The organism is Hyphomicrobium sp. B1 (assembly GCF_049532635.1).
Classification (GTDB): Bacteria; Pseudomonadota; Alphaproteobacteria; order Rhizobiales; family Hyphomicrobiaceae; genus Hyphomicrobium_B.
In genome coordinates, this window is record NZ_CP134871.1 from 1,633,877 (window position 1) to 1,690,849 (window position 56,973).

52 protein-coding genes and 1 pseudogene (2 of these 53 only partly in view) are annotated in these 56,973 nt (G+C 60.6%); 19 read left to right on the forward strand and 34 right to left on the reverse strand.

Annotation, left to right across the window (positions count from 1 at the left end; translation table 11 throughout):
* The 3 genes from rpmF to RLW55_RS07950 form a co-directional block, all read left to right on the forward strand.
* Nucleotides 1-156, forward strand: partial view of a 50S ribosomal protein L32 gene (gene rpmF / locus RLW55_RS07940; RefSeq protein WP_013949685.1) — the 3' portion only. It extends 30 nt beyond the left edge of the window; only the last 156 of its 186 coding nucleotides appear in the window; the start codon falls outside the window, past its left edge; it ends in the stop codon at nt 154-156.
* 194 nt (nt 157-350) lie between these two features.
* Nucleotides 351-764, forward strand: a complete 414-nt coding sequence (locus RLW55_RS07945) for a hypothetical protein (RefSeq protein ID WP_409561167.1) — start codon at nt 351-353, stop codon at nt 762-764.
* A gap of 256 nt (nt 765-1,020) precedes the next feature.
* Nucleotides 1,021-2,724: an EAL domain-containing protein gene (locus RLW55_RS07950; RefSeq protein WP_423416067.1), complete on the forward strand. Its 1,704-nt coding sequence runs from the start codon at nt 1,021-1,023 to the stop codon at nt 2,722-2,724.
* Nucleotides 2,725-2,752: 28 nt separating this feature from the next.
* Here the strand turns inward: RLW55_RS07950 and phaR are convergent, their stop codons facing one another.
* A complete protein-coding gene (gene phaR, locus RLW55_RS07955; RefSeq protein WP_409561165.1) occupies nt 2,753-3,394 on the reverse strand; it encodes a polyhydroxyalkanoate synthesis repressor PhaR in 642 nt (213 codons plus the stop codon).
* A 278-nt stretch (nt 3,395-3,672) separates the two neighbouring features.
* On the opposite strand from phaR, the gene RLW55_RS07960 reads away from it, so the two are divergent.
* Nucleotides 3,673-4,863, forward strand: a complete 1,191-nt coding sequence (locus RLW55_RS07960) for an acetyl-CoA C-acetyltransferase (protein WP_409561164.1) — start codon at nt 3,673-3,675, stop codon at nt 4,861-4,863.
* Between the two features lie 90 nt (nt 4,864-4,953).
* Complete coding sequence (gene phbB, locus RLW55_RS07965) at nt 4,954-5,682, forward strand: acetoacetyl-CoA reductase (RefSeq protein WP_013949680.1); 729 nt, start codon at nt 4,954-4,956, stop codon at nt 5,680-5,682.
* 361 nt (nt 5,683-6,043) lie between these two features.
* Here phbB and RLW55_RS07970 read toward each other — a convergent pair whose 3' ends face one another.
* The 3 genes from RLW55_RS07970 to gloB all read right to left on the reverse strand — a co-directional run bounded on the left by RLW55_RS07970 (nt 6,044) and on the right by gloB (nt 9,589).
* Nucleotides 6,044-8,134 carry an NYN domain-containing protein gene (locus RLW55_RS07970; protein WP_423416068.1) on the reverse strand — a complete coding sequence of 697 codons (2,091 nt, stop codon included), beginning with the start codon at nt 8,132-8,134 and terminating at the stop codon, nt 6,044-6,046.
* Between the two features lie 207 nt (nt 8,135-8,341).
* A complete protein-coding gene (locus RLW55_RS07975) occupies nt 8,342-8,791 on the reverse strand; it encodes a cupin domain-containing protein (RefSeq protein ID WP_423416069.1) in 450 nt (149 codons plus the stop codon).
* A 27-nt stretch (nt 8,792-8,818) separates the two neighbouring features.
* On the reverse strand, nt 8,819-9,589 hold the full coding sequence (gene gloB, locus RLW55_RS07980) for a hydroxyacylglutathione hydrolase (protein ID WP_423416070.1): 771 nt from the start codon (nt 9,587-9,589) through the stop codon (nt 8,819-8,821).
* A gap of 155 nt (nt 9,590-9,744) precedes the next feature.
* Here gloB and RLW55_RS07985 point away from each other — a divergent pair, with 155 nt between their 5' ends.
* On the forward strand, nt 9,745-10,488 hold the full coding sequence (locus RLW55_RS07985; protein WP_423416071.1) for a methyltransferase domain-containing protein: 744 nt from the start codon (nt 9,745-9,747) through the stop codon (nt 10,486-10,488).
* Here the strand turns inward: RLW55_RS07985 and metW are convergent.
* Entirely contained in the window at nt 10,481-11,152 is a 672-nt protein-coding gene (metW, locus tag RLW55_RS07990) for a methionine biosynthesis protein MetW (RefSeq protein ID WP_423416072.1), read from the reverse strand. The genes RLW55_RS07985 and metW overlap by 8 nt on opposite strands.
* On the reverse strand, nt 11,149-12,354 hold the full coding sequence (gene metX, locus RLW55_RS07995) for a homoserine O-acetyltransferase MetX (protein WP_423416073.1): 1,206 nt from the start codon (nt 12,352-12,354) through the stop codon (nt 11,149-11,151). Before metX ends, metW begins: the two co-directional genes overlap by 4 nt.
* Before the next feature lie 149 nt (nt 12,355-12,503).
* Between metX and hisC the strand changes: the two genes are divergently transcribed.
* Nucleotides 12,504-13,607 (forward strand): histidinol-phosphate transaminase, encoded by a 1,104-nt coding sequence (hisC, locus tag RLW55_RS08000; RefSeq protein WP_423416074.1) that lies wholly within the window; start codon nt 12,504-12,506, stop codon nt 13,605-13,607.
* On the forward strand, nt 13,607-14,563 hold the full coding sequence (locus RLW55_RS08005) for a prephenate/arogenate dehydrogenase family protein (RefSeq protein ID WP_409561156.1): 957 nt from the start codon (nt 13,607-13,609) through the stop codon (nt 14,561-14,563). Before hisC ends, RLW55_RS08005 begins: the two co-directional genes overlap by 1 nt.
* 24 nt (nt 14,564-14,587) lie before the next feature.
* On the opposite strand, the gene RLW55_RS08010 is transcribed toward RLW55_RS08005, so the two are convergent.
* The 8 genes from RLW55_RS08010 to ftsE all read right to left on the reverse strand — a co-directional run bounded on the left by RLW55_RS08010 (nt 14,588) and on the right by ftsE (nt 22,046).
* The gene (locus RLW55_RS08010) at nt 14,588-15,010 is read right to left on the reverse strand and encodes a hypothetical protein (RefSeq protein ID WP_423416075.1); all 423 of its coding nucleotides are present in this window, start codon (nt 15,008-15,010) and stop codon (nt 14,588-14,590) included.
* A gap of 283 nt (nt 15,011-15,293) precedes the next feature.
* Nucleotides 15,294-17,666, reverse strand: a complete 2,373-nt coding sequence (locus RLW55_RS08015) for an adenosylcobalamin-dependent ribonucleoside-diphosphate reductase (protein WP_423416076.1) — start codon at nt 17,664-17,666, stop codon at nt 15,294-15,296.
* Nucleotides 17,667-17,827: 161 nt separating this feature from the next.
* Complete coding sequence (locus RLW55_RS08020; protein ID WP_423416077.1) at nt 17,828-18,046, reverse strand: hypothetical protein; 219 nt, start codon at nt 18,044-18,046, stop codon at nt 17,828-17,830.
* Nucleotides 18,047-18,247: 201 nt separating this feature from the next.
* Complete coding sequence (locus RLW55_RS08025) at nt 18,248-18,550, reverse strand: hypothetical protein (RefSeq protein WP_013949667.1); 303 nt, start codon at nt 18,548-18,550, stop codon at nt 18,248-18,250.
* Nucleotides 18,551-18,697: 147 nt separating this feature from the next.
* Nucleotides 18,698-19,498, reverse strand: a complete 801-nt coding sequence (locus RLW55_RS08030) for a lysophospholipid acyltransferase family protein (protein ID WP_423416078.1) — start codon at nt 19,496-19,498, stop codon at nt 18,698-18,700.
* Nucleotides 19,491-20,135, reverse strand: coding sequence for a YdcF family protein (locus RLW55_RS08035; RefSeq protein ID WP_423416079.1), 645 nt, complete (start codon nt 20,133-20,135; stop codon nt 19,491-19,493). The genes RLW55_RS08030 and RLW55_RS08035 overlap by 8 nt, the downstream gene beginning before the upstream one ends.
* Before the next feature lie 164 nt (nt 20,136-20,299).
* The gene (locus RLW55_RS08040; protein ID WP_414464016.1) at nt 20,300-21,406 is read right to left on the reverse strand and encodes a cell division protein FtsX; all 1,107 of its coding nucleotides are present in this window, start codon (nt 21,404-21,406) and stop codon (nt 20,300-20,302) included.
* Nucleotides 21,390-22,046, reverse strand: a complete 657-nt coding sequence (gene ftsE / locus RLW55_RS08045) for a cell division ATP-binding protein FtsE (protein WP_013949663.1) — start codon at nt 22,044-22,046, stop codon at nt 21,390-21,392. The genes RLW55_RS08040 and ftsE overlap by 17 nt, the downstream gene beginning before the upstream one ends.
* 166 nt (nt 22,047-22,212) lie before the next feature.
* Here ftsE and hpt point away from each other — a divergent pair, with 166 nt between their 5' ends.
* Together hpt and RLW55_RS08055 are read left to right on the forward strand one after the other, a co-directional pair.
* On the forward strand, nt 22,213-22,755 hold the full coding sequence (hpt, locus tag RLW55_RS08050; protein ID WP_029671142.1) for a hypoxanthine phosphoribosyltransferase: 543 nt from the start codon (nt 22,213-22,215) through the stop codon (nt 22,753-22,755).
* A 38-nt stretch (nt 22,756-22,793) separates the two neighbouring features.
* Nucleotides 22,794-23,156, forward strand: a complete 363-nt coding sequence (locus RLW55_RS08055; RefSeq protein ID WP_409561151.1) for a response regulator — start codon at nt 22,794-22,796, stop codon at nt 23,154-23,156.
* On the opposite strand, the gene RLW55_RS08060 is transcribed toward RLW55_RS08055, so the two are convergent.
* The 5 genes and pseudogenes from RLW55_RS08060 to mobA all read right to left on the reverse strand — a co-directional run bounded on the left by RLW55_RS08060 (nt 23,125) and on the right by mobA (nt 28,006).
* Nucleotides 23,125-24,687 (reverse strand): permease, encoded by a 1,563-nt coding sequence (locus RLW55_RS08060; protein ID WP_423416080.1) that lies wholly within the window; start codon nt 24,685-24,687, stop codon nt 23,125-23,127. The genes RLW55_RS08055 and RLW55_RS08060 overlap by 32 nt on opposite strands.
* Nucleotides 24,684-25,376 (reverse strand): annotated as a pseudogene (locus RLW55_RS08065) (ABC transporter ATP-binding protein); the annotation flags it as partial. The pseudogene RLW55_RS08065 and the gene RLW55_RS08060, both read right to left, overlap by 4 nt.
* Nucleotides 25,377-25,547: 171 nt before the next feature.
* Nucleotides 25,548-26,573 carry a GTP 3',8-cyclase MoaA gene (moaA, locus tag RLW55_RS08070; protein ID WP_423416081.1) on the reverse strand — a complete coding sequence of 342 codons (1,026 nt, stop codon included), beginning with the start codon at nt 26,571-26,573 and terminating at the stop codon, nt 25,548-25,550.
* A gap of 243 nt (nt 26,574-26,816) precedes the next feature.
* On the reverse strand, nt 26,817-27,377 hold the full coding sequence (gene mobB, locus RLW55_RS08075) for a molybdopterin-guanine dinucleotide biosynthesis protein B (RefSeq protein WP_013949657.1): 561 nt from the start codon (nt 27,375-27,377) through the stop codon (nt 26,817-26,819).
* A complete protein-coding gene (mobA, locus tag RLW55_RS08080; RefSeq protein WP_423416082.1) occupies nt 27,374-28,006 on the reverse strand; it encodes a molybdenum cofactor guanylyltransferase MobA in 633 nt (210 codons plus the stop codon). The genes mobB and mobA overlap by 4 nt, the downstream gene beginning before the upstream one ends.
* Before the next feature lie 155 nt (nt 28,007-28,161).
* Here mobA and RLW55_RS08085 point away from each other — a divergent pair, with 155 nt between their 5' ends.
* Nucleotides 28,162-29,712 carry a P-loop NTPase gene (locus RLW55_RS08085; RefSeq protein WP_423416083.1) on the forward strand — a complete coding sequence of 517 codons (1,551 nt, stop codon included), beginning with the start codon at nt 28,162-28,164 and terminating at the stop codon, nt 29,710-29,712.
* A 98-nt stretch (nt 29,713-29,810) separates the two neighbouring features.
* Here the strand turns inward: RLW55_RS08085 and RLW55_RS08090 are convergent, their stop codons facing one another.
* The 3 genes from RLW55_RS08090 to RLW55_RS08100 all read right to left on the reverse strand — a co-directional run bounded on the left by RLW55_RS08090 (nt 29,811) and on the right by RLW55_RS08100 (nt 33,306).
* Nucleotides 29,811-30,827: a S1C family serine protease gene (locus RLW55_RS08090; RefSeq protein ID WP_423416084.1), complete on the reverse strand. Its 1,017-nt coding sequence runs from the start codon at nt 30,825-30,827 to the stop codon at nt 29,811-29,813.
* A 112-nt stretch (nt 30,828-30,939) separates the two neighbouring features.
* Nucleotides 30,940-31,239, reverse strand: a complete 300-nt coding sequence (locus RLW55_RS08095; protein ID WP_423416393.1) for a putative quinol monooxygenase — start codon at nt 31,237-31,239, stop codon at nt 30,940-30,942.
* Nucleotides 31,240-31,362: 123 nt separating this feature from the next.
* Nucleotides 31,363-33,306, reverse strand: coding sequence for an acyl CoA:acetate/3-ketoacid CoA transferase (locus RLW55_RS08100; protein WP_423416085.1), 1,944 nt, complete (start codon nt 33,304-33,306; stop codon nt 31,363-31,365).
* 286 nt (nt 33,307-33,592) lie between these two features.
* On the opposite strand from RLW55_RS08100, the gene RLW55_RS08105 reads away from it, so the two are divergent.
* Entirely contained in the window at nt 33,593-35,044 is a 1,452-nt protein-coding gene (locus tag RLW55_RS08105; RefSeq protein ID WP_423416086.1) for a DHA2 family efflux MFS transporter permease subunit, read from the forward strand.
* 21 nt (nt 35,045-35,065) lie between these two features.
* Here the strand turns inward: RLW55_RS08105 and RLW55_RS08110 are convergent, their stop codons facing one another.
* From RLW55_RS08110 to RLW55_RS08120, 3 genes are all read right to left on the reverse strand, one after another.
* Nucleotides 35,066-35,815: a class I SAM-dependent methyltransferase gene (locus RLW55_RS08110; RefSeq protein WP_409561143.1), complete on the reverse strand. Its 750-nt coding sequence runs from the start codon at nt 35,813-35,815 to the stop codon at nt 35,066-35,068.
* Nucleotides 35,816-36,145: 330 nt separating this feature from the next.
* Nucleotides 36,146-36,655 carry an S-adenosylmethionine decarboxylase family protein gene (locus tag RLW55_RS08115; protein WP_414464572.1) on the reverse strand — a complete coding sequence of 170 codons (510 nt, stop codon included), beginning with the start codon at nt 36,653-36,655 and terminating at the stop codon, nt 36,146-36,148.
* A gap of 293 nt (nt 36,656-36,948) precedes the next feature.
* A complete protein-coding gene (locus RLW55_RS08120) occupies nt 36,949-39,285 on the reverse strand; it encodes an AsmA family protein (RefSeq protein ID WP_423416087.1) in 2,337 nt (778 codons plus the stop codon).
* A 300-nt stretch (nt 39,286-39,585) separates the two neighbouring features.
* Here RLW55_RS08120 and RLW55_RS08125 point away from each other — a divergent pair, with 300 nt between their 5' ends.
* Nucleotides 39,586-40,305 (forward strand): thermonuclease family protein, encoded by a 720-nt coding sequence (locus tag RLW55_RS08125; protein WP_409561141.1) that lies wholly within the window; start codon nt 39,586-39,588, stop codon nt 40,303-40,305.
* Between the two features lie 65 nt (nt 40,306-40,370).
* On the opposite strand, the gene RLW55_RS08130 is transcribed toward RLW55_RS08125, so the two are convergent.
* A complete protein-coding gene (locus RLW55_RS08130) occupies nt 40,371-42,179 on the reverse strand; it encodes an OmpA family protein (RefSeq protein WP_423416088.1) in 1,809 nt (602 codons plus the stop codon).
* Between the two features lie 625 nt (nt 42,180-42,804).
* On the opposite strand from RLW55_RS08130, the gene RLW55_RS08135 reads away from it, so the two are divergent.
* The 4 genes from RLW55_RS08135 to RLW55_RS08150 all read left to right on the forward strand — a co-directional run bounded on the left by RLW55_RS08135 (nt 42,805) and on the right by RLW55_RS08150 (nt 45,075).
* Entirely contained in the window at nt 42,805-43,392 is a 588-nt protein-coding gene (locus RLW55_RS08135) for an HdeD family acid-resistance protein (RefSeq protein WP_409561139.1), read from the forward strand.
* Between the two features lie 164 nt (nt 43,393-43,556).
* Nucleotides 43,557-43,796: a lipoyl domain-containing protein gene (locus tag RLW55_RS08140; RefSeq protein ID WP_423416089.1), complete on the forward strand. Its 240-nt coding sequence runs from the start codon at nt 43,557-43,559 to the stop codon at nt 43,794-43,796.
* Between the two features lie 13 nt (nt 43,797-43,809).
* Complete coding sequence (gene fabI / locus RLW55_RS08145; protein ID WP_423416090.1) at nt 43,810-44,571, forward strand: enoyl-ACP reductase FabI; 762 nt, start codon at nt 43,810-43,812, stop codon at nt 44,569-44,571.
* A 15-nt stretch (nt 44,572-44,586) separates the two neighbouring features.
* Entirely contained in the window at nt 44,587-45,075 is a 489-nt protein-coding gene (locus RLW55_RS08150) for a MaoC/PaaZ C-terminal domain-containing protein (protein ID WP_423416091.1), read from the forward strand.
* A gap of 3 nt (nt 45,076-45,078) precedes the next feature.
* On the opposite strand, the gene RLW55_RS08155 is transcribed toward RLW55_RS08150, so the two are convergent.
* From RLW55_RS08155 to RLW55_RS08170, 4 genes are all read right to left on the reverse strand, one after another.
* Nucleotides 45,079-46,062 carry a zinc-dependent alcohol dehydrogenase family protein gene (locus RLW55_RS08155; RefSeq protein ID WP_423416092.1) on the reverse strand — a complete coding sequence of 328 codons (984 nt, stop codon included), beginning with the start codon at nt 46,060-46,062 and terminating at the stop codon, nt 45,079-45,081.
* Between the two features lie 94 nt (nt 46,063-46,156).
* Entirely contained in the window at nt 46,157-46,885 is a 729-nt protein-coding gene (locus RLW55_RS08160; protein ID WP_423416093.1) for a CBS domain-containing protein, read from the reverse strand.
* A 10-nt stretch (nt 46,886-46,895) separates the two neighbouring features.
* Entirely contained in the window at nt 46,896-47,309 is a 414-nt protein-coding gene (locus RLW55_RS08165) for a phasin family protein (protein ID WP_409561134.1), read from the reverse strand.
* Between the two features lie 96 nt (nt 47,310-47,405).
* A complete protein-coding gene (locus RLW55_RS08170; RefSeq protein WP_423416094.1) occupies nt 47,406-49,298 on the reverse strand; it encodes a PHA/PHB synthase family protein in 1,893 nt (630 codons plus the stop codon).
* A 125-nt stretch (nt 49,299-49,423) separates the two neighbouring features.
* Here RLW55_RS08170 and RLW55_RS08175 point away from each other — a divergent pair, with 125 nt between their 5' ends.
* Nucleotides 49,424-52,159: a bifunctional acetate--CoA ligase family protein/GNAT family N-acetyltransferase gene (locus RLW55_RS08175; RefSeq protein ID WP_423416095.1), complete on the forward strand. Its 2,736-nt coding sequence runs from the start codon at nt 49,424-49,426 to the stop codon at nt 52,157-52,159.
* Here RLW55_RS08175 and RLW55_RS08180 read toward each other — a convergent pair.
* Together RLW55_RS08180 and RLW55_RS08185 are read right to left on the reverse strand one after the other, a co-directional pair.
* Complete coding sequence (locus tag RLW55_RS08180) at nt 52,156-52,545, reverse strand: host attachment protein (RefSeq protein ID WP_409561131.1); 390 nt, start codon at nt 52,543-52,545, stop codon at nt 52,156-52,158. The two genes, RLW55_RS08175 and RLW55_RS08180, sit on opposite strands and share 4 nt — an antisense overlap.
* 63 nt (nt 52,546-52,608) lie before the next feature.
* Nucleotides 52,609-53,175 (reverse strand): hypothetical protein, encoded by a 567-nt coding sequence (locus RLW55_RS08185; protein ID WP_414463998.1) that lies wholly within the window; start codon nt 53,173-53,175, stop codon nt 52,609-52,611.
* 182 nt (nt 53,176-53,357) lie between these two features.
* Between RLW55_RS08185 and RLW55_RS08190 the strand changes: the two genes are divergently transcribed.
* The gene (locus RLW55_RS08190; RefSeq protein ID WP_409561129.1) at nt 53,358-55,250 is read left to right on the forward strand and encodes a hybrid sensor histidine kinase/response regulator; all 1,893 of its coding nucleotides are present in this window, start codon (nt 53,358-53,360) and stop codon (nt 55,248-55,250) included.
* Nucleotides 55,251-55,259: 9 nt separating this feature from the next.
* Here RLW55_RS08190 and RLW55_RS08195 read toward each other — a convergent pair whose 3' ends face one another.
* Both RLW55_RS08195 and mgtA read right to left on the reverse strand, forming a co-directional pair.
* The gene (locus tag RLW55_RS08195) at nt 55,260-55,979 is read right to left on the reverse strand and encodes a response regulator (RefSeq protein ID WP_409561128.1); all 720 of its coding nucleotides are present in this window, start codon (nt 55,977-55,979) and stop codon (nt 55,260-55,262) included.
* Nucleotides 55,980-56,184: 205 nt separating this feature from the next.
* On the reverse strand, nt 56,185-56,973 hold the 3' end of the coding sequence (gene mgtA, locus RLW55_RS08200; RefSeq protein WP_423416096.1) for a magnesium-translocating P-type ATPase. Its footprint extends 1,806 nt past the window's final position; 789 of the gene's 2,595 nt are visible here — the last part of the coding sequence; its start codon lies off the right edge, out of view — the gene reads right to left on this strand; the stop codon is at nt 56,185-56,187.

Sequence of the window (56,973 nt, forward strand, 5' to 3'; positions counted from 1 at the left end):
ATGAAGCGGGGGCAGCGCCGTTCGCACGACGCCCTGACCGCCCGGGCTTACGTGGAAGACAAGGATAGCGGCGAACGCCGCCGTCCGCACCACATCGACCTCAAGTCGGGCAAGTACCGCGGCCGCCAGATTCTGCCGCCAGCCAACGAAGAGTAAGTCGTTTCAGCGACGAAAAGGGTTGTGTAGCGCCGGAGCCGAGGTTCCGGCGTGCGTTGCCTTGCGCCGGCCACCGTCGCTTGGCAAACGAGGCGGAGCGTGCCTATAAACCCCGGCCGCGCCCGAGAGTCTGGCTTGCAAAGTCCGGTCTGAGCGAGCTGGCCACGGGGTGATTGAAATCTCAGGAGAGCTTCATGTCGATCAGAGCCCTTCCGCTCTTGGTTCTCGCCTTCCTCCTTTACAACGCGGTCGTAATGACGATGGGACCCGAAGTTCTGACGGATCCCAATCACTACATTTTCCGGATCCATCTCCTGAGCGGCGGCGATTGGAAATTCGGTTGGGGTGACCTCATCCTGCTCGTGACGCTCATCCTGCTTTTCATCGAGATCGTGAAGTCCACCTTCACGACCACCTCGACGTTGATCGATCATGCTTTGTCGATGATCGTCTTTATGGCCGTCGGTGCGGAATTCCTGCTCGTTGCCCAGGCCGCGACGTCGGTGTTCTTCCTGATCCTCGTCGCAACACTGATCGACGTGATCGGCGGTTACACGATCGGCATCCGCGTCGCTCGCCGCGATCTCAACATCGGCGCCGACCACTAAGTTTTAGCAATCCGACGATGACGGCGGTACGGAAGGCGGCCCATGCACCCGCCTTCGGTCTGCCGCGCGCCAATGGCGGCCAGGTGTTCACGGCTCATTAACGAAACCGGAATAATTTCCCGATCGTTTCGGCACCTTCCATCTTCGACGAAAGTTGGAAGGCCTGCTGTGAGTAAACCGAGAACACGCCGTGGTTTCCGCGCCGAGTCCAGATGAATATCCTGCCGGCCTGACCTCAGACGCTCGGGCGCAATCGATGTCCGATGTGCCGGATACGTTGACCGAAACGGAGGGGCTCGATCTCGTCGGCATCCTGTCGTCGATCGAGGAGACGGCCTACGTCTGGGATCTGACCACCGGCCGCGTCGAGTGGGAAAGCAATGCGTCTGACATCCTCGGCGTCAGAGACATGAGCAAGATCGCCACGGGTGCCGCCTATCACGCTCTGATTGCACCCGAGCATCTGAATTCCCGCCTGGAAGCTTTGTCACGCAGCGTCGGCGCCGACCGCGTACGCGGCGTGCCCTACCGTCTGCAATACCGGCTGCGTCCAAACGGCCAGCGTAGCGAACATGAGATCCGCGTGGAAGATCAGGGCCGCTGGTGGCCGGGCGCCGACGGCCACGCGGCGCGTGCGCGTGGCGTCATTCGCGTCATCTCCGAGGAATACCTCGAACAGCAGCGCCGGCTCGTTCGCGATGATCTCGACGAATTGACTGGTCAGCTCAACCGCACGCGCCTGACCGAAGCATTGGGTGCTATCCTCGCCCGCGCCGAGCGGCACTATCAGCCGTGCGCGTTCCTGATGATCTCGGTCAACAATCTGGCCGTTATCAACGAAACGTTCGGTATCGAGATCGGCGACCAGGTCATCGCCGAGGTTGGCCGCCGTATTCGCGAAAAGCTGCGCGGCGGCGACGTCATCGGGCGGTATTCGTCCAACAAGTTCGGGATCATTATGCTCGGCTGCGGACAAGGCGCGCTTCGCATTGCCGCCGACCGCTTCATCAAAGCCGTTCGCGAGACCACGATCAAAACCTCGGTCGCCCAATTGTCGGCGACGATCTCTCTGGGCGGCGTCATCATCCCCGACCAAGCGAAGTCGGTGCAGGACACGGTGAACTTCGCGCTGCGCGCCCTCGATGTCGCCAAATCGAAACGCTTCGATTGCTTTATCGCGCACGAGCCGTCGCCGTCGGCCGAAGGCAACCGCATGCGGAACAAATCGATCGCCGAGGGCGTCATTGCCGCGCTCGACGACAACCGCATGCGTCTCGTCCTGCAGCCGATGATTTCGACGAAAACCGGTAAGGCCGAAATCTACGAAGCATTGCTGCGCATGGAGCGTCCCGATGGCAGCCTCGTCTCGGCCGGCGAATTCGTGCCGATCGCCGAGCATCTCGGGCTCTCGCGTCTGATCGACCGCCGGACATTGGAGCTGACGGTTGATCTGCTGAAGCGGCACCGCGAACTGACGCTGTCCGTGAATGTCTCCGGCCTGACCTGTTCCGATCTCGAATGGGTGACGGCGCTGCGCCGTCTGACCCGAGATCGCCCCGACGTGTTGCCGCGGATGATCGTCGAGATCACCGAAACCGTTGCCCTTGAAGAACTCGATCAATCGGTGAATTTCGTCGATACGTTGAACGAGTTGGGCTGCCGCGTCGCCATCGACGATTTCGGCGCCGGTTACACGTCATTTAAGAATTTGAAGCGGCTCAACGTCGACATGGTCAAGATCGACGGCGCCTTCGTCAAAAACCTTGCCGACGACACCAGCGATCAGATCTTCGTCAAGACGATGATCGAACTCGCTAACACGTTCGGTATGGAGACGGTTGCCGAGTGGGTGGGAGACGAGCGCTCTGCCCGTTTTCTGAAGAGCGCCGGAATAACCTACATGCAGGGTTATTATTACGGCATGCCATTCGACAGCACCGACTACGTCGAAGCCGCCTGACGGTCTCGCCGCGCATTATCGCAGTCGCTTAGGGACGCGACTGCGAGAGCTTCTCTATCTTCTGCTGCATGGCTGAAAGCTGCGACTTGAGTTCGTCGAGCTCGTTGCGGTCTCCAGGAGATTCCGTCGTCGCGGCTGGTGCGGAAGACGGCTGACCTTCGCCAGGCTTGCCGCTGCCGGGCGACCCGAACGACGCCCACATCGACATGGCCTGCTCGAACATCGCCATGTTTTGGCGAGCCTGCTGCTGATAGAACTCGAAGGCCGCGGCCGGATTGGAAAACGCCGATGCGAACTGCTCGCGGAACCGCGATTGCTCTTTCACCAGATGCTCGAGGCTGAACTGCAGGTAGCTCGGCACCATCCGCGCGATGCTATCGTCGTAAAAACGAATGAGCTGGCGGAGGAACGGAATCGGCAGCAACGCCTGTCCGCCTTCGCGGCTTTCCTGCTCAACGATGATCTGCGTCAGAACGGCGTGAGTCAGATCATCGCCGTTCTTGGCATCGTAAACAACGAAGTCCCGATCGCCGCGAACCATCTTCGCGAGATCTTCGAGCGTCACGTAGGTGCTCGTCTCGGTGTTATAGAGCCGCCTGTTGGCGTACTTCTTAATAACGACCGCTTCTTTTTTAGGCGCCTGCGTTTGAGGATCTGGGTTGGTCAACATCGCGTTCGCGTTCTCTATCGACGGCTTATCAGCGGGTTGCTGCACTGCGGCAGCGTACCACACCCTGGGGGCCCTTCGCCAGACGTTTCTGTCACTCCTTTGGGCGGGCCTGAGCCAGCGCAATTGGGCAGTCTAGGCAAGAGGTCGCAATTGCTGAATATGGCCGCTCACTGCAAACTGTTTTCGTCTTCAGGTTGACGCCGTAAAAACTGGCGCAGCAGCAAGGCTTTCGATAAATCTTCACGAAAAAGATTACTCTGCCCAGGGAGGGGCCGCAAATGAGCCAAGACGCTTCGACGATCGTTATTGCGGGTGCCGCGCGTACACCCGTCGGTTCCTTCAACGGAGCGCTGGCCTCGCTGCCGGCGTCGAAGCTTGGAGAAATTGCTATCAAAGCCGCGCTCCAGCGCGCGAACGTGCCGGCGGGCGACGTTTCCGAAGTGATCCTCGGTCAGGTTTTGACCGCCGCTCAGGGCCAGGGCCCGGCGCGTCAGGCGTCGGTTGGCGCCGGCATCCCGGTTGATTCCCCGGCTTGGGGCATCAATCAGATTTGCGGCTCGGGCCTGCGCGCCGTCGCTCTCGGCATGCAGCAGATCCAGACCGGCGCAGCGTCGATCGTCGTCGCGGGCGGTCAGGAAAGCATGAGCCAGTCGACCCACGCTGCGCACATGCGCGACGGCACCAAGATGGGCGACATGAAATTGATCGACACGATGGTGAAGGACGGCCTCTGGGACGCCTTCAACAACTATCACATGGGCACGACGGCCGAGAACGTCGCGCGCCAGTGGCAGATTACGCGTGAAGAGCAGGACAAATTCGCCGTCGCATCGCAGAACAAAGCTGAAGCCGCGCGCAAGGCCGGCAAGTTCAAGGACGAGATCATCCCCGTCACCATTAAGGGCCGCAAGGGCGACACGGTCGTCGAGCAGGACGAATACATCAAGGACGGCGTCACCTACGATAGCGTCGCCAAGCTGCGTCCGGCCTTCGATCCGAAAGAGGGAACCGTCACCGCCGCCAACGCGTCCGGCATCAACGACGGTGCTGCGGTCGTCGTGCTGATGAGCGCCGAGGAAGCGAAGAAGCGCGGGATCAAGCCGCTCGCTCGCATCGTCTCGTGGGCGACGACCGGTGTCGATCCGTCGATCATGGGCACCGGCCCGATCTCGGCGTCGAAGAAGGCACTGGAGAAGGCCGGTTGGTCGATCAACGATCTCGACCTGATCGAAGCCAACGAAGCGTTCGCAGCGCAGGCGATTGCCGTGAACAAGGGCCTTGGCTGGGATACCGACAAGGTCAACGTCAACGGCGGCGCAATTGCCATCGGCCATCCGATCGGCGCTTCGGGTGCGCGCATCCTGAACACGCTCGTCTATGAGATGCAGCGCCGCGATGCCAAGAAGGGTCTCGCCACGCTGTGCATCGGCGGTGGCATGGGCGTCGCCATGTGCGTCGCCCGCGACTAAGCCTGATCAAATCCATCGCGCAGCCGCTTGTGTTCAAGCGGCTGCGTTTCCATCGACACCCACAATCAGAAAATCTAGGGAGAGACTGCTATGGCACGGGTTGCCCTCGTCACGGGAGGCACGCGCGGCATTGGCCACGCGATTTCGATCGCTCTGAAGAGCGCCGGTTATCGGGTGGCAGCGAGCTATGCTGGTAACGATCAGGCTGCACAAGCCTTTCAGATCGAAACCGGCATTCCCGTCTACAAGTTCGATGTCGGCAACTACGAAGCAACGGAGAAGGCCGTCGCGCAGATCGCGAAAGATGTCGGCCCCATCGACGTGCTCGTGAACAACGCTGGCATCACGCGTGACGTCATGTTCCACAAAATGACGAAGCAGCAGTGGGACGACGTCATCGGCACCAACCTGAACGGTCTTTTCAACGTCACGCGTCAGGTCTGGGAAGGCATGCGCGCGCGCAAGTTCGGCCGCGTCATCAACATTTCGTCCATCAACGGCCAGAAAGGCCAAATGGGCCAAGTGAACTATTCGGCGTCGAAGGCAGGCGACATCGGCTTCACCAAGGCGCTCGCTCAGGAAGGCGCCCGCGCGGGCATTACGGTCAATGTTATCTGCCCCGGTTATATCGCGACCGAAATGGTCAAGGCTGTGCCGCAGGAAGTCCTGGAGAAAAGCATTCTTCCGCAGATTCCCGTCGGCCGTTTGGGCGAGCCGAACGAGATCGCGCGCTGCGTCGTGTTCCTGGCGTCCGACGATGCCGGCTTCATCACCGGCTCGACGCTGACAGCCAACGGCGGCCAGTACCTCGCGAGCTAATTCTCGTAGCCAGCCGAAGATACTCAGAGCGCATCACTTCGTCATGGCCGGGCGGCTTCGCGCCCGGCCATGATTTTTAAGAGCCATCGTTTGCAAAGGGCTGTCGTCCCCGTCATCTTGACAAACTCGGGGATGAATTGAGGGAAAGCTGCTCCATTTCCCGTCATCCCGGCGCAGGCCGAGAGCCAGCCAAGTTTCCAGCGTGCGCTGATCATTGCCGAGCACTGACCCTGTCGGCGCGACCGACGTACTTGATTGCAGCGAGCGCAAACGAAAAAGGCCCTGGCAGGATGTCCTGCCAGAGCCTTTTTTTGTATCGGAGTTAAATCGGGCCGTTAGTCGCGGAAGCGCGCCCGCGGCGTTAGCCGCGAAACCTGGAACGCACGATACGCGGAAATTCATCTTCGCTTTCGCCCTGCTGCTGAGCGTAAGCGTTCGCCCCGCGCGGATCGACGCCACGCTGCTCGGGCATGTTCTGGCGGCTTCCTTCGACGTTCCACCAGCGCTCGCCGCCGGCCCCCGGCGCCCCCGGAAGCTGCCCGGACATCGGCTGTTGGGGAGCCGGAGCCGCTGGCCGCCCGCCGCCATAAGCCTGTTGTTGCTGACGTGCGGTCTGCTGCGGTTGGGCGTGCTGTTGTTGCTGCGGCGCCGAAAACCACGCTTCGATCAGATCGAGCTCATCGGCCGACAGACTGAGGCCCTGGCTGCGGCAGCGCGCGACAACGAAGTTCCGGAAGCGGCTTGCAAACAAGCCCGCTGACGTTCCCTGCTCGAACCACGGATCGCTCTCGCTCACCACGTCGTAGATGAAGCGCAGATCGTCTCGCTTGATGTCGAGGCCGAACTCGCGCGCCCGCTGTGTGATGTTGACGAGCGTCTGCGCACCCTGCAGCCCGTTCGTCGAAATCTCTTGCGACATGACGTCGAAGAGCACGCGATATTCGGCAGGCGCCAGCGCCGGGGCCTGACACGCTTCGTGAATGCGCGCGATGGACTGCTGGATTTGCGTCGCCTGGTCGGCATTGCGCGGCGCAGCCGTCACGGGCGGCGGCGGTGCTGGCTGCTGAGCCTGAGCACGCGGCAACTCCCGCCTCGGCTCGGGCTGGTACGTCGGTGCCGGAGCTTGCGACACCGGCCGCTGCGGCATCAACGGGGCAGCCGCCTGCTGTGGAGCGGGGCGTGGTGCAGCCATCGGCGGCGCCGGAGGCGCCGAGGTCCGGTCGATGTAGCGCTGCTGCGGCGCGGGCGCCTGATAAGGGGTGGGCTGCAAGGCCGGAGCCGGTGCAGGAGCCGGCTGAGGCGCTGCAATTCGCGCTGCCGGCGCGAGTGCTGTCGGTTGCGGCTGGGCCTCTATGCGAGCGGGCTCTGGTGCGTATTCGCGGCGCTGAGGCTGTTGCGGCTGTGCTTCGATCCGGGAGGGTTCCGGCGTGTATTCGCGCCGCGGTGGTTGAGCCTGAACCTGCGACGGCTCGGCGCGAACCGGCTCTGGCGCATACTCGCGGCGCGGCGTCGGCTGTGGCTCGGCTGCCGGTGCGGCCAACTGCGGAGCAATAAGCCCGGTTGCCGAGATATGCCGGTTGGCGTCGAACACCGTATAGGGCGGTGTATCGCTCAAATGGATGTCGTCCGGCAGGTCGGCGAGCAGCAGATCGCGGAACGATCCATAGTTGCCCCAGTTCGTTCCGACCGTCTTGTCGCGACCGATGATGCGCACGGCGCGATCCGCAAGCGTTTCCAGCGGTACGGCCTGCGGCGCACTGCGCACGAAATCAACGACCTCAGCCAGGATCGCTTTGCGTGCAGCCTCGACGTCGATGGCCGGTGCAGGCGCCGGAATTTCCCGTGCAGTCTCGCCAGAGATGGCCCGGTTGCTCGTCAGCAGCGCGATGAGATCCGACTCGCGAATTTCGCCGTCGCTGATCGCCGTGTAGGGCTGCGCCGTATGATCGTTCGCGAAGACCACCGTTCGCCGCGCATGCGCACGCAGGCGATGCAGCAACGGCGTGAAATCCGCGTCGCCCGACAGGATGATGAACTCGTCGAAATACGTGTCGTGATTGAGAATATCGCGCACGTCCATCACGATGCGGATGTCGGCGGAGTTCTTGAGCTGCGCGGTCAGCGGCGGGCAGTCGATCACCTCGAAGCCCGAGCGCAGGAAATGGTGACGGATAAACGGAAACGAATTCATGTCCGTCGAATTGTCGTGCGTGTTTCGGCGCGGCACTGGATTGCCGTAGCAGCGGTTCATCACGATCCGGCGTTCGCCCGACAACGCAAATCCGTTCGTCGCGGTGATCAGCTCACCGGACACAATGCCTTGCAGCCACACGCCGCTGTCTTTGGCGAAGCGCTTTGCAGCATCTTCGTTCTTTCGCTTCAGCGACAGATAGATGTTGTCGTAATCGACGAACACCGTTGTAAGGACGGGCCCTAAGGACTCGCGTTTCATGGACTGCAACCCCCGTGAATCGGAACTTGATTCGCAGTCACTATTTGACGAGTCGAAGGCCCCCCACAAGAAGCGGCAGCCCGCTCCTGCACCAAAGAGACAATTAACCCGTGGATGGAGGTCGAGCGCGCCACGCGCTAGGCTAATTGCTCTGGGGATGGCGTGTGGAGATCGTTGAAACGCGTTTGGCTGTTGCCATTGCGCCGCTTAATCGACAGATGGACGCGACACGGGTGAGAAATCCGGAGCCGTCAACGTGAAGCCCTCGAACGTGAAAGCGGGCGCCACCGTGCAGCCGACGAGCGTCCATTTTCCGAGGCTGCGCGCTTGTTGCCAATGCCCTGCGGGAACAATCGCCTGTGGCCGCTCGCCGTCCGCGAGATTGCTGCCAAGATGGACCTTTTCGATCGGCCCGCCCGTTGGCGAGATTTCGAGCAACAATGGCGCACCGGCATAGAAATGCCAGCCTTCGGCTGCGTCCACCGCATGCCAATGCGAACGTTCTCCGACTTTGAGTAGAAAGTAGATCGCAGTTGATGCCGCGCGCTTTCCCGGCTCGGCCTTGTCGCGAAAGGTCTCGCGGAAGTGCCCGCCCTCGGGATGCGGAGAAAGCTCGAGCAGCGCAATGACGTCATCGCCGGAAAGGTCGGGGTTCATTGCGGTCTTCTCCCGGATGCGCGGGCCCTAGGCCTTATTTTTCAACTGCCGGATGCGCGAGAAAACCTCCCAGTCGGGAGCACCGAGCATTCCGAGCCGCGCCTGAATTGGGCGCGATTGCGGCCTGAGGAATGGGTTCGTTGCCATTTCGAGCCCGATTGTCGTGGGCAGCGTCGGCTTGCCACTTGCGCGCAAGGCTTCGACTTCCGCCGCTCTGGCTTTGAGTGTCTCGTTTTCCGGTTCGATCGTCAGCGCAAAGCGGGCATTGTTCAGCGTGTATTCGTGCCCACAGTAGATGTTGGTCTCGCCGGGAAGGGCTGCAATTTTCGACAGCGATTCCCACATCATCCTCGGGTCGCCCTCGAAGATCTTGCCGCAACCGAGCGAGAACAGCGTGTCGCCGGTGAAGACAATTCCGTCGTTGGGGAAATAGTAGGTGATGTGGCCGAGCGTATGCCCAGGCGTTTCGAGCACTTGGATCGGATGACCGGCGAAAGACAATTCGCTTTTCGCAGTGACGCCTTGCGTCAAGCCCGGAATTCGGTCGGCCTCGGCCTCCGGCCCCGTGACGGGCATGCCGTAGAAAGCTTTCAGCTCTTCGATGCCGCCTGTGTGGTCGGTATGATGATGCGTGATGTAGAGGTGATTGAGCCGCCAGCCGCGCTCAGCCAATGCGGCTTTGATGGCAGCCGCGCTCGGCGCGTCGATTGCTGCTGTTTCACCGGTTTCCGGCTCATGCAGAATGACGCAGTAATTGTCCGTGAGACACGGCAGAAGAACGATATCAAGGGCTCCCATGGCGGGGGACTTTGGTTGGCTCGGAACGCCCTGTCAAACGCAGCGAAACGACGCAGTGAAAATCCGTTTGTTGCGTGTCCGGACTGTCTCTCGATGGTCGGATCGTCTAGAGAGGGTCCGATGCTCAGATTTGATCGAATTACTTAAGCGCCAAGATGCCTCTCGACGCCAAAACCTTGAGAGATTTCTACCGGACGCCGCTCGGACGGGTCGTGCGGCGCCAGCTGACCTTGGCCATCCGGGAAAGATGGAAACGGGTTAACGGCCTCGCGATCGCGGGCGCCGGCTTTGCATCGCCGTTTCTTGGCACGTTTCGCACCGAAGCCCAGAGCCTTGCCTGCCTGATGCCCGCGCGCCAGGGCGCCATCGTGTGGCCGCGCTCGGGCCATTGTCATTCGGTGCTCGTCGGCGACAACCAGTGGCCGCTCCCTGATAATTCGATTGATCGGTTGCTGGCGGTCCATTGCCTGGAACAATCCGAACGGCCCGGCCCGCTGCTACGGGAATTCTGGCGGGTGCTGAAGCCTGACGGCCGCGCGCTGTTCGTCGTCCCCAACCGCCGCGGACTCTGGTCGCGTATGGACCGCACGCCCTTCGGTTACGGACTGCCGTTCAGTCGTGGCCAGCTCGAAACGCAATTGACGGATGCGCTCTTTACGCCCGTCGATTGGGGAGAATCGCTCTACTTCCCGCCGGTCAACCAACGTCTGATGCTACGCATGGCGCCTGCGCTGGAGCGCTTCGGCCCGAGTATGTCCATCGGCGTTGCCGGCGTCATACTGGTTGAAGCGACGAAAGAAGTGATGGCGCCGGTCGGCAGCGGCAAACGTGTCGCGCAGCCCGCGATCCTGAAGCCCGCCGACACGCGAACGACCGCCGGTATTCGCCCTTTCAGGTGAGTGTCGTCGCCGCTTCCGGCTTCGGACCACGCAGCAGGAACACAGCCTTTTCCCCAAACAGGTTTTGCATCGACAGCGACCAACGGATCGGAAGCCGCGCGCCATAAGCGTTGAAGGCAACGGCCTGCTCGACGTCAGCGTTCACTAACGCACAGAGATCAGCGAAATCGCGGATCGTACACAGATGCGCGTTTGGCGTCAGATACCAGGCGTCCGGCAGATTGTCGTTGACGGGCATGCGGCCGGTGAACAGCAGCTTCGTGCGCACCTGCCAGTGCCCGAAATTCGGGAACGACACGATGGCCCGCCGACCAATGCGCAGCAGATTTTCGAGCACCGTCTTCGGTTGCCGTGTCGCCTGGATTGTCAGCGAAAGAATGGCGTAGTCGAATGCCTGATCCGGATAGTTATCGAGATCGCGGTCGGCGTCGCCCTGGATGACGGAAAGTCCGCGCGCAACGCAGGCATTGACCTTGTCGCGCTGCAATTCCACGCCACGACCGTCGACGCCTTTGCGCTCGGTCAGAAGCTGCAAAAGTTCGCCGTCGCCGCAACCCACATCGAGCACGCGCGAGCCCGCTTCGACCATCTCGGTAATGAGAACGTGGTCGAGGCGTGGTGTTTTCGGAGCGCCGACGATTTTGCCAAGATCCGGGGCATTCATCGCGACACCTCTTTCGGCGCGCTAAGGCCGCGCTTTACCGCGGCGGCATTGAGAAAACCGCGGATCGTCGCGAAGAACGTCGGCTCCTCGAGCAGGAACGCGTCATGCCCCTTATCGCTCTCGATCTCGACGAACGACACGTTGGCGGCAACGGCGTTCAAGGCTTGCACGATCTCGCGGCTTTCCTTCGTCGGGTAAAGCCAGTCGGATGTGAACGAGACGACGCAAAAGCGCGTTTTGGTGCCGCGAAACGCATTCGCCAACGTGCCGCCCGCGCTTTCGCGCATGTCGAAATAGTCCATCGCGCGCGTGATGTAGAGATAGCTGTTGGCGTCGAAGCGATCGACGAACGTCGAGCCCTGATGCCGCAAATAGCTCTCGACCTGGAAATCAGCGCTGAACGAAAACGTTTTCTCCGAGCGGTCTTGCAGTGAGCGGCCGAACTTGCGGTGCAAGGCCTCTTCCGAAAGATACGTGATGTGCGCAGCCATGCGCGCGACCGCGAGGCCGTTCTTCGGCACCGTGCCCGAGGCGTAATAGTTGCCGCTCTTCCATTCCGGGTCCGCCATCACGGCCTGCCGCCCGACCTCATGGAACGCGATGTTCTGCGACGAGTGCCAGGCGGCCGTTGCGATAGGCGCAGCTGCGAACACGCGATCCTTGTAGCGCGATGCCCATTCTAGCACCTGCATGCCGCCCATCGAGCCGCCGATAACAGCAAAGAGCTGATCGATGCCCAAAGAGTCGATGAGCCGGGCCTGAGCCTCCACCATGTCGCCAATGGTGATGACCGGAAAGTTCAAGCCATAGGGCTCGCCGGTTTTGGGATTGATCGAGGCCGGGCCGGTCGAGCCCATGCAGCCGCCGAGAATGTTCGAGCAGATGACAAAGAACCTGTCTGTGTCGATCGGCTTGCCCGGCCCGACAAGCGATTCCCACCAGCCGGGCTTGCCCGTGATCGGATGCTTGCTTGCGACGTACTGGTCGGCCGTCAGCGCATGGCAGAGCAGAATGGCATTTGATTTTGCGGCGTTGAGTTCGCCGTAAGTCTCATATGCAATTGAAAACGGGGCTAAATCTTGCTGACACGCCAGCCGCAACGGCGCGCTCGCGTCAAAGCACGCGACCGGGCTCGAAGGCGAATGCACCTCCGAATAGCGCCGCGCAGCCGGAGCGATGAGATCTGGTGGAGCTGCGGTCATGGCTGCGAAAGAAGTCCCGGTGTTAAGGGCGTCGAAAGCGGTCTGGCTGAGCGGCCGATAAAGTCAACTTTAAACTTTGATTTCAAGTGGTGAAGCCCCTATCAATGCGCCCGAAATCCCCAGTTTCGGTCAACAATTTGAGATCTTATATGGTGGCGACTGCTCCAATTGCACGTTCGGGCATACTCGATATCGCAGCCTACGTGCCGGGCGAAAGCAAGGTGCCGGGCGGCCTGACCCCTGCCAAACTGTCGTCCAACGAGACGCCGCTCGGCCCGAGCCCCGCCGCGATCGAGGCCTTCAAGGCCGCTGCCGGCGAACTGGAGCGTTATCCCGACGGTCAGGCAACCCGCCTGCGCGAAGCCATCGCACGCCGCTACGGCCTCGATATGGCGCGCATCGTCTGCGGATCAGGGTCTGATGAACTGCTGGGTCTTTTGGCGCGGGGATACCTGGGCCCCGGCGACGAGGCGATTTACACCGCCCACGGATTTCTCGTCTATCGCATCGCCATTCTGACCAACGGCGCGACGCCCGTAGTCGTGCCCGAGCGCGACCTGAAAACCGACGTCGACGCCATTCTCGCCGCCGTCACGCCCAAGACGCGCATGGTCTTCCTCGCCAATCCGAACAATCCGACCGGCACCTACATTCCGATCGAAGAGGTGCGCCGACTGCGCGCTGGGCTGCGCGGCGACATCGTGCTCGTGCTTGACGCGGCCTACAGCGAATACGTCAGCCGCAACGACTACGAGGCTGGTATCGAACTTGTCGCGACCACCCCGAACACGGTGATGACGCGCACGTTCTCGAAAATTTATGGCCTCGCCGCGCTGCGCATTGGCTGGGCGTATTGTCCGCCGGAAATCGCCGACGTGCTTAATCGCATCCGCGGCCCCTTCAATCTGTCGTCGCCCGCCATTGCAGCAGGCGCCGTCGCCATCGAAGACATCGCACACATGGAGCGCGCCAAGCACCACAACGACGTCTGGCTTCCGTGGGTCGAAGGCGAGTTGAGAATGCTCGGCCTCACCGTCACGCCGAGCGTCGCCAACTTCGTGCTGATGCATTTCCCCGAAGGCAGCGACAAGACCGCGGCAGGCGCCGATGAATTCTTGAAATCGCAAGGCGTCATCGTCCGCAAGGTGGGCGCCTACGGTTTCCCGAATGCGCTCCGCATGACGATCGGCTCCGAGAGCGACAACAAACGCGCTGTCGATGCGCTCGCGCGCTACATGAAGGGCGCTGCCTGATGGCATCCGGAGACAGTGAGACAAAGCCGATGTTCAAGCGCCTGGCGCTCATCGGTATCGGGTTGATCGGCTCCTCCATCAGCCACGCTGCGCGCCGTGCCGGGCTCGTGGGCGAGATCGTCTGCAGCGCGCTAACGCCTGAAGAACGCGAGCGGGCAGAGGCGCTGGGCCTTGTTACGAAGGCCTACGCCGATCCCGTTGAGGCCGTCAGAGGTGCCGATCTCGTCATTCTGTGCACGCCGGTCGGCGCCTTCAAGACTGTCGCCGAGGCGATCGGTCCGCACCTGGAGAAGGGCGCGATCGTCTCAGACGTTGGCTCGGTCAAAGGCGCGGCTATGCGTGACATCGCGCCGAGCATGCCCGATGGTGTGCATTTCATCGCCGGCCATCCGATTGCAGGAACCGAGCAGTCGGGTCCAGACGCGGGCTTTGCCGAACTGTTCGACGGTCGCTGGTGTATCCTGACGCCCGGTCCGGATGCCGACCCGGCCGCGCTCGCAAAGCTTGAAACGTTCTGGCGCAAGCTTGGCTCTAATGTCGAGCTGATGACGCCCGAGCACCACGACATGGTGCTCGCGATCACCAGTCACGTGCCGCACCTCATCGCCTACAATATCGTCAATACGGCAGCGCATCTGGAGCGCGTGACGGACAGCGAGGTCATCAAGTTCTCGGCGGCCGGTTTCCGTGATTTCACGCGCATTGCCGCATCGGATCCGGTGATGTGGCGCGACGTCTTTTTGAACAACAAAGAGGCTGTGCTCGAAATGCTCGGCCGCTTTTCGGAAGACCTCGTAGCGCTTCAGCGTGCAATCCGTTTCGGCGATGGGCCGACGCTGGAGAAGACATTCGCCAACGCCCGTGCCATTCGCCGCGGTATCATTCAGGCTGGCCAGGATACGGCACAGCCCGATTTCGGTAGAAATGCAGCGCGTACCGGCAAGGGATCGGCTTGAGGCCGATCCAAGCGTATTCGTGGCTTACGCCGAGTGCGGCGTGTTCATGAATTGCGCGGTGATGAGATCGGCTTCGACGGCCGCCGCTTCCTGATTGGACGACGCGAGCAGATGCACGTGGACCTCATCGGCGCCGAGCGCTGCCGCATGCTGACGGATCTCGGCCAGGTTCTCCGACGGGCAGTTGTTCGACAACCGGCCGATGGCGAGAACGGCGCGCGTCGAGCGATCGTTGCGACGCACGAGGATGTAGTTGGCGTCTTCGAGCGTCGGGCAATCGAACAAGCTGTAGACCGTGTGGACGTAGCGCTTGCCTGACGCGCCGGTCCAGAAGTGGAACCGCGGCGGCTGCTCCGGATACGTCCCGCTGATGCTCACCTGCAGCGCTTCGTCACCGCTCTGACGACGCGCCCGGAAATCGGCAAGCTGAATAATTTCGGCACTCATTACGCATGACCCCTGATCGGCGACTGTCGCCGAATATTGCTCTTGAGACCGTGATACCCCGCATCCCCGTGAAAAATGGTGAACTTTGGTTCGAAAATTTGACGTGCTCGCCCTGATCGCGCCTCGATGGTCAATGAGGTGTTGAGAACAGGAAGAATTGCAAACACTCTGCCTGAGCAGAGAGGCGTTTCGCGCGCAATTCTGAATAGGCGTTAGCGAATACGCAGCGCACCATTCCGGTGCGCGCAAAAAAGTCGTTCCGACATCGTTAATTCTGACGGCTTTAGCCGCAGCGCGAATAATCGCAATTCGTGCACGTCCAGCAGCCCTCGATATGGCGAAGCGCCCGTTCGCCGCACTTCGGGCAAATTCGCGCCACCGCCACCTGTGATGCCGTGCCATCACGCGCCGCTGTCTGCGGCCCGCTGCCCAATCGTTCGATGGCCGCAACGGGTAGGTGCGCAGGTTTGGCGTCGCTGCCTTCGGCATCTTCGCGCGTGAGGAAACCGATGTGCAGCATATGCTGTTCGATGACGTTACCGATGGCGGCCAGCAGGCTCGGCACGTAGCGGCCACCCATCCAGCGCCCGCCTTCGGGATCGAACACCGCCTTTAACTCTTCAGCAACGAACGAAACATCGCCGCCGCGGCGGAATACGGCGCTGACCATGCGCGTCAGCGCCACCGTCCAGGCGTAGTGTTCGAGGTTCTTCGTATTGATGAAGATCTCGAACGGCCGCCGTCGCCCGTCGCGAACGATATCGTTGATCGTGACATAGAGCGCATGCGCGCTCGCCGGCCATTTGATCTTGTACGTTATGCCTTCGAGCGCTGCGTCGCGTTCAAGTGGCTTCGTCATGTAGACGACGTCACCGAATTTCGCCGGGTCTTCCGAAGCACTGACGCTGGAGGTCGGCGCGGGTTTCGCATCGTTTACCCCTTCCGCTTTGGACAGCACCGCGCCCGTGACTGCATTCGGCCGATAGGTCGTGCAACCCTTGAGGCCAAGCGCAAACGCTTCCGCATAGATATCCCGGAAGTCTTCGAAGGATATGGCTTCAGGCGTGTTGATCGTCTTCGAGATGGCGCTGTCGACGTAGGGCTGCATCTCTGCCTGCATCGCCACGTGTTCGGCGGGCGACAATGTTTCAGTCGTCACGAACGCATGCGTCAGTGGCGCATTCTCGCCGAACTGGGCGCGGAACTCGTGGTAAGCGTAATCCTCGACGGTTTCTTCGCTCGCCGTCGCACCATCGCCGAGGATGCGCCGCCGGTAGACGAAATCAAACACAGGTTCGATGCCGCTAGAAACATTGCCCGCGAGCAGCGAGATCGTGCCGGTCGGCGCGATCGAGGTCAGGCAGCCGTTGCGGATGCCATTGGCCGCAATCGCCGCGCGCACGTCACCGTCCAGACGCTCGACATTGGGCCGGGCGAGAAAAGCGTTGGCGTCGTACAGCGGAAACACGCCTTTCTCAGCGGCCAGCGCTGCACTGGCGCGATAGGCGGCATTCTGGATAATCGCCATCCATTCGGCCGCCTTCTCGCGAGCAGCCAAGCTGCCATACGAAAGGCCGAGGAAGATCAGCGCATCTGCAAGCCCCGTGATGCCGAGGCCGATGCGCCGTTTCGCGCGCGCCTCTTGCGCCTGGGCTTCGAGCGGATAGCGCGAGATGTCGATAACGTTGTCGAGAAAGCGAACGGCGGTTGCAACGCGGGCTTCGAGCTTTTGGTGATTGACGTGCGCGTCCGGCGAGAATGGTTTCTCCACGAAACGGGCAAGATTGATCGAACCGAGAAGGCACGCCCCATAAGGCGGCAGCGGCTGCTCACCGCACGGGTTCGTCGCCGAGATCGTCTCGCAATAAGCAAGATTGTTGGCCGCGTTTATCCGGTCGATGAAAATGACGCCGGGCTCTGCGTAATCATACGTCGCCCGCATGATCTTGTCCCAGAGGCCCTTGGCGTCGATCGTCTTGTAGACCTTGCCTTCGAACACGAGTTCCCAAGGCGAGCCGCGTTTCACGGCCTCCATGAAGGCATCGGTCACGAGAACCGAAAGATTGAAATTCCTGAGCCGCAGCGGATCGGATTTCGCTGCGACGAAAGCTTCGATGTCGGGATGATCGCAGCGTAGTGTCGCCATCATCGCGCCGCGGCGCTGGCCCGCCGACATGATCGTGCGGCACATGGCGTCCCAGACGTCCATAAAGCTGACCGGTCCCGACGCGTCTGCGCCGATGCTTTTGACGGTTGCGCCGCGGGGACGAAGCGTCGAGAAATCATGCCCGATGCCGCCACCGGCCTGCATCGTCAGCGCGGCTTCTTTAACGCTTTCGAAAATGCCGGAAAGATCATCAGGGATTGCGCCGAGAACGAAGCAATTGAAGAGCGTAACGTTGCGGTCCGTACCGGCCCCGGCCAGGATGCGACCGGCCGGCTGAAAGCCGAAATCGGCCATCGCATCGTAAAAGGCAACGCCCCACTTCGCTTGCGTGGCTTCGTCGGTTTCCGCCGATGCTGCAGCCTTGGCCACGCGCCGGAAGGTGTCTTCGATCGTCTCATCGCCAGCCGCTGTCGGCGACCCGGCAAAGCGGTACTTGCGCCGCCAAATGGCGTCGGAAATCGCGGGCAGAGCTGATAAAATCGCAGACATCGGGGACACCGGGATATAGGCGTTGCCAACCAATCTTCAATGCATGTTCACTATATGTTCCCGAGCTTGGCAAGTCAATCGCTCAAATAATATAACCGCGGCCGAAGACAGCCGCGGTCCCATCTTTGGAATCGTTGCGCGCCCAACGAGGCGAGCCGACCTTAGTCTTTCATTTTGCGGTAGACGATGGCGCCGACGCTGATGAGCAAGGCGACAGCCGTGAGGCTAGCCGGCCCATCGATCTCGGGCGCAGGAGCCGGACCACCGCCGCCTCCGCCACCGCCGCCAAAGCACCACGGACCAATGCAGAAGGCGAACGCGCTGTTAGCCCAGAGCATCGCGACAGCAAACGTCGCGAGAGCTGCTTTGATTTTCAACATACGCACTCCTCAAAAATAAAACTCCCCGCCAGACCATTAGAAAGCATTTGCTTCCAATTGTAATGGTTAGCGGAAAAACAATTGGTCGTATGGTAACCACCGCCTTCGATGGGCCTGGAATTTGCGGTCAACGGCAATTGAAAAAGCCCGCCGATCTGGCGGGCTTTGCGGCGAGCGTTTATCTCGGGAAGGCTGATCGCCTCAAAGTTTGCAGAGCGTCGCTTCGCCGTAGCACGAATAGCCGATCGCCTCCGAGTTGCACTTATAGTGGCGGGGACCGAACGAATATCCCGGCGTGCCGTTGCCCGAAACCCAGGTGAAGTAAATGTTCCAGTCGGTCGCTTGCAGAAGCGCGGCATCGACCTGGAAATGTGCAAGCCCTTCCGTGAGCGCAACGCCCTGGGCGGCTTTCTTGAAACACTGCTTGGCTTCGGCCGGAGCGGCGGCCATAGCGACGCCTCCGACGGCAAGAATGGCCCACATCAACCGGGCGGAAGTACGCATTGGATGGCTCCATGATTGCTGAAACGATCAGACGTAAGATCTGCCACAGCGATGCGAACACCGTGCATAACAAAGCGCAACCACACCGACGATTTTCACCGCGTTGCGGCATCGGCACATCAGGCGGTTGGATAAAATGTGGAAAACCTATGCGGCTTGAGCCGAATTCTGCGTCTTCGCCAGGGGCGGCGGCGAGGGACCACGTGCCGCTTCCTCAATAAGTCGCATGCTCGCGGTTTCGATGGCCGTCTCGATTTTTTTGCGAAACTCCGCGCGTGGTAATCCCGGTGGCAGCGGCGGCAGGAATTCCACGACGATGGTGCCCGGATAGCGCCAAAGACTGCGGCGCGGCCAGAACAGCCCGGAATTGAGCGCCAGCGGCACGGTGACGACGCCGAGTGCTTCATAAAGAGCTACGTAGCCGGGCTTATAGTCGGGCGGTGCACCCGGAATGGTCCGTGTCCCCTCCGGGAAAATCACGACCTCGCGGCCGATGCTGATCCGCTGCCGGGCGTCCCGGATGAGGGCTTTGAGCGCCGCCGAGGCTTTCTCGCGCTTAACCAGGATGTGCTCGAACTTGATGCAAAACCAGCCGTAGAACGGAATCCACTTCAACTCGTCTTTCAACACGATCGCCGGATCGCGAAAAAGCGAGATGAGCCCGAACGTGTCCCACGCCGATTGATGCTTTGAAATGACGAGGCAGCCCGTCTTCGGCAGATTTTCATGTCCACGAACTTCGAGTTTTGTGCCGCAGATGAGGCGCAGCAGCCAGACGCAGGTGCGGCCGTGAACTTCGAGACCTTTCATCGCCCATGGCCTTGGCCCGATGAGCAACCACGAGCCGAGCACGAGATAGAGCGCCGTCACGACGTAGAACACGACGAAATAGACCAGCGATCTGACGATAACCAAAGCGCCTGGCCCGGCTGCTACTGAATTAGCCATCGGCGCGCTTATCCGGCATGATCGCAACAGACCGCCCGTCGCTCCAGTTCATGATCCTCTGCGCGGTAAGGCGGGCGACGGCGGGAAGAAACTTTAAATATTCCGAAATGAGCACGCGCGTCGTGGTCGGATGCAGCCACCAGGCGGTTTCCGGAAACCGCCGCGGCGTTACTGCATAGGGAAGCAGCGTCACGCCCGGCATGGCGAGCGCCAGCTCGGCGAGACTGCGGGGCATGTGGTAGCGTGACGTCACGATGATCAATCTCGTATAGCCGTTCGAGTTGGCCCAGGTTCGGGTTTCGTCGGCGTTGCCGACCGTGTCGAGCGCTTCATAGCCGAGATCGACGCAACAATTGAAGATCTGCTTATCGATGCCGAGCAGCCGCTGCATCTCTTCGCGGCTGACCTTGCGGTTGACGCCGGAAATCAGCATCCGCTTGGCGCGGCCCTCGCTCATGAGCTTGGCGCCGGCCTCGATGCGATTGTCGCCGCCCGTCAGCACCACGATGCCGTCGGCCTTGTCCCAGCCCGTTGCGTCGTCACGCGTCACGGAAACCGCAAACAGCACGAACCCGAACACGAGCGCAGCCGCGCCGAGCGCCAGCATCAAAACGAAGGCCTTAGAAATCCTTGTCATGGTTGGAATGCTGGTTCGATCTCGCGCGCCGGCCTGCTGCTTGCCAAGGCGTTGGACTCTAGCCGATTTCGGACCGGATAGGCAGCCGTCTCCTCCGGCTGAGCCTGACGCTGTGCCAAGCAAATCACGGTAGTTCCCCCTGCAGATGTCTTATCGGACGGCGGCTAGTGCTTGCCGTTCAGGATGCGATAGACGCCGACGCGCGACGTCACCATGCATAGCCCCGCAATGGTGACGACGACAAACCCCAAAATGACGTAACCGAGCGCGTCGAGCGCGCCGGTCCCCATCAGCCTCTGCATCTCGACGGCGCTGACGGCCCCCCCGCCGAGCAGCTCCGTGATGGCCGGCATGCTCATGAAGACCAGCATGGCGAACGCGGCCCCGACGATGCCGGCCTTGATGCCGAGACGCAGGAAGTGCTTCTCGAATTCGCGGGCAATGAACTTGTCGGTGGCGCCGACGAAGTGCAGCACTTCGACGATTTCCCGGTTGGACGCCATGGCGCTGCGCGTTGCCGAGACGATGATCGCCGTCGTCGCTGCGCCGACCAGCGCCAGGATTGCCAGGCCGCCGAGCGCAAACGACCGCGTCACTGCCCGAATCTGTTGCTGCCAACGGCGATGGTCGTCGAGCGATGCGCCCTTGAAAGTCTTACCAAGGTCGTCGCTGATCTGACGGAAATCGGGCGGATCGGTGCGGTCGATCTCAACGGCGATCAGCCGCGGCACCGGCAACGCCTTGAGCGCATCCGAAGAGCCGAGCCACGGCTGCAGCAGGGCCGCCGACTGATCGAGGCTCAAGGGATTGACGTTGGCGATCCCTCGCTGCTTGCGCAGGAAGGTAACGACGTCGGAAACCGTTCGGTCGATATTGCCGGTCTCTTGCGGCACAACTTGCACCGTTACCTCGCTCGCGATGTCGCTGAGCCAGGCGTCGGACGATTCCTTGATCATCCAGACGGCGCCCGCGGTGAGACAGGCGAGAAAACACATGATCGCAATGACGAGCGTCAGCGAGCGTCCCGTGACCGAGCCGGGCGGGACGACCGGTGCCGTGACCTTCATTTTGCGTCCACGGTCGCGATCGCGGGACGGCGGCTTGAGATCGTGCGGCGTGTCTTCCGGAGTGATTGTGCGGTCAGCATGGAAAGCCGGATAACCGCCCGTATGTGCGGGCAGCCCCGTCACCGGTTCGTCATAAGGATCGTAGCCCGGCAGCGGCATCGCTGGGTCGGCCCGTCCGGTGAAGCGGCTAGATGATCCGGACATGGCCCTTATGCACCTCGATACGCGGCGCCTTGAACTGCCGCATGAGCTGATGATCGTGCGTCGCAATGACGACGGAGGTTCCAAGCCGGTTGAGCTCGACGAAGAGGCGTAGCAGACGGCGCGCCATTTGCGGGTCGACGTTGCCCGTCGGCTCGTCCGCCAGCAGCACCTCGGGCTTGCCGATAACGGCCCGCGCGATGGCGGCCCGCTGTTTCTCACCGCCTGACAGCACGGACGGGTTCGCATACATCCTGTCGCCGAGGCCCACCCACTGCAAAAGGTCTGTCACATCTTCCCGGTAGTCGGAGGGTTTCTTACCGATCACCTGCAGCGGCAACGCGACGTTCTCCCACACCGTCAAATGGTCTAAGAGGCGGAAATCCTGGAAAACGATGCCGATACGCCGCCGCATCTCGGCGCGCATCTGCGACTTCACCCGGGTGACGTCCTCGCTGAACATGCGCAGCTCGCCGCGCGTTGGATGCAACGACATAAACATCAGGCGCAGGAGAGAGGTCTTCCCCGCTCCCGATTCACCATGCAGAAAGTGGAAGGATCCGGGCCGCAGATGAAACGTCACATCTGACAGCACCTCTGGCCCGCCCTCGTATTTCAGTCCGACATTCGTCAAGCGAATCAAGAGGTACTCGCCTTGATAGTGGATATTTTGGGCTCTTTACGGGTCTCCGCGTCTATAGACACCTCGAAGACACAATGATCAATCGATTACGATTGTGGCGTGGTCGTGTACACAGGAACCTTTCCGGTCAGTGGACCCCGGCCGCCGCGAGTTGCAGGATAACGACATGCGCGATTTAGACATCTCTCCGACCATCGAAACGATCTTTTCAGCCGAGGATATTCAGGTCCGCCTGCGCGTGCTCGCCGCCGAGATCGCGGCCAAACAGCCGGAAAATCTGTTGGTCGTTCCTATCCTCAAGGGCAGTTTCGTTTTCGCCGCCGATCTGATCCGGGCGCTCCACGCAGCCGGACTGGCGCCTGAGGTAGATTTCTTGACGCTGTCCAGTTATCGCAAAAGCCGGGTTTCCTCCGGCCAGGTCTCCATTCTGCGCGACCTCGACCTCGACGTTGAGAACCGCCACGTCATCCTGATCGACGATGTGCTCGATTCCGGCCGCACTCTCGCTTTTGCCAAGGATCTGATCGCCGCTCGAGGCGCCAATCTCATTCAAACCTGCGTTTTGCTCGACAAGAAGGCCCCTCGCGCCGTATCGATCGAGCCGGACTATTGCGCTTTCGAGTGTCCCGACGTGTTCGTGGTCGGGTACGGCATGGACGTCGCGCATCGCTATCGTGAGTTGCCTTTCGTCGGCCGCATTGTCGACTAGGGCTACGCGCACCTGGTTCGGGAGAGGGAAGGGGCGGCATGGCAACGATCCTGCTTGCTGACGACGATGCGGCTGTGCGGGACCTCGTTCGCCGCGCGCTGACGTCCGACGGTCATAAGGTGCAAGTCACGCAAGACGGTCTGGAGGCGCTCGATATTCTCGGAACCTCGGCGTCGGGCATCGATATCCTGATCTCCGACGTCGATATGCCTCAGCTCGATGGCATATCGCTGGCCGAACAGGCATTGGCGCTGAAACCGAGCCTCGCCATCGTCCTGATGTCTGGCTTTTCCGATCAGCTGGAACGCGCCGCACGCCTGCGCGCACGCAAGCTGCTGTCGATCACGAAGCCGTTCACGCTCGATCAGATCAAGCAGATCGTCCGGACAGTCCTGAGCTGAGAACTCTGTCGCCCTGCGGCTTGACCAGTCGCGTCAGCCAAAGTGTCGCCAGCGCGAGCATAACAAACGCCAGGGCGAACCACGATGAAGCCGCAGCAAGGCCCGCGGCTGCCGCCCAGAACACCGACGAAAACGCTTCCGAAAACGTCGCGATCTTGGTTGCCGTCTGACGGCGGCGGAACTGGGCGCGCCGCGCTGTGCTCTTGAACCAGAGCTGGATGACGATTGCCGAAACGCTGGCTGCCGTGATGGCTGCCGCCGTCGCAACGGCGCCGGATAGCGACAGATACGCCATGCCGAGAACGAACGGCACCGCGACGCAGCCGATGACGAGGAGGACCGCTTCGATTTTGGCGCGGATCGCCGTGGTCGAAACAACCGGCGCTGTTGCGATGAGGTCAGGCGCGTCTTCGCCCGAGATGGTCAGCCACGCGAGGCCACCCGAAAGCTGGCCGAACGCCATGACCAGGACCGGCGCCAGAATGACCGCGCCGTGCGTGTCTGTGCCCATGTCGCGCCAAAGAAGAAGCGCCGGGGGAATGAGATAGAGGACCTGCATCAGCGTCTGCGATAACAGCCAAGGATCGCGCGCCAGCAGAATGAGTTCCTTGCGCCGAAGGGCGCTGACGCTCGAAGCGGCGCGGAATGACTTTCGGCTTGATCGGCGTTCGCTCTGATCCGTGCTGACGCCTGAAGCCGCAATCGCGTTCGCGCTGAATTGCGGCGAGAAAACAATGATGACGAGCGCCAGGAATGCGGCCCCCGCCGCGATGATGGCAACCGCAGCGTTGACGTCTCCGAGCGCGGCCCTGGCCGGCATCCAGATGAGATTGTCGAGCGCGGGAGCGGCGCGGCTCACGGCCTCGGAGTTCAGCACTGAGAAGCGCGATAACCGGCCGTAGGCGAAAACAGCCGCAGCTTGCAAGCCGATCAAAAGCGTCGCGCCGACGACCGCTGCAATGATCTGCGCGATGAAGCGCGTCTTTTGCGCTCCTGCAACTCGAAAAAGGCCGAGTGTGACGAGCACGGCGAGGCCTGTTGCGAAGGCGCTCAATCCGGCGATCACGGCATAAGCCGAAAGCCACCGCGGGCCGCCGATCCAGGCGGCAACGTTGATCGCGGGCGCAATCATCGCTGCCGTCATAATCGTGCCGGTGATCGCGATCGAACAGATGCGCACAGCAAACAGGTTTCGCGACGATGCGGGCGACGACAAAATGAGATCGAGATCGGAGCGCGCATAAAATGCTCGCGTCACCTGCTCGACCGCCTGAGACAGCATCATCGAAAACGTCAATAGGATCGACGCCGTAAGCGTAATGAGCGTGCTCTTGCTGGCGAGATCGGCACCCGTGAGCACATGCGACAGAACGATATAAGCAAGCACGTGCAAGGCCGCGATGATAACGACCACGCCGGCAAGCAGCGTGCGTTCGCGCCGGGTCCGGCCTCCTGCGAGCATCTGCGCGATGTCCCGCCACGCCAACCTGAATTCGTGGCGTGCGAACCATGAGACGCTTGCGACGGTCATGCGGCTGCGCTCTCGTCGGCGACGAGCGTCAGGAAAATATCTTCTAAATTGCTGTCTTGGCGCCCGGCGCGCGCTCGCAGCTCATCGAGCGTTCCTTCCGCGACGAGACGGCCGCGCGCGATCACGCCGATCCGTTCGGCCATACGCTCGGCGACTTCGAGGATGTGCGTCGTCATCACGACGGTCGCGCCATTGGCGACATGCTCTCTGAGCACGGTCTTGACCCTGCGCGCCGAACCCGCATCGAGCCCGGTCAACGGCTCGTCAAGAATGATCAGGCTCGGCTCGTGAATGAGTGCGCCTGCAAGCGCCACCTTTTGGCGCATGCCTTTCGAAAGCCCCTGGCAGCGCGTGCGTGCCTGCGTTTCAAGATCCAAGAGGTCGATCAGATGCTCGGCGCGCTCGGCTGCCTTGGCTTCGTCCATACCCCAGAGCCCGGCGATGAATTCGAGATATTCGATCGGGTCGAGCTTGTCGTAGACCAGCGGCTCGTCCGGCACCCAGGCGGTAACGGCTTTCGCCGCGACCGGATCGTTGAGTGCGTCGATGCCGAGGATCTCGATCGACCCGCCATCCGGCCGCAGCAGTCCCGCCACCATGCGCAGCGTCGTCGTCTTGCCGGCGCCATTGGGGCCGAGAAGGGCGTAGAATTCGCCGCGCCTGATGGAAAGAGAAAGGTCGTCGACCGCCTTATGCGTGAATGACTTGGTCAAACCGCGGATTTCGAGTGCAGCAGCTTCGCTCATCGTCAATACGCACAACTTTAACGATCGGTAAAACCGGACCTACCGCTTTGGACGCTAAAGCAATGTGATTGAGTAAGAGTGAAGGCAGACCGGGGCGCGGCGACGCAGCCGGACTTAGCCGCCCGTGACGCTCATGTGCCGGCTGACGGCGGGCTGTTTGGTGCGCCGGTCGATGATGAAGTCGTGGCCACGCGGTTTGCGCGAGATCGCTTCGACAATCGCCGCATCAAGCAGGGTATCGTCAGAAGAAGCTCGTAGCGGTGCTCGGAGATCGGCGTCGTCTTCCTGACCGAGACACATGTAGAGTTGGCCGGTGCACGTCAGGCGCACGCGATTGCAGCTTTCGCAGAAATTGTGCGTCAGCGGCGTAATGAAGCCCAGACGGCCGCCGGTTTCCTTCACCGTCACGTAACGCGCCGGGCCGCCGGTGCGATACGGATTGTCTTCCAGTGTCAGCCGGTCCATGAGCCGCGCACGGACGAGCGACAACGGCAGATACTGATGCGTGCGGTCTTCGCCGATGTCGCCGAGCGGCATCGTCTCGATCAGCGTCAGGTCGGCGCCGCGGCCATGCGCGAAACGAATGAGGTCTTCGATCTCGTCTTCGTTGATGCCCTTGAGCGCCACTGCGTTGAACTTCACCTGGATGCCCGCCGCTTCCGCCGCATCGACACCGCGCAGCACGGTCGAAAGATCACCCCAACGCGTGACCGCTTTGAACTTCTCGGGGTCGAGCGTGTCGAGTGAGACGTTGATCCGGCGGACGCCAGCGGAATAAAGATCGGTGGCATGCTTTTCGAGTTGGCTGCCATTCGTCGTTAACGTCAGCTCATCGAGCGCACCGCTCTCGAGATGGCGGCCGAGCGACCGGAACAGCCACAAGATGTTGCGCCGCACAAGAGGTTCGCCGCCGGTAATCCGGAGCTTGCGCACGCCGCGCCGGACGAAGGCCGCGCAAACCCGGTCGAGTTCTTCGAGCGACAGCAGATCCTTCTTTGGAAGGAATGTCATATGCTCGGTCATGCAATAGACGCAGCGAAAATCGCAGCGGTCTGTCACCGAGACGCGCAAATACTCGATCGACCGCCCAAAGGGGTCGACGAGGGGCGTTTCGGCGTTCTGGGCGGTTGCGCCCTGCATGAACATTCTCCCGTAAAGGCCTTGAGTTCGTATATCGTGCCTTAGCCCGTCAAGGACAAGCGAAGCTCTCGCGTCACATTTTCCCGTATTGTAGAAAAAAATCGGCTGAGGGGAGGAAAAATCGATGAAAAGTCCGGCGGGTTATTTCGTATTGGGGGCGGTTGTGGCCTCGGTATTTTGGCTCATCGCCTTGACGGTGCTGGGAGACCAGCTCCTCAACGTCTTTTCCCACTTCAGCGGCCACTAGGCCAGCTGGCGGACGGGGTTGAACGGCCCCACGGTCCTGACGATCAGGGCCGCGATATTATCGATATCGTTAAGATCGAACACCGGCTTGCCGTGCGCATCGACCTCGTGATCCGCCGCGATGGCGACGACCAGTGGATCGGTCGTCGATAACAGCTTTTCGGCCGCGACCGCCGCCCTCCGAACCTCGATTTTAGGGATGTGCGCCGACTTGTAGCCCTCGACCAGGATAATGTCCGCCGGACGCAGCCGCGCGGCAATTTCTTCGAGCGTCGGCTCGCCCGCCCGGTCGATTTCCTCGATGAAAGCCACGCGAGAGCCCGAGACGATCGCGGTTTCAGCAGCGCCTGCCGAACGATGTCGTTCGGTGTCGCTCCCCGGTGCGTCGATATCGAATTTGTGGTGTGTGTGCTTGATCGTTGCCACCCGCAGCCCTTCGCCGGAAAAATGCGTGGCGAGCTTTTCGATCAGTGTTGTCTTGCCGGAATTCGACCAGCCGGCAATCCCGAACAGCGGCAGAGTGGCGTGCGAGAGAAAGGCTTTGCCCAAAACGGTCATCCTTTTTTTTGCGCGAGCACACGGGCAGCATCGAGATCGTCACGAGTATTGACGTTGAAGAACGGATCGATCTCATCGCCATCACTGTCGCGCATCGGAAAGGTCACTGCAACAGCATCGAGATCGGCCGCCAGCCGGTTGATGCTCAACGCCCGCCGGGCAAGGGCATTGGCTACGTCAGACCGTCTTTTCAGGGGCCATAGCCCGATGGTCGGATGACGCCGCCCCGCCGTTTCAGCAATTGCAACGCTCTGGTCCTCATGACGGGCCGCGTCGAGGCGGGTGATGAGGTCGTCGGGCAGGAACGGGACGTCCGATGACACAGTCGCGATTAGGGTAATGCCCGGCGCATGCACCTTGGCCCAATTCATGGCCGCAAGGATGCCGCTCAACGGCCCAAGCTCCGGGCTTTCATCATCGGTGATCGTTTCGACCCCGAAGTCGGCGAATCGCTGCGCATCGCCGTTGATGCTTAAGACCAGCCGCCCGACCTGCGGCCGAAACCGCGAAATCACGCGCGCAAGGATGGATTTCCCGTCAATCTCGGCAAGCATCTTGTCGCCGCCGCCGAAGCGCCGCGACCGTCCGCCCGCCAGGATGACGCCAAGAATGTGATCACTCGCCACCATGCGACACGATTAGGCTGGCTTCGCAGGCACCGCAACCCGCCGAATTCCGGGCTTTGCTTGCCATCAGACGCGCGAGGCGCTTCCCACCGGCCGCGGCGCGACTTATATCGCCCAGATAAAATGCGCCGTCGCTTCGGCGCCTCCGGGAGACGCTCATGCCAGTCGATAAGACACAGGTGCTCAATGCCCTGCGTCGGGTCAAAGGCCCAGATCTTGAAAGCAACATCGTTGACCTCGGCCTCGTGTCCGAGATCTTCATCAAGGACGATCATCCGTATTTTTCGATCACGATTCCGGCGAGCCGCGCGGAAGAGCTGGAGCAGCTACGCCTTGCTGCCGAGAAGGTCGTTTCCGAGATCGGCGGCGTCTCGGGCGTCACAGCCGTTCTGACTGCTGACGCCGCCGCTGGCCAATCAAGAGACACGCGCGTTGCTGGCGGCCCGGTGAAAGCCGTATCGGGTCCGCGGCCCGAGCACCCGCGCGTCCAGGCGGCGCGTGCGAAAGGCGCAACAGGGGATGGCGCCGGACCGCGCCAGGCCGCAGCCGCGGCTCAGGCAGCTCCTAAGGCGCAGGCCATTCCAGGCGTTAAGCACGTCGTCGCGGTCGCCTCCGGCAAGGGTGGCGTCGGCAAATCGACGGTCGCCGTCAATCTCGCGCTCGGGCTGCAGGCGATTGGTTTGAAAGTCGGCATCGTCGACGCCGACATCTACGGCCCATCGCAACCGCGCCTGCTTGGCATCACTGGCAAGCCCAAGGTCGCAAACGGCAAGACCATCACGCCGCTCGAAGGCTGGGGCCTGAAAGTCATGTCGATGGGCTTCCTCGTTGACGAAGGCACCCCTGTCGTCTGGCGCGGACCTATGGTCGTCTCGGCGCTGAGCCAGATGCTGCGCGAAACCGACTGGGCCGGCACGACGGGCGATCTTGATGTGCTCATCATCGACATGCCGCCTGGCACCGGCGACGTGCAATTGACGATCTCGCAAAGCGTGCCGCTGTCTGGCGCCGTTGTCGTTTCCACGCCGCAGGACCTGGCATTGATCGACGCCCGCAAGGGCATCGCCATGTTCAAGCGCGTTGAGGTCCCGATCCTCGGCATCGTCGAGAATATGAGCTACTTCCTCTGCCCGAAGTGTGGCGAGCGGTCCGACGTCTTCGGCCACGGCGGCGCGCACGACGAGGCAAAGAAGCTCGGTGTTCCGTTCCTCGGTGAAGTGCCCCTACATATGGAAATCCGCGAGACGTCCGACAGCGGCAAGCCCGTCACGGTCGCCGCGCCGGAAAGCCAATACGCAGCGATTTTCCGTGACATCGCCGCACGCACATGGAGCGAGGTCGAGCGCGCCAAAGGTACGCTGACGCCGCCCCCCGTGCTCGAAATTATCGATGGTGGTAAGGTGTTGAAAGCCGCCTTCCCGGACGGCCGCACGTTCGAATTGCCCGCCGAATTCCTTCGCGTCGTCAGCCCGTCGGCGGAAGTGCAGGGCCATTCGCCGTCGCAGCGCATCACCGTGCCGCGCAAGAAAAACGTCAAGCTCACCGGCATGAACGCCGTTGGGAACTACGCCACGCGTCTTGCATTCGACGATGGCCACAACACGGGCCTTTATACGTGGGGTTATCTCCACCTGATCGGCCGCGAGAAGGATCAGCGCTGGGATCAGTATCTCGAAGAACTCTCCGCCAAAGGACTGACACGGGAATAAGTAAAGCGCAGGCGGCCGGCTCGACGAAGGAGAGTCGCCTGCGCCAACATAAGTTACGGCCGGCTCGACGAAGGAAAGCCGCCCGCACCAACAAAAAACTAGCCACGCTCCTCTGGCACGATCGCGTACTCCAGCTTCTCGCCGGAGCGAAGCACCGTCGCGATCACCTTCTGATTGATGTGCTTCGCGTCAAGCACGCGCGACACGTCATCGACACCCGCAATCGCCACGCCGTCGAGCGCAATCATGATGTCGCCCGCCTTCAGCCCCGCTGCGTCTGCCGGTCCATTCGCCTGCACGCTGCGAATGCCGATGGCGCCCGCTTGCGTCAGATGCAACGCGTGCCGAATGCGCTGTGGCAGCACGACATGTTCTGCGACGATGCCCATCACACCCCGCCGCACGCGACCGTGACTGAGGATCTGCGTCAGCACATATTCGGCCGTGTTCGACGCAACGGCGAAGCAAAGCCCCTGCGCGCCCATGATCGTCGCGGTGTTGATGCCGATCACATGCCCCGACGAATTGACGAGCGGGCCTCCGGAGTTGCCGGGGTTCAGCGCCGCGTCGGTCTGGATAACATCGTCGATCAGGCGGCCGTTCTCCGCGCGCAGCGACCGCCCGACCGCGCTGATGATGCCGGCCGTCACTGTCGATTGAAAACCGAGCGGATTGCCGATTGCAATCGCGATCTGACCGGGGCGCAGCTTCTTGGAATCCGCGAGCTTTGCGAACTTCAATCGCTCCGTCGTCTCGGCCCGCAGCACGGCGATATCCGTATCGGGATCGCGTCCGACGAGGCGCGCACCGAAATGCTGACCATCGCCCTGCGCGAGCGTGATCGATTGTGCGCCGTCGATGACGTGGTTGTTCGTGAGGATGAGCCCGTCCGGCGAAACGATGACGCCGCTGCCGGAGCCCTGTCCGCTACGCCCACCGCGCGTGCTTTTCACCTGCACATGCACGACGGCAGGCGACACCGCATCGACGACGTCGACGACCGCGTTGCTGTAAGCGTCCATGAGCGCTGTGTCATCGCGGGCCACGCTTTCGGCCTGCGCAGGTTGGCGCTCGACGCCTGAGTCATCGAAGACTCGGAAAATGGTGTGTTCCATAATGCACCTGATGAGGATGAAGTCGCGGATAGATGGCGACTGTCATTAATCACATCAAGTCCCGCCCAGAATCGCAGCAGCCAATCCGACAGCCATCAGCGGGAGTTCGATGCTATGTCCGCCGCGCTTCACCGACCTCATAGACGCGCAGGTCACGCTCACCGATACCAAGGCTTGGCCAAGCGGCCCGCCATTCAGAAATGTGTGCTGAATCAAAGTGGCGATCAAGCGAAGCTTGGTCGATCCAAAGCTCTTTGACGTGTATTAGGCCCGGATCAAAAACGTCCTCAGCGTAGCAGTACTCCCGACATCCATCTTCGGCGCGGCTAGCCTCAGCCATACGCTTCATGACAGGCCGCGCAAGTTCCATATTTTTCGCCGGGACGCGAACGGTTCCAACAATGAGTAGCATCATGCTGACCTATTATTGCCGCGATCGTTGTTAGGAGAATATGCCTCGTCGCACATCGCTCGACATCTCACTTCCGGTCAGCATCAAACTCAATCCGTTCCCGAGTTCGCCCCCGCAAAAATCCTATTCCGCGGCTTGGCGCTCGAGCGACTCGAAAGCCGCATCCGCGTTCTCGAACACGTGCGTATTGAGCCCGCGCCGACGCAACGCGTCTTGCAGCTTTTGCCGCGTGACCGCACTTGTCGCGTAGCGGGCGGAACGCGCGTAATGGTTCTTGGTGACGTAGGCGACCATGTCAGCGTAATCGTCGTACAGGTCTTCGGCGATACGGCAACCATCCTGGTTGATCATCGCGTCGACGCGTTTGCCCGTTGCTTGGCAAGCCTCGACGATCGCCTTCTTGAGATCGGTGACGTCGGCTTTCTTGCGCACGCTCCACGCCCGCAGATCGATATTCAGGATGTTGCGGCCCGCATCATAGCTAATGCGATCTTTCAGATGCTGGTTCAAAAGGTCTGCCAGCAGATCCATCGGCTGATCGAGGAAGATCCGCGGGTTCATCGTCACCGGTTTGTGGATGTGCGGCTTGAACGCCATGTTGGGGAGAATGTCGCGCTCGATATCGATGCCGGGCGCCACTTCGATCAATTCAAGGCCGTGCTCGGTGAGTTGGAATACGCACCGCTCGGTGACATAGATGACGGGTTGGCTTTTCTGCGCCGCGTATTTGCCTGAGAACGTCACCTGCTCGACCTGCTTTACGAATTTCTTCGCGCGGCCTTCCTGCAGGATGCGAACTTTGCCGTCTTCGATTGCAACTTTAAGACCGCCGGCTGTGAACGTGCCTGCAAACACCACAGCGCGCGCGTTCTGCGAAATGTCGATGAAGCCGCCGCAGCCGTTGAGCTTGCCGCCGAATTTGCTGGTGTTGACGTTGCCGATGCTGTCGCATTCCGCCATGCCGAGGCAGGTGAGGTCCAAGCCGCCGCCATGATAGAAGTCGAACATCTGGTTCTGGTCGAGGATCGAATGCGCATTCGCCGATGAGCCGAAGCTAGATCCGCCCGCCAGGACGCCGCCGACGGCACCCGCTTCCGTCGTCATGACGAGGTAGGGCGTCACCCTTTCTTCGTTGGCGACGTTCGCAACGCCGTCCGGCGCGCCGACACCGAGATTGATGACGCCGTTCGGCGGCAGTTCAAAGGATGCACGTCGCGCAATGATCTTGCGCTCATCCAGCTCCATCGTCGGCAGGCTGTCGACGGTCACACGCACCTCGCCAGCGAGACCCGGATCATACATCACGCCATAGTTCATGCGGTGCATTTCCGGCGGATCGGCGATGACAACGCAGTCGACGAGAATGCCTGGAACCTTCACGTCCTTCGGCTTGATCGAGCCTTCCGCGACGATGCGCTCGACCTGCGCGATGACGATGCCGCCGTTGTTGTGCGCCGCCATGGCTTGCGCCAGGACGTCAAGCGTTAGCGCCTCGCGCTCCATGCTCAAGTTTCCGAGCGGATCGGCGCTCGTCGCGCGGATGAGGGCGACATTGATCGGCGTGGCTTTGTAGAACAGCCATTCCTTGCCATCGACTTCGACGAGCTTGACGAGGTCTTCTTTCGTCTTGGTGTTGACTTTGCCGCCGCCGAGCCGCGGATCGACGTACGTGTGCAGACCGACGCGCGTGAAGAGGCCGGGGCTGCCCGACGCGCAGCTGCGATAGAGTTTTGAGATCACGCCTTGCGGCAGGTTGTAGCCCTGAATTTTGTCGTCCTGCGCCGCCTGTGCAACTTTCGGCATCCGTCCGAAGTTGGCGGCGATCACGCGTTTCAAAAGACCGTCGTGGTGCAGGCGTCCGGTGCCGAGGCCTTTGCTGTCGCCGGCGCCGGCGCACATGATCAACGTCAGGTCGCGCGGCGCGCCGGTTTCGACAAAGCGCTTCTCGAGCGCCGCGTGCAACGCTTCCGGAATGCAGCTCTGAACAAATCCCGTTGTCGTGACGACGGCGTTGTCGCCGATGCGGGCGATGGCTTCGTCAGCCGACATGACCTTGTTGGTAACCATGCGATGCGTTTCCCCAAGTCACAGCCTTGGATCAAGGAGGGCTTCGTCCGGCCCTCGCGAAACCCGCGCTGTTGTTTGTTTTATGTCGAACACCAGATTATGCGCCTGGCCAATGATCGCGCATAGCTTAGCTCTGTTAGGTCCGCACCACTCAACGGGGTAATGGCAGCCTATCCGTGGGTCAGCGGTGGTATATGCCGCACCCAATTTGCAATCGAGATCTGCATAAGTCGCGCGCCGGATTGCGACAGCGTTAATCGTTTGTACGCTTGCTAGACAACCCATCATGACTGAACTTTTTCGCCGCAATTTCATACCTCTGGTCGTTGCGACAGGTCTCTTCATGGAGAACCTGGACGCGACCGTGCTTGCCACGTCGTTGCCGGCGATCGCCAAAGATCTCAATTCCAACCCCATTCACCTCAAACTCGCCGTCACCACGTATTTGCTGGCGTTGGCGGTTTTCATTCCGGCATCGGGCTGGATGGCCGACCGCTTCGGAGCGAAAAACGTCTTCCGCGCGGCTATGGTCGTGTTCTCCGTCGGCTCGATTGCCTGTGGATTGTCGTCGGATCTGGGTTCGCTCGTTGTCGCGCGCGTTGTGCAAGGCATCGGCGGCGCGATGATGGCGCCGGTCGGCAGGCTTATTGTGCTCCGCACAATTCCAAAGACCGATATGATCAATGCGATTGCGTGGCTCACGGTTCCGGCGCTCGTCGGTCCGGTCCTCGGTCCACCGCTTGGCGGCTTCCTCACGACCTACTTTAGCTGGCGCTGGATCTTCTGGATCAACATCCCAGTCGCGCTAGTCGGTATCGTGTTGGTCACGCGCCTGATTCCAGACACGCGCGAAAGCACCCCCAGCACCTTCGATATGCGCGGCTTCTTCCTGATCGGCCCCGGTTTGTCGCTGTTCCTGACCGGCGTCACCCTGATGGGGCTTGGCCTTCTCGATCGCGATCTGGTGGTTTTGATCACGCTCTCAGGCGCCGTGCTGCTGGGGCTCTACGTCTGGCACGCATTCCGCGTTCCCCAGCCGATCATCGACCTTCGTTTGCTTGCGATCCCAACGTATCGCGCGGGCGTGGTCGGCGGCTTCTTGTTTCGCACGGGGCTTGGCGCTGGACCGTTCCTGCTGCCGCTGCTCTTTCAGACAGGCTTCGGTATGACCGCGTTTCAGTCTGGCCTGATGACCTTCGCGACCGGCATCGGCGCCATGTTCATGAAGACACAGGCGGCGGCTATCATCCGGCGTTACGGCTTCAAGCGCGTACTGCTCGCGAACGCAGTCATCTCGAGCCTGTTTGCCGCGCTGCCGTCGCTGTTTGTTTCAAGCACGCCCGCGCTGCTGATCGTCGGGCTGTTTCTCGTCGGGGGCCTATCGCGCTCCCTGCAGTTCACGAGCGTCAACACGCTGGCCTATGCCGACGTGCCGCCCGAGCGCCTGAGCCGCGCCACGAGTTTCGCCGCAGCCTTGCAAGAATTGTCGGGTTCGGTCGGCGTCACCATTGCTGCGATGGGACTTCAGGGCATGCAGTATCTGCGCGGCGGGAGTGCCATCGACGCGGCGCATTTTCCGCCCGTCTTCATCCTGATCGGCTTGGTGTCGCTGTCTTCGATTCTATTCTTCTCCCGGCTCTCACGCGGAGCGGGCGCATCGCTTCTGCCGACAGAAGCCATGAAAGCCGCCGAGCCCGCCAAGGAAGCCGCACGTTTGCGCGAAGGACATATGACTTAGACCGAAACAAACCATTGTCCGCTAAGCCAATCGTACTTTCTTAAGGGCCGCATTTAGGAGCACGGGTACAGCTTGCTTTATGCTCTGTAAGGCTTGCCTGCCGCTTCCTGGTTGAGACGAACCGTCTTGAAAATACGCGAGAAGGCCGTGATCGACGCGATCTAACTGATAAGCCGATGTCACGGGCGATAGAGAAGATGGGACTTTAGCCGGCTCGCAGAAAATTAGTATATTTTGCCTATACCAGCTTGCAACACGGGGATCTTGGAAGATAGCGGGGCGAATGCAATCAATCGCAACGTATCCGTGCGTAGCAAACTTCGACGCCCAATAGCTCTGCCATTGCTCATTGATATGATTGAGTCCGCCTTGCAGCGGTATTGCAGCCGAGAACAAAACGACCGGCGCAGCATTTACGATTGATTCAACGAATTCGTCAGCACTGCTCTCAGGTAGGTGCTCAGCAACTTCCAGGGAAATCGCCAAATCATATTTGCGCGAAAGCGAAAAGGAGCGTGACAAATCGGTGGGCGTAAAATGCTCGGCCGGAATTTGTAGCATCTCGGCGCTCACATAATCGCCATCGAGCCCTTGGTAGTCGCTCACGCCGTGCTGTGACAACGTCTTTAGCCACCCCCCGACACCACATCCGATATCGACCGCCGAGTTCACCTTAAACAAACTAAGCACGATCGGAATGACGACCTCAGCCGAAGATAATGAACCTGCCTGCTGATTAGTATAAAACTTTGGCGAATATAGAGTTTCCATTTGAACAAATCCTCAGCGCAAACGGGTCTAAAACGCAAATTCACATTTAGTTGCCGACAGCTTGGAAAGTTTTCTGTCTCGCTAACGAAGCACAAAACAGCATTTCGAGCATACTTGATCTTAATTAGGATTATAGTGGACCATCCGCGTACGCCAAAAGCCGCGATCGAGACGTACCCGATCGCGGCAACCTATTGCTGGTAGAGTGTCAGTTTCAGCGAAGTCGGCAGCACCGACAGCCCGCTTCCGCGCTTGGCGGCCGGCTCCACGCAGGGGAGTCGCCAAGCGCAATCAACAAGCAGTCGCTCGGCGCAAAGACAAGAGTCCTTCTTAAGCCGCCTTCGCTTGGGCCTTCTGGCGCTGCGCGGGCCGTACGACTCGTACGGTCGGCATTTCAACGACCGAAGCCGCGCGCTTGCGCTGGATGACAGCCTCGCGCGCTCCGAAAGCGCCCGCGAGCGCGAGCAGCGCCTTTGACGGCGTCAGCCCATCGCATCCGCGCGCATCGACAGCGGCAAAGCCGGTCCGCGAGCAAGCCTGCAAGGACAGGTGCCCGGAGCTCAAGACCGCGACACCCGACACGTCGCCGCCAGCGGCGCGGTCAAGGTGGAGGCTCTTGAGCTTGAGGCCCAAGTTCTCGACGGCACGCTTCATCGCACGCTCGGCCGACTTGACGTCGCCGAGGCGCATGGCGCCATGGAGATCGATAAAGATCGTAGTCCCTGCACTAGGTACGCTTAGCTCAGCAATCGGACTCACAATTGAGTCCTCGACTTCCGCGTTGAACTCAGCGCGCGCGTGATCTTCCTCTTGGGCGGTGCTTGAACGAGTCAAGTCCATCCCCAATTGGAAGAGGGTGTCATTAAAGGCCATGTGACCCTCCCCAACCAGCAGATAGGTTTGACCCGCCCGCTCCTTACCTCATTGGTTCTGGGAAACCTCGACCATGTTGGCAGGTGGACAGACGAGAGAGCGTGCATATGAGGCCAATGCCCCCCCTACGCAAGAGCTTTTTGTGCCCTGCGCCAATTTTTTTTAGCCGTGGAGCGCCAGCGGCTTAACAACCGGTTTTGTGACGCCTCGCTCGATGGCTTTTACTGTCATCGAAGCGAAACTCAGCCGTGAAATTTCTGCTAATTTTGATCGTCTGCCTTGCCGAATAATTGGTTCAGCAGCTTCTTGGCTTTCTTCTTCGTCTTTTCGGTCTGCGGATCCTCGTCGCCCTTCTTTCCAAAAAGAGAGTCGACGATTTCGTCTGAATTCTTCCCTTTGAGTTTTTTGCCGATGTTCTTGATGGCATCCATCGTCTTGTTCGGGTCGGCGAGCACCCCGTTGAGATCGGGATGATAGCTCGGATGATCCCAGGACCCGGTAATCCTTACCGGGACCTCAATGCCGGAGGTCTGTGCATTGCCGCCTTGGCCTTCGAGTGAGGCGATGAGCTTCGGCTTCACGGTATAGTCGACGGTTCGTTGCGGCATGTGGATGACGCCGCTGCCGGTCGCTCGCAAAAGCGGACTGACAAGCTGCAGATCTTGGTTCTGCGCGACGCCATTCGTAACCGTAAACGTCGCGGCCAGCGCGCTGAAATCCGTTTTCTCCGTCGGCGACGTCCTAAGCGCCCCGAGGTTGCCCTGCGACAGTCCGCGCAGCGCGCCGGGCAGATTGAAGCCGACGATGGCGCCGTTCGAGAACTGGAACCCGGCGTTGCCGTTCAGGCTCTCGATCAATTGCAGCTGGCTGGCACCGTTCGCCGCGAGCTGCAGCTTGACGTTGGCGTTGCCCGACACCCAGCCGAAGTTGGCGGCATCCTTCAGGAACGGCAGCGCCGACACGCTGTCGAGATTGAAATTGGCGCCGATGTTTGCCGTATCGGCCGAACCGTTGAGCGTCAGCACGCCGCGACCATGGCCTTCGTAGAGTGCAACGTCGTTGAATGACGCCTGCATCGCCCGATTGTTGACCGTGACATCGACCGATGACTGCCCGATCGAAATATTCTTGAAATGCAGCTTGCCCACAGAAAGCCGCGCTTTACCGTCTGCAATGCCTAAGAGCGTAAGGTTGAGGCGCTCGCTTGACCAGCCGGCGCGCTGTTCGACGCCGTAAACCTTGGTGCCTTGCTTCTGCAGAAGCTTCTGAATCTCGTCGGGGCCGGCGGTAGGCGCGGCCGCCGGTCCCGGATGGGCCGGAGCATTCGCACTTTCAGTCGCCAGCGTGCCGACGACGGCGTTCGTTAGATACTTATTGAGATCGAGCGCGGAAATCGCAAGGTTCGCTTCAACGAATGGCCTCGCACCGCCCGTCGTCACCTTGATCGTGCCTTTCGCCGTTTCGCCGTCGAGCGCGAACGTCGCGTTCGAAAACTCAGTGACGTTGTCGGCCGTCTGCAGCTTGCCTTCGATTGACAGCGGCCCGAAGCCGGTGACGGGGGGCAGTCTGGAACCGAACCATTCGGCAAGCTGGCGAGCGGAATCCGCCTTGGCCGAGACCTGGCCGTCAAGAACCGCCCCCTCTTGGACAGTCAGATCGCCATCGTAGGAGGCATTGATCAGACCATTCTTCGTCGAGAACATTAAATGCGCTGGCGCATTCATCAGTAAGCCACGCACGTTTTCGATTTTGCCATCGAAATCGAGACGCTGGTCGCGCCAGACGAGATTGCCGTTTGCAACAAGCGGACTTTCCAGCGACGGCAAGCCGAGCTTCACGTTGATGCCTGACACCTGGGATTTACGCCCAGTTCGGTCGTCGCTGAAGCGGATCGTTCCATCCTCGATGCGGACGTTATCGAGCTGCACATTCGAGACGGATGGAATGGCAACCGAATTGCCCTCGACCTCAGCGACGGCGACATCGAAAGCGCCTGCGTCGCGCAGAGTCCCCGCCCTCTGCAACTCGGCGACCTGCGTCGGCGCGCGATTGGTTGCGAATTTCCAGTTGTTCCGTCCGTTTTTGTCGACGTGAAAGTCGAACACCGGTTGGCGAAGCGTCACGGCATTGATTTTCGGCCGCTGCTGCAGAAGCGACATTGGCTCAACGCTCACCTGAAGCGCTTCGGCATGAAGCAGCGTGCCGTCCATTCCTGCAGGCGCCGACAACGACACGTCATGCAGCGACACGCCGAGTTCGGGGAAGAACGCAAATGTCGCCGGTCCAGCAATCACGAGGTCGCGGCCGGTTCGCGCTTTTACCTGTTCGGTGATTTTTTGCCGGATGAAGTCGCTCGGCGGATTGAGCACGAGATAGCCGACGCCAGCCCCACCGACGAACAGGACGACGAGAAGGAAATAGACGACGCCCATGAGCAAGCCACTGCGCCGGCGTGGCGGCGGCTTGCGCGGGCTCCCCGGCGGCGGTGGTCCGCGGCGCGGTCCTGAACCGAGGGGCGCGCGCTCGAACGCCGGCCGCTGGGCTGCAAACGGCGGCAGCGGCGGCGGAGCGGGCGGCTGCGGATATTGGGAAGTCATTCAAGTCCTCGTTGTCGTCGGCCTCGGGCGCCGCGCGCAAAGCACGCGAAATATCGCGGCGAATTATGTCACTTGCGGGCCGCTGGCTGCGGCGCAGGGTCTGTCGTCATTGTGCGCGATTCCCCACCGCGATGTCGAAGTCGTGCCCTTCATTCCATCGACACGCTGCGAAGTCCAACGGCCGAGGCGGAACGCTCCCGTCTCATGAGCATCCTCGCGCGTTGTATCGACTCGTGAAACAGCAAGAAATCACCATAACGACGCCCATGTTGCGACACCGCCGAGCGCGATGTTCGCCAAATGTTCATTAAATCGCCTGTCCGGCACCCCTCGCGTACGAGCGTTGGCGTTGCGACGCTCGTTATCGCACTGTTTCCGCTCGTCGTGCATGCGTTGCCCGGCGACGACGGCCAACCCGCGATCGTCTCGGGTATCGGCCATGTCGTCGATGGTGACACGCTCGATGTTGGCGCGACCCGCATCCGTCTCGAAGGCATCGACGCGCCTGAAATAGCGCAGACGTGCCAAACAGCATCGGGTGAGACGTGGAACTGCGGCGTTGCCGCCGCCGCGATGCTGCGCAAGCTCGCCGAACATCGGGACTTGATGTGCGAACGCAAAGGCACCGATCGTTATCGGCGCGTGCTCGCGACCTGCTTTGCGGATGGCGTCGATATCGATGAGGCCATGGTCCGCGTCGGACTTGCCTGGGCGTTCGTCCGCTACTCGAAAAGATACGTCGCCGTCGAAACGGAGGCGCGGAGCGCCAGGGTCGGCGTTTGGCAAGGTGCCGCGGAAGCACCTTGGGATTTCCGCCACAACGAATGGCAGGTCGCCGAAACGAGCGCGCCCAAAGGCTGCGCGATCAAGGGAAACGTCTCATCCCGCGGCCGCATCTTTCATATGCCGTGGGATCCTTGGTACGACCGGGTCAAGATGGAACCCGGCAAAGGCAAGCGTTGGTTCTGTTCTGAGCAGGAAGCCATCGAAGCGGGATGGCGGCCAGCCTCGGCGAATTAGCAACGGCGCGTCCAAAAGAAATCCCGCCGCTTTGCAGCGGCGGGAGCAGTGATCGTCGAGAACCTTTAGTTACGTCCGGGCGGTGGGCCATCGTAACCCTGGTCATCGGGACCGCCATCGTCCGGTCCGCCATCACCAGGACCGCCAGGGCCGTCGTCATATTGGCCAGAGCCCTGCGGCGGCGGAGGAGGAGGCGCGCCGGCGTTTCCGCGAGCCAGAAGCGGCGTGATCCGGCGAACGGCGACACGACGATTGAGCCGCTCGGGAGCCTGGGTCGGCACCTTCAGATATTCTTCGCCATAGCCTTGCGTCGTCAGGTTCTCAAAGGGGATCTGGAACTGCTGCGTCAGCACTTCCGCAACGGATTCCGCGCGCCGGTCGGAGAGCGAAAGGTTGTCCTCCGGCGAGCCGACAGCATCCGTATAGCCTTCGATCATGAACACCTCATCGGGATGCCGATGGATGATCCGGAGCATGGCGCGCGCGATCCGGTCGAGCTTACCGTACTCGCTCGGATTGACCTCCCACGAGCCGAAATCGAACGTGATGTCGTCGAGGTCCACGCGGCGCATGCGGTCGCGAAGCGCAGCCGTCGCCCGGATTTCATCGAGGGTATATCCCCCACGGAAATCTTCGACCGGCGGTGCGCTCAGTGCCTCGTAAACGTCTTCGTCGCTCGCGCGTTCGTAATCGACGATGTACTCGTCGCGCGGAATGGTGACACGCGGCGGCGGCACGTCGAGCACCGAATTCAGGATGGCGGCCCCAGCAACGACGCCGACACCGATGCCGATTCCGGCCGCGAGATTTCTGCCGAAGTTGTCATGACGGCGGCGACGATTGTCGATGATGATGAAGTCGCGCCCGTCGGGTCCACGGCGATACCGGCGAATGAGCTGGCCGTTGGCATCCGTCTCCGAATAGATCTTATAACCGCCTGGGCGGTCGATCACGGCGACGTTCGTACCGCCTTTTCCGCGTTCGAAGCGGGCGTTCGGCGCGACACGCCGCAGCCGCTCGGTATCGTCGTGTTGAATGAAGACGCGATTGTTCTCGCGGTAGATCCGGCGCTTACCCGGCTCTTCGATAACGACGCCTTTGCCGCCATCGAATTTCATCTCTTTGCGTTGGCCGCGCATCGCCTCGAAACGCCGCTTGGCTTCGGCTGCCGTTTGCGGTCGCTTGTTCGGCGCAGCGAAATTGGGCGTTACCGGCCTGTTCGGTTGTCCCGGATTGACCACCGGCGCGGGCTGCGTGCCCGGAGTGACGCGCTTCCAGCCCTGCTGGTTCTGCGGCTTGTTCGGCTGGCCTGGATTGACGACGGGTGCAGGCTGCGTGCCCGGCGTGACGCGCTTCCAGCCTTGCTGGTTCTGCGGCCTCTGCGGCGGCGCATTGTTCGGTGCTTTGTTTGGGCCGCCGAACTGGTTGTTGAAGTTCTGCTGGCCCGCATTCTGATGCTTGGGGCGCTGTTGTGGCTGCTGCTGCGGTACCACCGCCTTATTCACGACCGGTGGCTGTGGCGGCTTCGGCTTGCCGAACGCATTCGGATTTCCTCCAGCGCCGCCATTTCCGAAGTTCTTCCGCTGCGCGTTTGGCTGTTTCTGCTGCTGGCCGAATGCCGGGTTGCCGTGCTTCTCCGGACGCCCACCTTGCTGGCCGAAATTCTTCGGTTGCCCTTGAGGCTTTCCGGGTTGCCCCTGCGGCTTGCCCTGCTGCCATTGATTCTGGCCGCCGTTGCCTTCCTTTTCGTGCCTCTTGATTTTATCTTCTTTGTTAGGCGGCCGCTGATCGTCCGCCATGACGACTGCGGGCGTGACCGTCAGTGCCGTTAGAAGCGACGCAGCGGCGAGAGCAGCGTGTCGGCTGGAGTTCATGGCATTTCCTCGAATTTTGTCGCGTCCTGGTCGAACGCTGCGAATCGATTTCCGTTTAGTCGTTAGTACGTCGGCGTCGCGCTTTCACGGCAATTGTGCCGTCGGCAATCTATTCTCGAAGCCCAGGCGGATAAGGGCAGCCGTATGAAGCGAACGTGAATAGGTTGCGGCCAAATCATGGCGAATAAAAATCGGCAGCGGTTGGCGGCTTTAGCCGTCGCTAAAATCAGAGTGCGGATTAATGCACGGCGCGTAACTCGCTCACGGCTTCGACAAAAGCGGGCGATGGCCACGCCGACCACGGCTCGCTCGGTCCGGATTGGAGGGGGCTTGAGAAGGCATGAGAACGAACGCGACGCGCTGCTCGCGGGCATGCTTTGAAGCAGCAAAGCTGCGTCCGGCCTCTACAACTTTTCTTTCGCACCGTTTAACGATCATTAGCGCCGTTCTCTGCGCATCTGTGCGGTGCAGTGCGTTGCGGCGGATCAACGCCAAGTGCGGATTTTAATGTGCTCGGTCGTAAGACATTCACGACTTTGCACGCTTGGTACGGCACCAAGTCGCGAACTATCGTAAGATTAGTGCCCGTGCTTGCTGCGTTACCCGCCCAGACAGGAGCTTGAAAATGTCATTCGATCCATCAGACGTCCGCCGTATGAGGCAGGCGCTCGTAACGTCGCTTCACGAGAATTGGAAAATGTTCCTTATCGAAGGGATTGTTCTCGTCGTTCTCGGCACGGCAGCGATCATAGTGCCGCCGATCGCGACCCTCACAGTCACGTTCTTTATCGGCTGGCTCCTTCTCTTCAGCGGAATCGCCGGCCTCTTTACGACATTTTCCATGCGCCCCATGCCAGGCTTCTGGTGGTCGTTGCTATCGGCCATCATTGGCATCGGTGCCGGTCTCATTTTGCTCTTTTCGCCCGCCACAGGCGCCGTTTCGCTGACGATTGTGCTCGTCGCCTTCTTTATCCTTGAAGGCATCGCGTCAGTTATGTTCGCGCTCGAACATCGCAACGAGCTTCCCGGTGCCTGGGTCATGATGTTGTTGAGCGGCATAGTCGATCTGGTGCTCGGCGCCATGATCTTCTTCGGCCTGCCGTCATCGGCGGCATGGGCGATCGGTCTGCTCGTCGGCATCAACATGATCTTCGGCGGCTTCGCCCTGATCGCGATGGCGCTGCAGGCTCGCAAGATCGAGCCGGTCGCGTAACGCGGACAAATTCAGAAAAATATATTGTGCTTTTTCGCTGCATCGTCTTTTGCGATGCAGCGAATTTTTTTGACCAAGATCATTATAATTGTACGCAGGTGCAGCAAGAGTGCGCCCGCCCGGCGAAAAAACAACATCATCGCCGAGGGGCAATCGGAGCTGACATGTCTGACATCAAAATTGACGAAGCCCTGTGGGCCTCAAGCATCTTCCCGGAAGGCACGCTCGTGCGCTGGCTTGTCCCCGACGGCGCAAGCGTCGCGGCCGGACACGGCATCGCGGTCGTCCGCATCGAGGATGCCCTGCACGAGATTACTGCGCCCTTGGATGGTCGTATCACCATCGTAGCCGGCGAAAATAGTGTCGTCGATCCAGGCGCTTTGATCGCAACTCTGTCCGAGTGAGGTGAGACGCCGCATGTCGCTCACTGGAAAAAAGGGCCTTGTCGTCGGCATCGCCAACGAACACAGCATCGCCTACGGGTGCGCGAAAGCTTTTCGTAACGCCGGCGCCGATCTCGCAATCACCTATCTGAATGCCAAGGCCGAACCTTACGTTCGCCCGCTCGCCGAAGAGCTCAAAAGCCCGATTATCGTCCCTTGTGACGTGCGCGAGCCCGGCCAGCTCGAAGCGGTGTTCGCGCGCATCGAAAAAGAGTGGGGCAAGCTCGACTTCCTGCTGCACTCCATCGCCTTTGCGCCGAAGGATGATCTCCACAGCCGCGTCGTCGATTGCTCGCAGGCCGGGTTCTCACTCGCGATGGACGTTTCCTGCCACTCCTTCATTCGCATGGCGCATCTCGCCGAACCTCTGATGAAGGACGGCGGCTGTCTGCTGACCGTCACCTTCTACGGCTCGGAAAAGGTCGTCGACGAATACAATCTGATGGGGCCGGTGAAGGCCGCGCTCGAATCCTCGGTGCGTTATATGGCGGCCGAGCTTGGCAAAAAGAACATTCGCGTTCACGCCCTGTCGCCGGGACCGCTGAAAACCCGTGCTGCGTCCGGTATTGATCGCTTCGATGAGCTGCTGGATCGTACGCGCGAGCGCATGCCCGACCATCAACTCGTCTCGATCGACGATGTCGGCAACGTCGCTGCGTTCCTGGCGGACGATAACGCCAAAGCGCTCACCGGCAATCTCGAATACATCGACGGCGGCTATCACATTCTCGGATAGCGCCAAGGAGACTTCATGGAGACGTTGACCAATCGCACTTTCGACGAACTCAAGGTCGGCGATAGCGCCAGCCTCGTGCGGACGTTGACCCACCGCGATATCGAGCTGTTCGCTGCGGTGTCCGGAGACGTCAACCCCGCGCACGTCGACCCCGAATTCGCGAAGAGCGATATTTTTCATGGCGTCGTGGTGCACGGTATGCTCGGTGCGGCATTGATCTCGACGGTGTTGGGTACGAAGCTGCCTGGCCCTGGCACGATCTATCTCGACCAGACGCTGCAGTTTCGGCATCCGGTGCGCGTCAGCGATACCCTGACGGTCACACTGACGGTCTCCGAGAAAATGCCGAAGAACAACCGCGTCAATCTTGATTGTAAGGTGGTCAATCAGATGGGCGACGAGGTTATCACCGGTGTCGCGACCGTCATGGCGCCGACTGAAAAGATCTCGCGCCCACGCGTCGCGCTCCCCCAGGTCGAGGTTCTCGACGGCCCGGCGCAATAAGCATCAGGGAACAAGAACGGCGGCGCCGGAGAAACGTCCGGCCCGCAAGTCGGCAAGCGCTTCATTGGCGTGAGCGAGCGGATAGACGGTCGTCGTCGTATGGACTCCAGCCTTCGGCGCGATGTCGAGAAACTCGTGCGCATCTTGGCGCGTGAGATTGGCGACCGACCGGATCTCGCGCTCTTCCCATAGAATATCGTAGGGAAACTGCGGAATGTCGCTCATGTGAATGCCGCCGCAGACGACGCGGCCGCCTTTGCGGACCGCCTTGAGTGCCGCTGGAACGATGCTGCCGACAGGCGCAAAAATAATTGCGGCGTCCAGTTCGTTAGGCGGCATGTCGTCTGAGCTGCCGGCCCATACCGCACCGAGCGCGCGCGCGAAGTCCTGCGCTTGGTTGTCGCCCGCTCGCGTGAATGCGTAAACCTCGCGTCCCTGCCAGATGATGACCTGCGCGATGATGTGCGCCGCCGCGCCGAAGCCATAGAGTCCGATACGCTTGCCGTCGCCTGCCATGCGTAACGACCGCCAGCCGATCAGGCCCGCGCACATCAGCGGCGCTGCGGCAACGGGATCGCTGAAACCCGGCATCGCAAAGGCGAAGTCCGCATCGGCGATCACATGCGTGGCAAATCCGCCGTCACGCGTGTAACCGGTGAAAAGCGGAAAGTCGCACAGGTTCTCGCGCTCTGCGAGGCAATAGGGACAGTGCCCGCACGTGTGGCCGAGCCACGGCACGCCGACACGCTCGCCGATTTTGTGGTCGTGAACGTCTGCGCCAAGTGCATCGACGATGCCGACGATCTCGTGCCCTGGAATAACGGGATGCTTGGGATCGGGAAGATCGCCATCGATGACGTGCAGGTCCGTCCGGCAAACCGCACATGCTTCGACTCGAACGCGGATCTCGCCTTTTCCGGGTTGCGGGTCAGGTCTTTCTTCGAGGGTCAGAGGCTCTCCGACGGCTCGGAAGACCATGGCTTTCATTAGCGAACTATCTTTCGGAAACGAATGAGCGATGATCGCAATTCTACGCGACCATCGCATGGGCATCAATCGCGCGGCACGCGGTCAACTCGATTTACGCGCGAGCCAGAGATGCCTTTTCGTCCGGCGAGTAGACGACTGTGCCGGACATCGGATCGACCCAGGACAGGTGATTGCGCACCTGTTTGACGCCGGGAACGTTCTCAGTGGCGACAACGGCCGCTTCGTCCTGTCGATAGGCTGTATAACAGCCCCAGAGATCGACGACGCCATCCTTGACAGTGACGTTCAGAAATTCGTTTGCAGCCCAGGGCAGGGTTCCGAGCGCCGTGATGACATTTTTGCGGATGTCTGTATCGCTGTCGTCGACGCTCGTACTGCGCACGAGGCCCGACAACGTCTGCAGCAAGTTCGCGCGGCTCAGAATGCCGACAACCGTGCCGTCTTTCACGACCGGCACGCGCTTGATCCGGTTCTTCTCCATGATATGGATGACTTCGCTGAGCTCCATATCGGGCGAAACACTGATCGGATCGCCAGTCATCACCTCTGAGACCTTGCGGCCGTGCGTGCGAATGTATTCGTTGGCAAGCGTCTCCGAGCCCGTCAGCAAATCGCGCCAGAACGAGCGCTTCACTTCCGTGCCGGTCTCGGCCCGGCGAAGACAATCGCCTTCGGTGACGACGCCGACGAGTTTGCCATCGTCGGAAACGACCGGCAGGCCGCTTATCCTGTGATCGAGCATCAGCTTGATCATCTCGGTGAGCGTTGCATCGGGGCGAATGGAGATGACCTTCGTCGTCATTACGTCGCTGGCTTTCATGACGCTTCTCCTACGCAGTGCCGGCCGGGTGAGACGCACATTTACCGGAACAACTGCAATCTTTCGAGGTAAATGTACCCGCGCCGTCGAACGCCGTCCGCGTGGCAGTCCACGTCAAATCGGCAAGCTGATTGAACTCAGACGAATAATCTTTCGACGCCTGTTGCCAGAACTCGGCAGCGGCGGCCACCACATCGTCTGCTGTCTTGCAGCCCGCGACTTGCTGCGGAAATCTCATGTCCTTCATCCAGCGGGAACCGAGAAAATGCAGCCAGCTTTGCGCCACTTGGCCACCGAGCTGAAGCGCGGGTCCTCCCCAGAAGGCCATATAGGCCGTCATCGGATTGAAGGCGTTGAGCATCGGCGCGATGCCGGGTGCCGGAACCTGTGTGTTCATGTCGTTTCTGGCAGGTCGATCAAGCATGCTCTTCACTCCTATGCTTGCGCCGTGAAATGATGGATTTTCGTCCTCGGCCATTCCAGCGCTTTGACGAAGGTCAAGACAGGAAACGCCTGGACATCACCTTTGCAGTACGTATGTGCCAGGGGCCGGGCACAGAGGCTTCAACCCATTCTCCGGCGAGCCCATCGACGGCGGATCGACTATTCCGGTCGACATGCGGGCGAGCCATTCGGCCCATGCAGTCCACCACGACCCCTCTGTCTTCGACGTCGTTGCATACCACGTGTCGGGATCGACGAACTTGTCGTTTGCAAGCTTGGTTGCCATCCGGTAGCTGCGGTGCGGTGTGCCGGGCGGCGAGACGATGCCGGCATTGTGGCCCCCGCTTGTCAGCAGGAACGTCACGCTGGTATCGCTCAAGATGTTGAATTTATAAACGGACCGCCACGGTGCGACGTGGTCGGTCTCGGTGCCGATCGCGAAAATCGGCACACGGAGATCGGTCAGCGCAATGGTGCGGCCGTCGACCTTGAAACGTCCCTCGGCAAAATCGTTGTTGAGGAACAGCGATCGCAGATATTCCGAATGCATCCGGTACGGCATTCGCGTCGCGTCAGAATTCCACGCGAGCAGATCGAAAACGGGCTGCCGCTCGCCGAGCAGATAATCGTTGACGACGTGCGACCAGATCAGATCGTTCGATCGCAGCAACTGAAAAGCGCCAGCCATTTGCGCGCTATCGAGAAAGCCCTGCTCGGCCATCATGTCTTCGAGCAGCGTGATCTGGCTCTCGTCGATAAAGAGCGTCAATTCGCCGGCCTCGCGAAAATCGGCTTGCGCGGCGAGCAGCGTCAGGGTCGCGAGGCGATCGTCATTCTCGTTGGCCATGGCGGAAGCTGCAACGGAAAGCAGCGTGCCGCCGAGGCAATAACCCGTCGCATGGATTTTGCGATCGCCGACGATCCGTGTGATCGCATCGATTGCCGCCATCACGCCAAGGCGCCGATAATCAGCGAAGCCCAGATTGCGATCACCCGCGTCCGGATTGCGCCATGAAATAATAAAGACCGAGAAGCCTTGCGCGGTGAGATATTTGACCAGCGAGTTCTCGGGCCTGAGATCGAGAATATAATACTTCATGATCCACGCCGGTACGATCAGAACCGGCTCGGCATGTACGGTCTCCGTGGTCGGCTCATATTGGATCAGCTCAATGAGGTGGTTGCGATAGACGACCTTTCCGGGAGTCACGGCAACCGTTTCGCCGACCTTGAATTTCTCTGCTCCCGGGGGAGCCTCCCGCGAGCGCAGGCGCTTCACATCATCGAGATAGTTCGAATAGCCGCGAAGCAGATTGAGCCCGGCTTCCGACTGCGTGCGGGAAAGCACGTCCGGGTTGGTCGCGACGAAGTTTGCCGGAGCAAAAACGTCGAGCATCTGGCGTGTGATGAAATCGACGCGATTGAGGCTCTGCTTTTCAGCGCCGCGAACGCGTGTGGTTGCCGAATGCCACCATTCTTCACCAAGCAAAAAGGCTTCCGCGAAAACATTGAAGGGATACTGCTTCCAACCGTCAGAGACGAAGCGATGATCGTGCGGTTGCGGTTCGACACTCGGCGGCACGGCCGCATTGCTGCCCATAGCTTGCTGCGTGAATGCTAGCAGCCGCATCCACTGGCGGATGCCTTCACCCATCAATTCGAGCTGCAGCCCTGGCGACACCGCCATGTGCGAGCCCCAGTCGACGAAAGCTTCGGCGCAAGCGGCGGGAGAGAGCCCGCCGGTCATTCGTGCGATCAGGTAATGGACGTAGCGATCAAGTTCTGGCTGCTCGGGGGTGGGCAGCGACGTGGGCTTAAATTTTGCCGCTTCGGATCGCGTTCCCGACTGATCGGTTAGAAGTGCGGTTGCGTTCGAATGCGGCGGCGGAAGAGCATTTTGCACGTTGGTTGGCATATGCACGAAAATGCCCTCTTTGCTCGATTTATCCCGCGGCTTTGATACGCTCATTGCATTAAATCTCATTGACGCAGCGCAAGTGAGCAATTGCGAGAGATTATTGATTCAGATCAGAACAGTAGGTCGCGCGGTCACTTAATGGACATGGGCATGACCTTGATTAAGGATTGGGGCTGATGACTGTTCGCAATTTGAACTACCTGTGCGCGCCGCGCTCGGTTGCATTAATTGGAGCCAGCAAGCGTCCAGGGTCAGTGGGCGCGACCGTTTTGAAGAACCTGCTTGAGGGTGGCTTCAAAGGTCCGATCAGCCTCGTAAACCCCAAATACCGCGATATCGACGGCCGCCGTTGCTACTCAACTGTTGCCGACCTGACGGAAGCGCCCGATCTCGCTGTGCTGGCGACACCGCCCGGTACTATCACTGGCCTTATCGAGGAGCTGAGCGCCAAGGGAACGCGAGCTGCAATCGTACTTGCGGCCGGTATGGGTGAGCAGAAAAAGGCGATGATTGCGGCTGCACAGCCGAATTGCCTGCGTATCCTCGGTCCGAACTGCATCGGACTGATGGTCCCGAACATTGGCCTGAATGCCAGTTTCGCTCATCGCGCGCCACTCGCCGGAGACTTGGCGTTCGTTTCGCAATCGGGTGCCTTGGTGACGGCCGTTATCGACTGGGCTGCCGGCCGCGGAATCGGCTTTTCGCACGTCGTCTCGCTCGGTGAGATGGCCGACATCGACCTGGGCGATATGCTGGACTATCTTGCAACCGCCGCTAACACCCGCGCCATTCTTCTCTACGTCGAAGCCGTTACCCACGCGCCGAAGTTCATTTCAGCCGCACGCCGGGCCGCGCGCCTCAAGCCCGTCGTTGTCGTCAAGACCGGCCGTCACGCTGGCGGCGCCCACGCTGCGCTATCGCACACCGGCGCCTTGGCCGGTTCCGACGCCGCTTACAATGCTGCTTTCCGCCGTTCAGGCATCCTGCGCGTCCTAACGCTCGACGATCTCTTCGCGGCAGCCGAGACCTTGTCGCATGTGCCGCGGCTCGGCGGCGACCGGTTGGCGATTCTGACGAACGGCGGCGGTGCAGGTGTCTTGGCCGCTGACGAACTGCAGGACTGGAAAGGCACGCTGGCGGTGCTCGGACCCGATACGATCGAAGCGCTCAACCGCGTACTCCCGCCGACGTGGTCGCGCGGGAACCCCGTAGATATCATCGGCGACGCCGGAACGAAGCGCTACGCAGACGCGCTTGAGGCACTGCTGCACGATCGCGATTCCGATGCGGTTCTCGTTCTTCACTGTCCGACGGCGACGGTATCTGCGACCGACGCGGCTAAGGCTGTCGTCGACACGGTTGCTGCACATTCGGAGCTGGTCGCGGATAAGCCAGTCATGGCGTGCTGGCTCGGCGACGGTGCCGTCCGCGAAGCACGTGCGCTTTTCAAAGCAAACAAGATCCCGACATTCGAATCGACATCCGCCGCCATCACCGGGTTCATGCAACTCGTCGATCACGCACGCTCGCAGACTGAGCTAATGCGGACGCCACAAATCGCGGCTGGCGACCACAAGTATCACTCGCGATCTGCCGGTCGGGAAATCCGAAAGATTCTCGAAAGCGGCAGAACTGTCGCGTCGGCGCTCGAAACCAAGACGATCCTGGCAGCGTATGGCATTCCGACGGACAAGGCAGTTCTGGCGTCCGATCCAGCGGCCGTTCGCTCTGTCGCGGCCGGCATTCTGAAAAACAACGACGCGTGCGTCATCAAGATCGCCTCGCCCGACATCTCGCATAAATCGGACGTCGGTGGCGTACACCTGAACCTTGAAAGCGAGGCAGCCGCCGAACAAGCGGCGGTCGATATGCTGGCGAAGATCAAGGCCAAATTGCCGAAAGCCCGGATCGACGGCTTCACGGTTGAGCCGATGGTCAAGCGGCCGGATGCGCTTGAGACGATTGTCGGTATGAGCGTCGACCAGACTTTCGGTCCGATGCTTCTCTTCGGTGCAGGCGGTGTTGCGGTCGAAGTGCTGCGCGATAGCGCAATGGCGTTGCCGCCGCTCGATATGCATCTCGCGCACCAGATGATCTGCGAAACGCGGATTTCTCGGCTGCTGAAGGGCTATCGCGATCACGCTCCTGCCGACATGGACGCAATTGCCGACACGCTCGTTCGCATTAGCGACCTCATCGTCGACCACCCGGAGATTCGCGAACTCGATATCAATCCGCTGCTCGTCGACAAAGACGGCGTGATCGCGATCGACGCGCGCATGAAGCTTGCAAACGAAGACGCGAACCCGCGTCTGCCGCTCGCCATAAGGCCTTATCCCGCTCACCTTGAACGAGAGATTTCAATCAATCCGGTGGGCAAAGTTCTCATTCGGCCCGTGCGCCCCGAAGATGAGCCGGCTTTTGCTAAGTTCTTTTCGCAGATCTCCGAGGAAGATGTCCGGCTACGGTTCTTTACCGGCCGTAAGACATTCCCGCACCCGTTCCTCGCGTCGTTGACGCAAATCGACTACGCCCGCGAAATGGCATTCGTCGCAATCGACGCGAAAACGAATGAAATGATCGGCGGTTCGCGCCTTGTCCTCGAACCGGATCAGACGCGTGGCGAATTCGGTATTCTGGTCCGGTCCGATCTCCACGGCCACGGCCTCGGCTGGCAATTGATGTCAGCCTTGTTGAGCTACGCCCAGCACGAAGGCGTCGAGCAGATCTACGGCCTCGTCAACGTGGCCAATACCCATATGCTCGACATGGCGAGGGACCTCGGTTTCGAAACGCGGCCCTACGATGGCGACTCGTCGATCCGCGAGGTCGTTTGGCATCCGGCGGCATCGGCGCTCAAAGTGCCAGCCGTCGAAGCGGTACAAAAGACGCCTGAAAAGACGTCGTCCTAGAACAGGGAGACGTCGGCTAGGTGTTGTGCGATCTCGCTTGTCGGGACGTTGGTCAAATCCATCTCGATCTCGGCGATGACGGTCTCGCGAACGGCGGGGCTGATCATTTTGCGAAGCTTGCCCAGCATCACCGTCGGAGCGACGAGAACCAGCCTGTCGAACGAGCGGCTTTTGAGTCGGTTTGCCAACATGGTGCTGAGCTGGCTAGCAAACAGCCCATCGAGCGCCTTGGTTACTCTCGGTCGCTCTTCCTGAGGCGCGGGGTCCGACCGGTATGGATAGCGTCCGTCCCCGACGGCGTGCTCGAAAAATGCACGACTGTTCCCGAGCGCTTCGAGAATCCGCGCGCCGCTGCTGTCCGCAATTAAGATCCAGGTACGTTTCACTATTGCTGCCCTTCCCCAGTCCCAATGATCAGGCGTCGGGGCGGCAGTCCGAATTGACCTCGATCAATTGAGGTTGCTCATAGTAAGGACTTTGAAACCTTCGTAGGGCCACGGATTGGCGGCCGCCCAGCCCCAATAAACTTGGCGCTCCGCGGGAGTTAAGGTCTTGGGCAGAAGAGGCCCGAGCAGGGTTTTTTCCCATTCGACATGCTCATGCCGCCGCTCTGCTGCGTTGCGGATTAAAAATCCCAGCATGCTGCTCTCGACCGGCTCGCCCTTAGCGATCATGTCGAAACATTCAGCCAGTTCGTCATTAATGCCCGAGATCTCGATATGCTGTCGGGTCAGCGGTGTGAAACATCTGCACACATCGGAAATAGCTTCATGGCGCCGGGCGATGAGCGGCACGATAACTTCGTCCTGCAGCTTTAGATGCGCTGCCCATGTCGATTGCAACAATTTCGACAGGATGTCGATTGTTGTTGTATTCAGCGATCCAGGTAGGCTATCGGCCACAGCTAGCAGGGACTTGCAGATGTCGAGCTGCAGAGCGCAATCTGCTTTAAAGCGCGCCGCCGGGTGCTCACTGTCTGTCGTTCCTGCCATGTAGGGGCGGTTGTTGGTAGCCATAACGTCTCCAATCGGATGTCTCGAATTTCGTGGAATTGTCACGAAACTGCTTTGACCGAGATCAGTCGATGGCTGGGACGCACGGGGACACGTCATCCCGATCCGCGGATCGCAACATCTGGATTGCAAGGCATTGAGGCATTAGAGTGGATCAGGAAGAACCAGTCATATCAAGGTCTGCCATGCTAAAGGCGATCCTGGAGTCGGCGGTCGCTGCGATCCTGGCAATCGACAGTTCAGGCCGCATCCAAAGCGTCAATCCGGCCGCCGAACAAATGTTTGGCTATTCCGCCGACGAGATGCTCAACAAGCCGATCAATATGCTGATGCCGGAGCCGTATCAGTCCCAACACGACAGTTATCTTCAGCGCCATTTGACGACCGGCGAAAAAAGGATCATCGGCGTCGGCCGCGAGGTGCAGGGTCTGCACAAGGACGGCACCGTTTTTCCGATCCATCTTTCGGTGGGCATGTTCGAGGTCGGTGGCCGGAAATTCTTCTCCGGTATCATCAACGATCTGAGTGCGCGTGCGCGATTGCAGGCCGAGATCGACCGTCAGTCTCTGCTATTTCAGGCTGTCTTCGATCACGTTCCGGAAGCGCTCGTCATTTCGTCCCCGGATGGAGAGATCATTCTCGTCAATCCGGCGGCGACACGCATGTTCGGGTACACGTCCGATGAAGCCATGATATCCGATCTGTCGAACCTTTTTGCCGATCCGCATGATTTTCACAAACTCGAGGATGATCAGGCCGACAGCACGGGCAGCCGGACCATCCTGACGTCGCTCCGGCGGCGCGACGGGACGAGGTTTCCAGGCCAAGGTCACGTGGCCGATATCGTTGGCGCCGATGGTTCGCGCGTCGCGGTCGTCGGTCTCTTTCGCGACATGACTTCGGACATCAAACAGAAAGAAGCCGCGCTGAAATCGCAGCGGCTGGAAGCCATCGGCCAGCTCAGCGGCGGCATCGCTCACGACTTCAACAATCTGCTGACCATCATCTCCGGAAATTTGGAGCTGCTTGAAGAGACAATCACCAATCCGCAGGATCACGAGCTTCTGACGCGCGCGGCGCGTGCCGCTGACTCTGGCGCGCGATTGACCAATCGTCTCTTGACGTTTGCGCGCCGCCGTCAGCTTGCCGCCGAGGTGATCAATCTCAACGAACAGGTTCGCGGCATGACCGAATTGCTGCGGCGAACGCTCGGCGACACGATCGAATTGCGAACCCATCTGGCGCCCGATCTGTGGCTGGCGCGCGTCGATGCCGGCGAGGTGGAAGCCGCTGTCATCAATCTCGCGATCAACGCTCGCGATGCGATGCCCGACGGCGGCAAGCTCACGATCCGGACTGACAACGCGACGCTCGAAGAGGGAGAAATCGGCTTTGAAGGCCCGCTGACCGCTGGCGAATACGTTCGCATTTCCGTCTCTGACAACGGCATCGGCATGACGAAAGAAACCTTGCACCGTGTGTTCGAGCCGTTCTTCACGACCAAGCCGCCAGGTCGTGGCACCGGCCTCGGTCTCAGCACCATCTACGGCTTTGTGAAGCAGTCGCAAGGCAACATCACGATCTACAGCGAGCCGGGCACCGGCACGACCATCAATCTCTATTTGCCGCGCAGCGTCGATGCCAAAAATGCCCAGCAGTCGTCGCCTGCTTCGGAGGCGCACGAAGCCACCGGCGAGACGGTGCTCGTCGTCGAGGACAATCGCGACGTCCGCGCCCTGACGGTGAAGCGGTTCGAACGCCTCGGCTACCGCGTCGTCGAATGCGTCACTGGCGCGGAGGCGAAGGAAGCGTTGAAGGGAGGCCTGGCCGTCGATCTGGTCTTCACCGACATCATGATGCCGGGCGGCATGACAGGGATCGACCTCGGCAAATGGATCGCAGCAAATCGTCCAGGACTGCCGGTTATCCTGACGACCGGGTTCGCCGAAGAGATCGCAGGGACCACAGCATCGGGCGATGAGACATGGGCGATTTTGCGCAAGCCATATGCTCAGAAGGATTTGGCAAACATCCTTCGCGCGGTCCTCGACAAGAAAGCTGCTGCGCCGTCGTCCTGAGCGCGATCCTCAGCCGCGCCGGACGTCTATCGCCAGCATATACCCGATGCCACGCACCGATTTGATCTGGGCGGACTTGGATCCGTCATCGTCGATTTTTTTGCGCAAACGGCTGACCAGCGCGTCGATGGAGCGATCGAGCGGCGAATAGTCGTGCCCTTTGAGCAAGTCCATGATCTCGTCCCGCGACAAGACCCGATGCGGCCGCCGGATGAATATTTCGAGTAGATTGAACTCGCCTGTCGTGAGCTCGCGCACGCCGCCGGTTGAATCCTTCAATTCGCGGCTGGTTATATCCAAGGCCCAGCAGCCGAAGTGATAGACCTCATGCTTCGCCTGCGGCGCCGGAGCGCCGGACGGGCTCGCATCATGGCGCCTCAGTACCGCGCGTACCCTGGCAAGGACCTCTCGTAAGTTGAACGGCTTCGATATGTAATCGTCGGCTCCGAGTTCTAGCCCAACGATACGATCGACGGCATCGCCTTTTCCAGAGACCATGACGATCGGAATGTCGCCGTTGGCGCGAATTTCACGCGCAAGACTAAGGCCGTCGTCCCGGCCGAGCGTCAGATCAAGTGTAACGAGGCTGACGCCGCCCTTTGCCAAGGCCGCCCGAGCGTCGGTAGCATCTCCGGCCTCGGAGACCAGATAACCTTCGCGCTCAAAGCACGTCCGCAACAGCAGCCTGATCTCCGGGTCATCATCGATAACGAGAATTTCAGTCGTCACGCCCGATCCCCGGATTTCTGTCGATCTTCCAAGCAGCGCCCGATCAGGGTTCAGGCGCCCCATCGCTATGACTGCGACGAGTAGATGTTGGATATACGCAAAAATTCCTCGAGCAGGAAGTGTCGCTTCGCCGCTTGGAGAGCCCTCGGGGCGCCCGTATCGGTCGCCGCCACCAGGCAATATGATCACCGCTAATGGCGGGTAACTATTTGAAATTCAGATGCGAGCGAACGCCGCCCACCTTTTTGCTTATTGACATTGCCCAGAAATTTTTAGGCGCCCACTTGAGCGCATAGGGCTTCAGGGTTTCGGCGGCTGCCAAATAGGCAACGGTAATTCCCGCGATGGCCGCAAGGACCCCGCTAGGAAGCGGAACGAACCCTGCAAAATGTCCGAGCGGCGAGAGGGCGACGGCCATCGCCACGGCGAGCGCCCCGATCGAACTCGCCGCAAGAACGCTGTTTGGCCGGCTTGTCCAGAATGGCTTGGCCGTCCGGATGATGAAAATGACCAGGATCTGCGTCGTGATTGATTCGACGAACCACGCCGTCCGGAAGACATCGGCGTCGACTTTGAATACCAGCGACAGCATCAGAAAGGTCCCCAGATCGAACAGCGACGACAGTGGCCCCATGATCAGCGTGAAGCCGAGCACAGAGCCGACATCCCAGGTCTGCGGCCGCGACAGCGTCGTGTCGTCGGCGCTGTCGAATGGGATACCGATCTCGGAGAGGTCGTAGAGCAGGTTGTTGATGAGAATCTGCAGCGGCATCAGTGGCAGAAACGGCAGGATCAACGACGCGAGCGCCATCGACAGCATGTTGCCGAAGTTCGAACTCGTCCCCATGCGAACATATTTCATGATGTTGGCATAGGTCCTGCGGCCCTCGGCGACGCCATCAGCAAGAACACCGAGATCGGATTGAAGCAGGATGATGTCGGCAGCATCGCGCGCGACGTCGGTTCCACCTTCAACCGATAGTCCGACGTCTGC

Coding starts and splice junctions, on each gene's coding strand:
- RLW55_RS07945 (WP_409561167.1), top strand. CDS start 351: ATGTCGATCAGAGCCCTTCCGCTCTTGGTTCTCGCCTTCCTCCTTTAC.
- RLW55_RS07950 (WP_423416067.1), top strand. CDS start 1,021: ATGTCCGATGTGCCGGATACGTTGACCGAAACGGAGGGGCTCGATCTC.
- phaR (WP_409561165.1), bottom strand. CDS start 3,394: ATGTTGACCAACCCAGATCCTCAAACGCAGGCGCCTAAAAAAGAAGCG.
- RLW55_RS07960 (WP_409561164.1), top strand. CDS start 3,673: ATGAGCCAAGACGCTTCGACGATCGTTATTGCGGGTGCCGCGCGTACA.
- phbB (WP_013949680.1), top strand. CDS start 4,954: ATGGCACGGGTTGCCCTCGTCACGGGAGGCACGCGCGGCATTGGCCAC.
- RLW55_RS07970 (WP_423416068.1), bottom strand. CDS start 8,134: ATGAAACGCGAGTCCTTAGGGCCCGTCCTTACAACGGTGTTCGTCGAT.
- RLW55_RS07975 (WP_423416069.1), bottom strand. CDS start 8,791: ATGAACCCCGACCTTTCCGGCGATGACGTCATTGCGCTGCTCGAGCTT.
- gloB (WP_423416070.1), bottom strand. CDS start 9,589: ATGGGAGCCCTTGATATCGTTCTTCTGCCGTGTCTCACGGACAATTAC.
- RLW55_RS07985 (WP_423416071.1), top strand. CDS start 9,745: ATGCCTCTCGACGCCAAAACCTTGAGAGATTTCTACCGGACGCCGCTC.
- metW (WP_423416072.1), bottom strand. CDS start 11,152: ATGAATGCCCCGGATCTTGGCAAAATCGTCGGCGCTCCGAAAACACCA.
- metX (WP_423416073.1), bottom strand. CDS start 12,354: ATGACCGCAGCTCCACCAGATCTCATCGCTCCGGCTGCGCGGCGCTAT.
- hisC (WP_423416074.1), top strand. CDS start 12,504: ATGGTGGCGACTGCTCCAATTGCACGTTCGGGCATACTCGATATCGCA.
- RLW55_RS08005 (WP_409561156.1), top strand. CDS start 13,607: ATGGCATCCGGAGACAGTGAGACAAAGCCGATGTTCAAGCGCCTGGCG.
- RLW55_RS08010 (WP_423416075.1), bottom strand. CDS start 15,010: ATGAGTGCCGAAATTATTCAGCTTGCCGATTTCCGGGCGCGTCGTCAG.
- RLW55_RS08015 (WP_423416076.1), bottom strand. CDS start 17,666: ATGTCTGCGATTTTATCAGCTCTGCCCGCGATTTCCGACGCCATTTGG.
- RLW55_RS08020 (WP_423416077.1), bottom strand. CDS start 18,046: ATGTTGAAAATCAAAGCAGCTCTCGCGACGTTTGCTGTCGCGATGCTC.
- RLW55_RS08025 (WP_013949667.1), bottom strand. CDS start 18,550: ATGCGTACTTCCGCCCGGTTGATGTGGGCCATTCTTGCCGTCGGAGGC.
- RLW55_RS08030 (WP_423416078.1), bottom strand. CDS start 19,498: ATGGCTAATTCAGTAGCAGCCGGGCCAGGCGCTTTGGTTATCGTCAGA.
- RLW55_RS08035 (WP_423416079.1), bottom strand. CDS start 20,135: ATGACAAGGATTTCTAAGGCCTTCGTTTTGATGCTGGCGCTCGGCGCG.
- RLW55_RS08040 (WP_414464016.1), bottom strand. CDS start 21,406: ATGTCCGGATCATCTAGCCGCTTCACCGGACGGGCCGACCCAGCGATG.
- hpt (WP_029671142.1), top strand. CDS start 22,213: ATGCGCGATTTAGACATCTCTCCGACCATCGAAACGATCTTTTCAGCC.
- RLW55_RS08055 (WP_409561151.1), top strand. CDS start 22,794: ATGGCAACGATCCTGCTTGCTGACGACGATGCGGCTGTGCGGGACCTC.
- RLW55_RS08060 (WP_423416080.1), bottom strand. CDS start 24,687: ATGACCGTCGCAAGCGTCTCATGGTTCGCACGCCACGAATTCAGGTTG.
- moaA (WP_423416081.1), bottom strand. CDS start 26,573: ATGCAGGGCGCAACCGCCCAGAACGCCGAAACGCCCCTCGTCGACCCC.
- mobB (WP_013949657.1), bottom strand. CDS start 27,377: ATGACCGTTTTGGGCAAAGCCTTTCTCTCGCACGCCACTCTGCCGCTG.
- mobA (WP_423416082.1), bottom strand. CDS start 28,006: ATGGTGGCGAGTGATCACATTCTTGGCGTCATCCTGGCGGGCGGACGG.
- RLW55_RS08085 (WP_423416083.1), top strand. CDS start 28,162: ATGCCAGTCGATAAGACACAGGTGCTCAATGCCCTGCGTCGGGTCAAA.
- RLW55_RS08090 (WP_423416084.1), bottom strand. CDS start 30,827: ATGGAACACACCATTTTCCGAGTCTTCGATGACTCAGGCGTCGAGCGC.
- RLW55_RS08095 (WP_423416393.1), bottom strand. CDS start 31,239: ATGCTACTCATTGTTGGAACCGTTCGCGTCCCGGCGAAAAATATGGAA.
- RLW55_RS08100 (WP_423416085.1), bottom strand. CDS start 33,306: ATGGTTACCAACAAGGTCATGTCGGCTGACGAAGCCATCGCCCGCATC.
- RLW55_RS08105 (WP_423416086.1), top strand. CDS start 33,593: ATGACTGAACTTTTTCGCCGCAATTTCATACCTCTGGTCGTTGCGACA.
- RLW55_RS08110 (WP_409561143.1), bottom strand. CDS start 35,815: ATGGAAACTCTATATTCGCCAAAGTTTTATACTAATCAGCAGGCAGGT.
- RLW55_RS08115 (WP_414464572.1), bottom strand. CDS start 36,655: ATGGACTTGACTCGTTCAAGCACCGCCCAAGAGGAAGATCACGCGCGC.
- RLW55_RS08120 (WP_423416087.1), bottom strand. CDS start 39,285: ATGACTTCCCAATATCCGCAGCCGCCCGCTCCGCCGCCGCTGCCGCCG.
- RLW55_RS08125 (WP_409561141.1), top strand. CDS start 39,586: ATGTTCATTAAATCGCCTGTCCGGCACCCCTCGCGTACGAGCGTTGGC.
- RLW55_RS08130 (WP_423416088.1), bottom strand. CDS start 42,179: ATGAACTCCAGCCGACACGCTGCTCTCGCCGCTGCGTCGCTTCTAACG.
- RLW55_RS08135 (WP_409561139.1), top strand. CDS start 42,805: ATGTCATTCGATCCATCAGACGTCCGCCGTATGAGGCAGGCGCTCGTA.
- RLW55_RS08140 (WP_423416089.1), top strand. CDS start 43,557: ATGTCTGACATCAAAATTGACGAAGCCCTGTGGGCCTCAAGCATCTTC.
- fabI (WP_423416090.1), top strand. CDS start 43,810: ATGTCGCTCACTGGAAAAAAGGGCCTTGTCGTCGGCATCGCCAACGAA.
- RLW55_RS08150 (WP_423416091.1), top strand. CDS start 44,587: ATGGAGACGTTGACCAATCGCACTTTCGACGAACTCAAGGTCGGCGAT.
- RLW55_RS08155 (WP_423416092.1), bottom strand. CDS start 46,062: ATGAAAGCCATGGTCTTCCGAGCCGTCGGAGAGCCTCTGACCCTCGAA.
- RLW55_RS08160 (WP_423416093.1), bottom strand. CDS start 46,885: ATGAAAGCCAGCGACGTAATGACGACGAAGGTCATCTCCATTCGCCCC.
- RLW55_RS08165 (WP_409561134.1), bottom strand. CDS start 47,309: ATGCTTGATCGACCTGCCAGAAACGACATGAACACACAGGTTCCGGCA.
- RLW55_RS08170 (WP_423416094.1), bottom strand. CDS start 49,298: ATGAGCGTATCAAAGCCGCGGGATAAATCGAGCAAAGAGGGCATTTTC.
- RLW55_RS08175 (WP_423416095.1), top strand. CDS start 49,424: ATGACTGTTCGCAATTTGAACTACCTGTGCGCGCCGCGCTCGGTTGCA.
- RLW55_RS08185 (WP_414463998.1), bottom strand. CDS start 53,175: ATGGCTACCAACAACCGCCCCTACATGGCAGGAACGACAGACAGTGAG.
- RLW55_RS08190 (WP_409561129.1), top strand. CDS start 53,358: ATGCTAAAGGCGATCCTGGAGTCGGCGGTCGCTGCGATCCTGGCAATC.